The organism is Asaia sp. VD9 (genome assembly GCF_037150015.1).
Classification (GTDB): Bacteria; Pseudomonadota; Alphaproteobacteria; order Acetobacterales; family Acetobacteraceae; genus Asaia.
The window spans coordinates 55890-112948 of record NZ_JBBCQM010000009.1 but is presented as its reverse complement, the minus strand read 5'-3'; the positions used below and the strand labels follow the sequence as shown (position 1 = coordinate 112948).

Sequence of the window (57059 nt, the reverse complement as noted above, 5' to 3'; positions counted from 1 at the left end):
TACGGCCGTTTCTGCCTGCTATTATGGGCAGGGTCGCAGCCTGACCATGCGCCTGGAATATCGCTGGTGAGCGCGCATCCGCTTTTCGCCCTCGCCGGGGGTATACTGGTCGTGATGGCGGGTATGGCTTTCTATCTGGCTGCCCATCAGCAGCAGCTTCTGGCGCGTCGGCTGCCCCTGCGCCCCGCAGTTCTCGCCGGGATGCTTCTCCTGGTTCTGTCCATGATCGGCCTTGCGACGGCTACGAGCCCGCTTGTGGGGGTTTTTGCGAGCGCGATCGGGTTGATGGTCGTACTCAGCCTGTTGCCCGTGACCGTGGCGGTCTTTCGGCGGGAGCGAAGCGGGTCATGAGCGAACAATCATGAAAGCCGCGCCGCTCACCACACGACACTGGCTGTCAAAGACGCTTGCGGCCCTGATTCCGGGTGCCGCGCTCGCTCTGGGGGTCATGGTGCTGATCGGGCATCTCTGCGGTAGTACGGGCAATCCGATGACCCTGTCCGCACAGTTCCTGATGTGGGGGGCAGCGCTGATCTGGGTGCTCTGCCTCAGCCTGTGTTTCCTGTTTCGCTCCGGGCTTGGGGCCTGGTTCGGCTTTGGCTGGCTCGCCTGCCTCGTCTGGCTTGCCAATACGCTGATGGCCGGTTTCTCTGCGGGAGGCAGTCCATGAAGCTGCGCGCCGATATTGTTGCGGTCTATCGCGAGGTTCATAGCTGGGTCGGCGTGGTGGCCGGGCTCTTTCTGTTCATTGCCTTTTATGCCGGGGCCATCACCATGTTCGAGCCTGCGCTTGAATCTTGGATGACACCACGCCCTGCGCTGCCTCAGCCCGTTGCTCTGGAACGGACACCGGAGCTTCTCGAGAAGGCTTTCACGGCGTTTCCCCAGGCACGCCGCCAATACTCGATCGTGGTGGCGCCTGATGCCGCGCATCCCGCCAGACTTGTATGGCCTTTGAGCGAGGGGCGGCATGGGCACGGTTCGGCGGCGGTCATGATGGCGGCGCTTGATGCGCAGGGTCAGCTTGTGACCGTGACGCGCCGACCTTCTCCCGTCGCGCAGGTCATCGATGTGATTCATCAGCGCATGGGACTGCCTTTGCCTCATGAGACGGCCATGATCGTCATGGGGTTCATTGCGCTGGGTTATGCGCTGGCACTGATTTCCGGCACGCTCGTTTTCCTGCCCGCTCTGGCGCGTGGCCTTTTTGCCGTCAGGCTGGTGGGCAGCGTGCGACGCAAATGGCTCGATCTGCATAATCTGCTTGGCTTCTGCTCCCTCCCTTTTCACATCGTCATGGCCCTGACTTCTGTGGTTTTCGCGTTCCACGACGTGATCTTCTCCGTGCAAGCGGGATTTCTGGGCGGGGAGCGTCGAGGCGCCGAGCACGGTACCCTTCAGGGAACTACGGGGCAGGGGCATGCACGCTTCGGTCGAGAAGCTGGGCAAGGCGCACTCTCGGGGCCGGGCGGTCCGGGCAGAGCCGTCGGGGATCAGTCAGCATTTGGCCCTGCCGGGCAAGGGCCCCGGATGCCGGTCGCAGATGAAGGTCACGTCATGGCGGCCCGGAGCGGCACGCAAAACATTCCGCCGGCTCTGTCACGCCAGGCAGCGGGGGATGACAGATCTGGCACGGGTGGCCCCGTTTTGCACGGCGGAGCTCCGGGGCGCGCGGTTCCCCTCGCGCTGCCGCCTGATCGCATTCTCTCACGCCTTGCGCAGAGCGCGCCCGGCTTTGTTCCGGATATATTGGATTATACGCAGCGCAAGCCTCGCGAACGTAGCGGTGCAGCACCCTCTGCTTCAGGGGGGTCTCTGACATTGCGTGTGTCAGGCCATGATGCCGCGCATGTCATGCGCGGCCCGAGCAGCGGCTTTGCAACGCTCGATCCGACAACGGGTGCGCTTTTGTGGCGGGACTATCTGCCCGGTCAGCAATCCGCCGGATTTGCTGCGCTGACGAGTTTCTTTGCGCTGCATTTCGGCAGTTACGGGGGCGTCCCCATACGCTGGGCTTATCTCGTTCTGGGCTTTGCCGGAGCGTTTCTGTTCTATACCGGTAATCGTCTCTGGATTGCCGTGCGCCGGCGCAGGGAGAAGGCCTCCGGTCTTGAGCTGGACACCCGTGGCACATGGTTCCTGGCAAGACTGACGACCGGATGCTGCGCAGGATGCATGGCCGGCATTGCGGTGCTGCTTGATGCAGGGCTTGCTTGCCCAGCCTGGGTTTCGGAATCCAGCGCCATGCTGGTCTATCAGGGTGTGTTCTGGCTCTTTGTTTCAGGCGCCTTCATTCCACGTATAGGGGAACGCCCCCTTCTGGCTCTCAGCGGTGCCTTCTATCTTCTGCTTGCCGGGCTCGTTTGTGTGCAGAGTGGTCGGGAGATCACGACCGGCTGGGCAGTTGCCGTCATCTCCCTGATCCTGGGTGGGGTTTTGTGCCGTCATTCTTTCCGAGCCGAGAGGCCGCGCGCAGCCTGACCGATGCCCCGGCTTCGGCCGGGGAGGAAGGATTTCAGTTTCTCAGCCTGTTTGCGATGGCGTTGAACATGAGGGACGCCTCGAGAGGTTGTCGGCTGAAGGAAGGTTCGGCCTCGGGCCAGGTCGCCCACTGGACGATCACCAGCTTTTCTTGCGGATCGACAACGAGCAACTGCCCGAAAATGCCCATGGCCCAGAGCGACTCACTCGGGCTTAGTCCGGTCTTCGGGGCAACAGTATCAGCCGCAGCAGGCACAGAGTTGTGCCACCATTCAAAGCCATACGTCCCGTCGGGGTGAGCGGGACTGACCGAATGACGTGCTTTGGTCCATTGGCTGCACGCCTTCAGCCATGAATCGGGCAGGGTCTTGCGACCATCGGGGAGGACCCCGTCATTCATGACGAAGAGGCCGAACTTGCCCCAGTCTTCCATCGTGGCATTGAAGCCATGGGCGCCCACGTCATGTCGGTTCTGCCGATAGCTGTGCCAGACACCGTCATGGGTCATGCCATAAGGCTGCCAGATCATCTCCTGCAGGTTTTGCGCGATGGTTTTGCCGGTCGCTTTCTCGAGCACGTCTCCAAGGACCCAGGCTCCCCCTGATGAGTAGGACCATGTGGTTCCGGGTGTGGCGACAGAAGGGCGCTCGGGCGAGGCCACAAGCGCTGTGACACATGCATACGGGTCCGTGCCTGCCTCGCAGCGTGTCAGACGCGCGAAATCGGAGGCAGGATTTGTATAATCCTCGTTCCACGCGACGCCAGAGACATGCTGAAGCAGTTGACGGATCGTGATTCCAGCCCACGCCGTGCCTTTGAGAGACGGATCGTATGTGACAGCGGTATCATCGAGGGAATGGATCGTGCCCTGTTTGAGTGCGATTCCAACCAGCGTGGAAACGACCGATTTCCCCACGGAACGTGAAGTCCAGAGTGTATCAGGCGTATTGCCGTTGCCATAATAGCGATAAACGACCTTGCCGTCCTTGATGACCATGAGGCCGGTCACATTGTTGCGGCTCAGATAGGCAGCAAGCGGATAGCGCTTCCCGTCGATTTCATAGTCTACGCTGGAGAGATCCTTCAATCCGAGAGGCAAGGCGGAGGGGTTTTTTGCCTTGAAGACATCACCGTCATACATGCGCCAGTCATTGCGGAAGCCGATCACCCGCTCCGCTTGTCCCCAGCTCAGCATTGTACGGGCATCGGGCAGAGCCGTGTCGACAGGTGTCGGGCAGACGGACAGGCCGAGGCGCCGACAGTCCTGGTTGGCGGTTTCGGCCCTGCTTGTCGACATGGTTGTGCATAAAAGCGCCGCCAAAAGGAGAGGAGAAAAACTGATCTGCATTGTACTGGAGACTCTTCTTGTTCTTGCCGAAACGGTCAGGGCAAGTTCTGACCCGAATTTGCGGCAAGTATGAGTCTCGAAAGCGAGATCACGCCTATTTCATCGGAATGACGGTCACGTTACGAGCGTGATCCTGCGCGGCGCCGATCCGTTCCCGAATGAGGTGCATGGTTCGAAACGATACGCGGCGTGAGCTCATGTGCGCTTCGATAGCGGCTTGTGACATCATGGGACGTCGAGACGGTCAGTAATTGTGTAAGTCCTCTCATGTCATTTGGGGTTAGGAAAGCGCTTTGCCCAAATCTGCTTCAGCGCAAGAGTGGCGGGCAGTGATACGGCCTGATGGCTGTCGATGGCCGCAAGACATGACAGCGCTCTGTCGGGGGTGTCCGCTCTCAGTGCTCTGTGGGATTGGGGATGGCGCAGCGCGGAGGTGGCAGAGCGCGTCCCCACCGGCAGATTCCAAGGCTTCTGTTCTTGAAAGCGTGTTGATATCCGACTTCGGTCCTCTTGCAACGCTCTATTCGAGTTGACAGCCTGGGTAGGCAATGTCCGACGCCTGATGGCATGTTTCCGGATATGCTTATCGATCTGGTCGATACGCATAGGGACCGGATTCTATATCCGATCTGCCACAAGACGAAATCGCACAGAGACAACATAGAATGTTGCGTATACGAAAAAAACACAAGTAAAATGTAGATAGTTTCATAATGTTTCTCGAATAAAATGACGAATCATGTTCGATCGGATAAGTTTCGAAGTAATTATGAAACCATATATTAATATCTGGAATCGTGACTTAAGCCATTGTTTGCAAAGGATTATTGAGTGGATCCGAGGTGTGATCCTCTGCGCTTCGCATTCGATAAGCCTGTTTTTGGTTGCGGATCAAATTCTTCTGTTGTCCCAGGGAAAACAAGATTTCTGAAACCGATTTGGAAGAATGCGACATGGCCGATTATGAAACCCAGGTCAGCGGTGCCAAACCTTGGGCAGATGGTAGCGTCGGTGAGGGCGATACCAAAACAATCATTGTCCAGTATTTTGGCGCGAATGGGAGCACCGCAGGGTCAACCGGGGGCGCTATTTGCAATCAGGATTATCCCAAGACCGCGAATGGCGTGATGACCGTGGACGGGCACCTCATCATCGATATGGCCTATGCAGTTTCCACAGTCTATTTCGGATATGGGTCGGGAACCGTTGGAAATTATACCACGCCTTGCATCAACGCGGGCGGTCAGGTGGACATCAACGGTTATGGAAGCTATAATGGAAATAATTTCGTAAATTTTTACAATACCACTACAAATAACGGCACGCTCAATGTGTCAAATATCACGATGTATACCGGAGATGCCAATAGTACGATCACCGGGACCGGCACTTTCAACATGACGGGTGTGCGATTGTCGGGAGACAATGGCAATTTCAATGCCTGCACGGTTGGCAAGATCGGTGGCGGTCAGACGATCAACATGACCGGGTCAGATTTGTCGGTCTATACCTCGCTGACGGATGTCACGATCAACATGAATGGTGGCGGGAATTACCTCGCTTTGAGACCGACAATCACGGCACGCAATGTCAGCATCACAGGGTTCGGTCAGGGAGATATCATTGATATCGCCTATCTGAATGGCGATGACACCTGGCATTATGATCCTGCGACAGGAGACCTCGTTGTGACCAGCGGGGCTTACTCCTTCACCGTCAATATTGGTCTCGGATACGATCCTGACCTGTTTGCGTCTACCAATACCGCTTATCCGGGCATGAAGGGGGTCACCTATCTCGCCACAGCGCCCTGCTTTCTGGCCGGAACCCTTATCGAGGCAGAGACCGGGCTGGTTGCGGTGGAAACCCTGCGCGCAGGGCAAAGGCTGCGTTGCATTCGTGACGGCAAGACCAGTTTTCAGCGTATCAAAGCCGTCAAGCGGGGAACGGTATCCGTGCTGAAGGCTTCCAATCTCGGTCTGGACGAGGCCGGCTGCAGCGTTCGTATCTGCAAGAACGCGTTTGGAGACGGACAGCCATTCCAGGATCTCCTCGTGACTTCCGAGCACCGGTTCTTGCTGGATGGAAAGCTCGTGGCGATCAGGACCATGGTCAATGGGGCATCGATCCGTTACGAGACCGATCTCGAGCATTATGTCTATTACCATATCGAGATGGAGCGCCACGAGATCATCCTGGCCAACGGCGTGCGCACCGAAAGCTACGCAGATGTTGTGGTGAAAAAGGATACATTCGGTAGATCGGCGATCCTGCGGACTCCTGAACTTGTTGCGCCTCTAGAGACACGCGCCGCATTTCTCGAGCCTCTCCATGACCGACTAAGCCGTAGGGCGGAAAGCCTGGGGATCGAACGGCGCGAGCGTGTTGCAGCGCCCGTCGCGCCCGGCGTATCTTCCCACGCGTCCCTTTCGCTCATCACTGCCGATGGGACGATTATCGAACCGAGATCCTGCGCAGGAGCCCATTACGCCTTCACGATTCCGGAGGGAACGCGAAGCGTGAGGCTTAGCACATCGGTGGCCCGTCCTTGCGATGTCATCGGACCATTTTACGATGATCGTCGTTATCTGGGTGTCCAGATCGGCGAGGTCGTCCTTTTCGGGGGGAGGCACGAATACAGGCTGGACGCGCATCTGAGAACGGATGAGCTTTCCGGATGGCACGGACTCGAAGGGGGTGAACGTCGCTGGACCAAGGCGAATGCCCTGATCGATCTCCCCTATGGCGCCGGATCTGGTCCTTCCGTTCTGGTCGTAGAGGTAGCAGCAACCCTTGAGCCCAGAATTGCCGTATCGCAGGAAACGGTAGCAGAGGCCGCCTGAGCGTGCCGGTTCCGTGGCGGAGATATCTCACCGATCTCCGCTATGGATCATTTGACATGGGCTCGCGCGCATGATGCCAATCTGGAGACGGGCCCGGCGCTGGCCCGGTTATGCCTTGATTGACTCGAGTTTGTGCTCGACCCAGTCCCGTGCCGGGTTTCCGCCCCATAGAAGCCAGGCGATATAGCCTGCCGAAGGGTCGCTGTCCGATCCCCATTCATGCGTCTTGGTATGCTGGTCGGATTTGTGGCGAGCGAAAAAGCTGTGCATGGATTTGAGATCACTCTCATCCAGATCCCTCTGCTCAGCCAGTTGTTCGGCGCGTTTGACGCCTGAATCTGTGCCACCCCGATTGAATTTCTCGCGCAATTTCAGACCGTGGCGTGCCGCCGAGGCCATTTCCTTGGTGGGATGAAAGCTGCTCTGCGTCATGATCCGACTTCCTTTTGCATGGCGGCCTACGGGCCTCCCTGGAGGAGGTAGAGAACTCATTCGGTTGGGGCGAAGTTGCAGAGATTTCGCGTATCGACGATGGCTCAGACTTCAGACTTCAGACTTCAGACTTCAGACTTCAGACTTCAGACTTCAGACTTCAGACTTCAGACTTCAGACTCAGGCAGAGGCAAGGCCTGGAATCGGGGAAAAGCGCGGCTCCGCCTGATCTCCCTCTCGGTCAGGCAGGGATGCGTGTCCGGGAGGCAGGCATGAAGAAGGCCCGTACTGCGAGGTACGGGCCTTCTTCTGGGCTGGTTTTCGTCTCACCTGACCATGATGCCACGTCTGGTGCCAAACGCGCACGCTGAACGCTGCCCTGGGCACCGTTATCGCGTGCAACGCTTACCGAACGGCACGAACCGTTCACGCAGTGGCTGCGCTCGTCAGCATGGCAGTCAGGCGCTGGGCAAAGCCTGCGGCGTCGGGCAGGGTCTCGCCATCCTGAATGCGGGCCACATCCAGCAGAACGCGGGCGAAATCGGCCACGCTCTCTCCTTTCTCGACCCGCGCCGCGAGATCACGGATGAGCGGATGATGCGGGTTGATTTCCATGATCGGGGCTGCCGGGGGCATGCCCTGACCCGAGCGCCGCATCAGACGCTGCATCATCAGATCGGGACCGCCTTCGCTCGTGATGACCACAGCGCTGCCGACCAGACGGACCGTGCCGCGCACGTCCTTCACGTCGTCGCCAAGGGCTTCCTTGAGCGCCGGGATCAGCTTCTCGAGATCCGCAGCCTCGCCTTCCGGCGTCGGGGCTTCGAATTTCTCCAGATCGCCATGGGCCTGGTTGATGGATTTCAGGGTCTTGTCTTCATAGGAAGACAGACGATCGGGCCAGAAACCGTCCACCTGATCGGAAAGCAGCAGCACCTCGATGCCACGGGCACGGAAGCCTTCGAGCTGCGGCGAGGCGGCGAGGGCCTCGGCGTTTTCGCCCGTCAGGTAATAGATCGATTCCTGACCAGGCTTCATGCGCGTCAGATAGGCGTCAAGCGTGGTCGGATCATCAGACGCCGTGGAACGGAAGCGCGACAGGGCGGCGAGCTCCTGGCGGTGCTCTGAGTCCTCCCAGATGCCTTCCTTGATGATCGGGCCAAAGTTTTCCCAGAACGTGCCGAAGGACTCGGCATTTTCCGTATCCTTGGCGCGGTTCTTGATTTCGGTCATCACGCGCTTGGTCACGGCCTTGCGGATGCGCTGCAACACGGGGGTCGATTGCAGCATTTCGCGCGAGACGTTCAGCGGCAGGTCTTCGGTGTCGACAACGCCCTTTACGAAGCGCAGCCAGGCCGGCAGGAGCTCGGCCTCGTCGGTGATGAACATGCGGCGCACATGGAGATGCACCTTGCTTTCACGCGACTGCTCCATGAAGTCGAACGGACGGGCCCCGGGAATGAACAGAAGCGCCGTGAATTCGGTCGTGCCTTCTGCGCTCCAATGCAGGGTCGCATAGGGCTCGTCGAACTGATGGGCAACGTGGCGGTAGAACTCGGTGTACTGCTCGGGCGTGATGTCGGATTTCGACTTGCGCCACAGCGCCGTGCCCTCATTGGCCGATTTGTCTTCCTCACCTTCACGCAGCGTGATCGGCCAGGAAATATGATCGGCCCATTTGCGGATGATCGAGCGCAGACGCCAGGCATCGAGAAATTCATCGGCATCGGTTTTGACATGCAGGATGATGTCTGTACCGGGCTGCTCGCGCGTGGCAGGCGCAATGGTGTAGGCGCCCTTGCCGTCAGACGACCACTGCCAGGCCTGATCGGAACCGGGCTGGCGCGAAATCACGTCCACCTTGTCGGCCACCATGAAGGCTGCATAAAAGCCGACGCCGAACTGGCCGATCAGGCTGGGGCGGTCTTCAGGCTTGGCGCTGTTCAGCTTCTCGCCAAAAGCGCGCGTGCCGGAGCGCGCGATCGTGCCCAGATTGCTCGCCAGATCCTCACGGCTCATCCCCGCGCCGTTATCGCTGATGGTCAGCAGGCGGGCATCCTTGTCGGGATTGATGCGAATGGCGGCATCTGCGGGCAGTGCCTTGGCAGCGTCGGTCAGAGCCTCGAAACGGCGCTTGTCGGAAGCATCGGCTGCATTCGCCACCAGCTCACGCAAAAAGATCTCGCGCTCGGAATAGAGGGCATGAACCACAAGGTCGAGCAGGCGCCCGACTTCTGCGCTGAATTCATGCTTCTCGGCGCCCTGGACCTGATCTTTTTCGGTATTTTCGGTCATGGAGATCCCTCAAGACTATGTTGGTGCCACAAGAGCACTGATTTGCATGGGAAAGTAGAAATCCGGCCCTGATTTTTCAAGAGAGGCGCGGTCTCAGGAAATCAGGGGATACAGAGGCAGAACGCAATCACGGGTGAGCGGGGCAAGAGGCAGGGCCTGTGCCTCTTCGGGCGTCACCCAGAGCGCTTCTTCGATTTCGGCGGCAATAGAGACGCGGCCGGGCCAGAGCAGGGTGAAGAGATCGGCGCGCACGATATGGCCGGGTTCATTGGCAGCGGGGGCCTCGATCTTTCCGAGGAAACGGCATGAAGTTTCGTCCGGCTGAATGCCGAGTTCTTCGCCGATTTCGCGCAACAGCGCGGCCTGCGGGGTCTCGCCCGGCTCGAGCTTGCCGCCGGGCTGCATGAAGGCTCGCGTGTCACGTTTGCGTACAAGCAGGAGCCTGCCCGCCCCGTCATGGAACAGGGCGGCAGCAATGGTGATGACAGACATGGCAGGTTTCAGACTGTCTCAGCGGGCATCGTCGCCCAGAATCGACAGACGGCCATCGGGCAGGCGATGCGCCTTGAGCGCCTCGTAACCCGGCACGGTGGGATGGGGCACATCGACTTCGTGGGTATGGGTGGCCGTGATCACCACCACGCTGGCACCTGCGGCCTCTCCCGCCTTGATCCCGGCAGGGGCGTCCTCGAACACCGCGCAATTCTCCGCCTTGAAGCCCAGACGCTCCGCCCCCAGCAGGAAGCAATCGGGCGCAGGTTTGCCATTCGGCGCATCTTCCGCCGTGATCAGGATTGTCGGCAGAGGCAGTCCGGCAATCTCGATGCGCTTGAGCGCAAGCTCGCGTGAGGCCGAGGTGACGATAGCCCAGCGATCGGCGGGCAGGCTGTTCAGAAAGGCCGTGGCACCGGGGATAGGGTCGATGCCATGCGTATCCTCCAGCTCACGGCTGGTGATCCAATGCGCTTCAGCCACCGGATTGACGCCCGGCAATTTCTGACGGCGTATGGTTTCGATGGTCTGGACGCCATGGATGGTGGGGAGGAATTTCTCGACATCGAGGCCATGCTTTTGCGCCCAGAGGGTCCAGACGCGCTCTGCCGCGATAATGGAGGTGAGGATCGTACCATCCATATCGAACAGGAAGGCATCGAAGGCTTTACCGGGAAACAAATCATGCTCGGCCAAGAGAAATCTCCGTCATGAGAACAGGTCACACAGGGCGCAGACCCTGCATGACCTGTCCAACGCAGGCAAGTTTGCGTCGGATCAAATTATACGGTCACCCCGCTGTATCGACTGCCAGACGACCCAGAGCTGGGTCGTCCGTGAAAAACCCGTCCAGACCCATATCGAGATAGCGTTTGACCTCGGCAATCATTCCCTTCGGGTTGCGGGCGTTGAGTGCCCCGCCATCGCGTAGCTCCTTCGGCAGACAGTAGTTTTCCGGACGTGCCGTATAGGAATGCACCAGCAGCCCTGCCTCATGCGCGTCGGTGATCAGTGTCGTGGGTGTGCCCCATGAGCCATCGGGCTTGCGTGGAATCAGATCCGTATTGGAAGGGCCGATCACGTCGGCAAACCGGCGTATGGCGCGCAGGCCTTCGGGCCTCATGAAGTCGCCGAAGGTTTGGGCGGCACTCTTGCCCAGCAGATCGGGCGGTGTCTGGCCGGGCTCGCCCATCAGGAACATGACCCGTGCCTGCGGGTTGATCGCGCGCGTCTTGTCGCCGATCGCCTTCAGATTGGTTGTTTCGAAAGACTGGAGCTCCAGAGGGGCCTGACGGGTGTATTCATGCGCCGCGATGGTGCGCAGGAACGCGGTTTCCGGGTCCAGACCGAGGCTGTGGAAATGGGTGGAATTCTTGATTTCGGGAATAAGCCCGAACACCTTGCCGCGCGCGGCAGACTCACCGGCCACAAAATCGATGACTTCCTCAAAGGTCGGCACATCGAAATGCCCGTCATAGCGCGTGTTATGAGGGCGAAGCTGGGGCAGGCGCTCTTTTGCCCTCAGAGTCTTGAGTTCTGCCAGGGTGAAATCGGTGGTGAACCAGCCCGTCTCTTTCTGGCCATCTATGGTCAGGCTGCGCTTGCGGGCGGCAAATTCCGGACGGGAAGCGACATCAGTAGTATCGGCGATATTGCTCTCATGACGCACGATCAGCACGCCGTCCTTTGTCATGACCAGATCTGGCTCGATGTAATCGGCACCGTCTTCCATGGCCTTGGCATAGGAGGCCAGGGTGTGTTCGGGGCGCAGGGCGGAGGCGCCGCGATGCGCGAAAACGAGCGGCTTGGGCGCCAGAGAGGGGGCAGCGAAAGCGCGCGGTGTCAGAGCAGGGGCGCAGATCCCGGCGAGGCCGAGAAAGAGGGTGTGACGACGTGACAGCAAATCAGCTCTCCTGAAGCCTGTCCCCGTCATGACCCGGCCGGGAAGAGGCAGTGTGACGACAGGAGCGATGCTGCCCGACCGGGTGGCAGATGGCGCTCCTGTTTTCTGGTCGCGGCTTTATGCCGCCTTCGGACCGAACCGGATTACCAGGTGGCGCTCAGGGTCAGGAAATACATGCGCGGCGCGATGGGGAAGGCGGTGAACTGGTTGGAGACCTGGTTCACATTGACCGTGGACCAGCCCTTGGTGTTGGTCAGGTTGGTGATATTGCCCTGAACGCGCAAGGCCGGAATATGGGGAATGCAGTGAATGGTATAGCCCGCATTCATGCTGAACTGTGCGGTGGGCGAGGCCCAGAGGTCGTTGGTATAAGTGGTGTAGCGCTTGCCCATCACGTCACCGATGAACTGGCCGTAGAAATTGCCCCAGTTCGTGGTGGCAACGAACTTCTCGGTCCAGTCAGGCTGACCGGCCACATTGCGGCCTGCAATGCGGATGGTGGACGTGCCGGAGTTGTAATTGTCGTTATAGACCGATTTGTTATAGCTCAGCCCGTTATAGATCGAGAAATGCGGCCCGAACTGCGCGGTGAAGGAGAAATCCATACCGTCTGTCGTGACCGAGCCCACATTGGCGAGCGTCGTGGCCGAACCGATGATGGAAGACAGCGATTGCGTGGTGGCAATGGCGACCAGACGGTTCGAGAAATGCACGTGGTAATATTCGGCCTGAGCCGAGATATCGGTCAGCGGCCCAAGATTGACATGGTGATGGGTGCGCAGGCCGGTTTCATAGGTCCATGAGGTCTCAACCTTGCCGTGCTTCTTGAAATCCTCGAAGGCGGCCTGGCTGGTCGCGCCCCAGGGCGTGGCATTGCCATAGCCCGCATCCTGATAGGAACGCATGTTTTCCTGGATATTGGCGAACCACTGCTCATTGGGCGTGATGTTCCACAGAGCGCCGAAAGAGGGCAGGAACGGCTTGACGGCCGCAATGGTGCCGCCCGGCACGGTCACGGCGGTGGCCGGTGAGAGCGAGCCCGGCTTGCCGGCTACAGGCAGCGTGCCATTGGTATAGACCAGCTCGGACTTGAAACCTGCCGAAAGGGTGAAGTTCTTCGTCACCCGCCAGCTATCCTGCAGATGGGTGGTGAAGGTGTTGGTATAGAAATAGTTCGTGTACTGCTTGATCAGTGCGTCCTGCTGGCGGTCATAGGGCGTGGTCGGGTTGTTCGCATCCAGCGGATACCAGCGACGGGCCTGGGTGTTGTTGTTGCGCTCGTACCAGCCCCCGACCTCGAGGTCGTGATGGCCGAGCTTGTAGCGCAGCGTCGTGAGCAGGCCGCCGCGATTATCCCAGTATTCGGTCGTGCGTGTGGCATAGCCCGAGCCGCCGAACACATTGCTGAGCTGGCTGGCGCTCTGGTTCGGGAAATACGCGCCGAACAGCGTGGGCAGACCTGCCGCCGTGATCGGCCCGGCGACCACGCCTTCGCCCAGATTGTGATGATAATAGAGCTTGTTGTCCCAATGAAGGTTGGCATTGAAATCATGCTGCCAGCCCAGATAGGTCAGGAAATCCTCACGCTGCGCTGCGGAGTAGTAATTGCGGTAATTCAGCCCGGCATTCTTGTAGGCGGCAGAGTTCAGATAGGATTTGGCATAGCTGAAATCGGGATAGGTAAAGGGACGCACATAGGTGCCGTAGCCATTGGGTAGCACGATGCCGTCTTCATTGGGTTCGACCTTGTCGGACCAGTCAAAGAAATAGGTGATCTTGTCCTTGCTGCCCTTGTGCACGAATTTCGCATTGACCTGATTGCCGCCCTGATGACCGGCGAAGTCCCAGGCGCGGGCATCCTGACGAGCCCATGAGATATAGGCCGAATTGCCGTTGCCGAAATTGCCGGTATCGAAGCGGGCAAAGGTACGGAAGGTCGAGAAGCTGCCGAAAGTCTGGTCCAGCTGACCACCCATTTTCTGCTTGGGGTCGAGCGACGAGAATAGCAGCGTTCCGCCCAGATTGGAGGTCGAGGCCGTGCCGAGTGCCCCGGAGCCGGTCGCGACAGTGGCATTGCCCACGTTCTCGCTGATCACGGCGCGCTGGGGTGAGAGACCGTTGTAATTGCCATAGGCCTGATCGCCTAGCGGAATGCCGTCCAGCGTATAGCCCAACTGGTTCTGATTGAAGCCATGGATGAAAAGCGAGGAGTTCTGCTCGTTATTGCCCCAGGGATCGGCATTGTTGAATACGACGCCCGGCAGGATCTGCAACGCCTTGAGCGGGCTCACGCCAGGCAGGATACGCTGAAGTTGCGTGTGGCCGACGCTCTGCTCGGAGCGGGTGCGTCGCGCGGTTGCGATGACCTCTTCCGCTGGGGCGGTGGAGACGAGAGCCTTTGCTTTGCGTGATGCGCTGTGCGCCTGAACCTGCGAGGCGGGCGCTGCATTCTGATGGACGGGAAGCTTCGCTTCTGCGGCCTGGGCGGTGGCGCTCATCAGGGCGAGGGGGGAGCAGAAGAGAGACAGCGTGAGAGCGTTGCGCTGCTTGCGAAGCTTCATCAGTAAACTTTCCTTTAAGACGGGCTGGAACGCGGCGCACCCTATTCGGAGAGTTCGTTACAGTGTGTGAACCTTCCATGATCGAGTTGTGAAGGATTGATGAAATAGCGAGCCTGACCTGAAGCATCTCGTGCGATATGACGCAAAGACGCTCCGCGCTCGTTACTCGAAAGAGAAGAAGCCGCTTCTCTCGCCTCTCGCGGGGCAGCGGCTCCGCCCCTTTCTTCCATGCCCACGAGCGTGACGTCTTGTGAAAGCGGTCACGCAGCGGGGGCCTCGCGTGGAAAAGTTTTCGTTGTCCGCGCGATCACGTCCGGTGGGTGAGGAAAACTGCCTCGTTGCACTGGGACGGTCGAGGGACCCTCCCTCGAGAACGATCGAAAAAATCGATTGTAATGCCCAAAACAATGCATTGGAATTCTATTTCTCCGACGCCTAGCCATGAGGTCGAAAGGATCTTCCATGGCCAGTTTGCAGTCTTCTCCTGTTCTCGGTGGTGCGTCGTGGGGCAGGGTCGCGAGTCTCCTGCCAGGCCTCGCGCTTTGCGCCACTGTGACGGGCAGCGCGATGCTCGCCGAGAATGTCTCGCACCGCATCCTCGAGGGCAGAAGCCTGGAGGCTCTCGTTTTCGCCATTGTCTTTGGCGTCGCTCTGCGCAGTGTCTGGGTGCCCGGCCAGCCTCTTCAACGCGGTATCGGGTTCAGCGCCAAATATCTGCTTGAGGGGGCCGTGGTGCTTCTGGGGGCTTCGGTCAGTCTGGGCGCAGTGGTCGCAGCCGGTCCCTTGCTCCTGCTCGGGATCATGGGGCTCGTAGCAACGTCTATTCTGGTCTCCTACGGGATAGGAAGGGCGCTTGGGCTCGCGCCGCGCATGGCGCTTCTGATTGCCTGTGGCAATGCGATCTGCGGCAATTCCGCTATCGCGGCAGTCGCCCCTGTCATTCGGGCCGAAGGACGCGATGTCACGGCTTCTATAGCCTTTACCGCTGTTTTCGGGGTCATGGCCGTGCTTGCTCTGCCCGTCCTGGGGCTAGCTTTGGGCATGAGTGCAACGGCATTCGGCACTTTTGCCGGGCTCGTTACCTATGCCGTGCCTCAGGTGGTTGCCGCCGCCGCACCGCTCGGGCTTGTTGCGGTTCAGACCGGCACATTGGTCAAGCTGGTGCGTGTGATGATGCTTGGACCCGTCTGCATCGTGTTATCTCTGTTTTTCAGGGCTGAAGGCGGGCAGCCCCTCATCAATGGGGCGAAAACAGGTTGGGGGAAAACCGTTTTCCGCCTCGTCCCATGGTTCATCATCGGCTTTTTCGCGCTGGCCGCCCTGCGTTCTGCCGGGCTCGTTCCACTGGTCCTTCTGCCGTTGCTTCACCACCTAGCCATGCTCATGACCGTCATGTCCATGGCGGCACTGGGTCTTGGCGTTGAGGTCGCGTCCGTCGCAAAGGCTGGCCGGCGTGTCATCGGAGCGGTGACGCTCTCCTTGCTGGCGCTGGGCCTCATGAGTTTCGGCCTGGTGGGGCTGCTAGGGCTTCTGTGAGTGCCCCGGCCACGGGGCGGTCATGAGGCTCAGGCCAAACAGGCAGGCTGGAGACGCTCCCGGGAGTGCAACTTTCCGAAGCGAAGTCGAGAGCAGGTCATATCCTGTGGCCGGTAATAAAAAAGGCCGCCCGGTATCCGGGCGGCCTCGTTTACTGATTGTCCCGGGGAGGGGAAATCAGAAGCGGTATTCGATACCGGCACCGACCACAGTCGGGTCGAGCGAGTCATGGGCCTTGATGAAGGCGCCCGACCCACGGTCATTGGCCCAGGCATGCATGCGCAGGAACATCTGCTTGGCATCCATGTTGAAGAACCAGTTGCCGACCAGCTGATAATCGAAGCCGACATTGACCGACGGGCCGCCCGTCACGCCGACATTGAGCTTCTGCACGAGGCCACCGGCGGGGGACACGTTATGGAACCATGCCAGCGTTGCACCCACGCCCACATAGGGGTTGAAGCGCTTGTGCGGGCGGAAGTGCCAGGCCAGCGTGATGGTGGGGGGCAGAGCCCAGGCGCTACCGACATCGATATTCCCAAGCGGCGTGCCCTTGGCAGCCACTTCATGGCGGGTGCTGGCTGCAATCAGGTCGATCGAAATATTATCGGTGAAGAAATATTCGAATGTCAGTTCCGGCATGACCTGGTTGGTGGTCTTCACATGACCCGGTATAGCCGAGCCATTCAGCCAGAGCTTGCTGTCGCGATCTTCCGGAATGACGCCGAGAGCCGACAGACGCACGATGAAATCGCCCTTGCCAAGACCGATCTTGGTGCTCGAGCAGGTCTTGAACAGGCCGCACTCATCGCTTGAGGAGGCGCGGGGTGCCGCCACGGCCTGTGCCTGAGGGGCCAGAACCATGTTGGTGGAAACGGGAGCGTTCACGACCGGGGCGTTCTGTGCCTGGGCGGCAGGGGCCGCGACGGCGGCTGCAACAAAGCCGGTGAGCAGCGCGCTCGAGATTTTGAAAGAGGTCTTCATCGACGTCATCCGTTATTAAACAGTGACGTTCTCTCACCATGCGCTATGATGCGCTGCCTTGATCCATGTCAAAGCGGTGACACTCAAGTGTTCGACCGTGGGGATTTGGCCACAGTATATGACTTAATGTTAACGAAACAAGAATAAGAATAAAAAAAGAGGACCGAGTTCGTCATGGATGTTCAGACCAGGGACAGTATCAGCATGCTCGGATCTTGTGGCAACTGCGGGCAATGCCTCCACTGCGAAGCACGACCGCGTAGCATTTGTTCCGTGATCGATCCGGACGACATGACCCGACTCGCTCAATACTCCCACCGTCTGGCCGTGATGGCGGGCAAGACGTTCATTCAGGAGGGGGAGCCCGCCAGTGATTTCTTCATCGTTACTTCCGGTCACGTCAAGATCTTTGCGCTGATGCCCGATGGGCGTCGCCAGATCACGGGCTTCGCACAGAGCGGCGATTTTCTTGGGCTGGCCAGTGGGTCCACTTACGGGTTCAGTGCAGAGGCGCTCGGCCCGGTTTCCCTTTGCCGCTTTTCCCGTACGGGCCTGAATATCCTCAAGCGCGAATTCCCCGATATCGAGCATCGATTGATGGAGGAAGCCTCACGCGAGCTGGTTCAGGCGCAAAAGCGCATGCTTCTCCTGGGGCGCAAGACGGCGCGCGAGCGTCTGGCAAGCTTCCTGCTTGAGCAGCATCATCGCTCCTCCACGAAGGAGATCGTTATTCATCTACCGATGAGCCGCACCGGGATTGCGGACTATCTCGGTCTTACGATCGAAACGGTCAGCCGTACGCTCAATGCGCTGCAGCGCGAGAAACTGATCGCCATCACCCAGGTGACGCAGATCACGCTTTTAAGCCTGCCTGCGCTCGAAACTCTGGCTCGCGGCGGGTAAGGGCGTGCCGGGCGGAAGATGCGGCCCGACCATGCCCAATTGATGCCTTGACGCAGCCATGATGACGGGGGAGAGAGGACACTTTCCCGCGAGAGCCTCATCCTTCAGGAGCTAGAGATCATGGACCGTTTCATCATACGTGGCGGCAGGCGTCTTGAAGGCGAGATCGTGATCGGTGGCGCCAAGAATGCCGGTCTCAAGCTCATGGTCGCGGGGCTTCTGACGTCCGAGCGTCTCATCCTGTCGAATGTCCCCAAGATCGCCGATATCGAGACCATGCAGACCCTGCTGCGTCAGCATGGCATTGCGGTCGACCCGGTCGATGCGGAGGGGCGTACCCTGTCGATTGGTGGCCCGATCACCTCGGTCGAAGCGCCTTATGACATTGTTTCCAAGATGCGCGCCTCGATTCTCGTGCTCGGTCCGCTCCTGGCCCGCGCCCATGAGGCGCGTGTTTCCCTGCCCGGCGGCTGCGCCATTGGAACGCGCCCGGTCGATCTGCATCTGAAGGGACTCGAGACCCTGGGGGCGACCATTCGCCTAGAAAATGGGTACATCAACGCCAGCGCGCCGGGCGGTCTGGTGGGCGATCGTATCGTCCTGCCTTTCGCCTCGGTTGGTGCGACCGAGAACCTGCTCATGGCGGCCACTCTGGCCAAGGGACGTACCGAAATCGTCAATGCGGCGCGTGAGCCCGAGATCAGCGATCTGGTCGAGTGTCTGAACCGCATGGGCGCACGCATCGCCGGGGCAGGGACCGGGACGCTGGTCATTGATGGTGTCGAGGCACTGACCGGCGCCCAGCATGCCATCATGGCCGATCGCATCGAATGCGGCACCTATGCCTGCGCTGCGGGTATCACGGGAGGCGATTTGCGCCTGATCGGTGGCCGCGTGCGTGATCTGGGTGCCGTGGTGCGTACTCTCGAGGAAGCCGGTGTCGAGGTGCTGGAAGAGGAAAACGCCATTCGTGTGCGCCGTACGGGCGCTCTCAAGGGCGTGGATATCATGACCGAGCCTTACCCTGGCTTCCCCACGGACATGCAGGCCCAGTTCATGGCCATGCTCGCCGTGGCCGAAGGCGCGTCGATGGTGACGGAGACGATTTTCGAGAATCGTTTCATGCATGTGCCCGAACTCAACCGTATGGGCGCACGGATCAACGTGCACGGGTCGTCCGCCATCATTCGCGGCGTGGATCATCTTTCCGGTGCTCCCGTCATGGCGACCGATCTGCGTGCCTCGTTCTCACTGATTCTTGCCGGACTCGGTGCGCAGGGGGAAACCTCGCTGAGCCGCATCTACCATCTGGATCGCGGCTATGAGGCAGTCGATCGCAAGCTTTCCGCCGTTGGAGCGGATATCGAGCGTATTCGCGAGTAAGAAACAGGGACTGCCTCTCACGGAAGCCTGGGCAGAGTCACCAGCGAAAACGCAGGCCTCCCGTGATGGCGGCTGAGCCCGGCGGCGCGCCGAGCCGGGTGTCGCGATGTCCCGCAAAGAAGCTGGCCGTCAGGTCGAGCCCCTTCACCCCGGAAACCGGTAGGGCGAATATCGTCGTCACGCCCTTCTCGAACGCAATCGGTGATTCGGTGCGGTGTTCGATCGTGATCGGCGTATGACGGCGTAAAAGCGTGGCGAGATCCGGTTCAGGAAATACCTTGCTGGGTACACTGGCCTGAAGCGTAAAACTCGGGCTGCCAGCCGCGAGACCCTTGAGCGGGGCGGGTTGACACCGAATGGGTGAGACCCTGCGGTGGCGGCATGAAATACGCGGTCTGGCCCTCCGCCGCCCGCGCATTGGCCCCCCAATACCCACCTAGCGACAAGGCACATAACAGGACACCACCCGAAGTGCCGACGCGATAGTGACGGGTGGTCCCGCTTGGAGAGGGGGGCTGAATAGTCATCGGGCGAGAGTGGCAGATCCCGCACCCGAGGCGCTGTCACATTTGGAGGCGTTTTGTTACGTCAGGAAAAATCGGCTGTGTAAGGGTTAGGGCCTGTACGTCCATCCGCCCGGTCCAGAGTGGCGATACGCGCCATATCCTCTGCATCGAGTGTGAAGTCGAACACATCGAAATTCTCGTCGATACGCTTCTGGTGCGCTGATTTCGGGATGACGACATTTCCCTGATCCAGATGCCAGCGGATCGTGACCTGACCCGGTGTCTTGCCATGTTTATGGGCGATGCTGGTGATGATTTCGCCATCAAGCCCCGTTCCACGCCCGAGTGGGCTCCAGGCTTCGGTCCGAATGTCCAGCGATTCGTTGAAGGCGCGCAATTCCTTCTGCTGAAAGGCCGGATGCAGTTCGATCTGGTTGAGCACGGGCTTGACGCCTGTTTCCTCGATCAGACGGGTCAGATGCTCGGGCTGGAAATTGCAGACGCCGATAGAGCGGATGCGACCCTCGTTTTTGAGGTGCATCATCGCTTTCCAGCTTTCGACGAAAAGATCCGTTTTCGGCATCGGCCAGTGAATCAGATAAAGGTCGACCACATCGCGTCGCAGCTTGCGGGCGCTGATGTCAAAGGCGCGCAGGGCTGCGTCATAGCCCAGATCCGACGCCCAGAGCTTTGTCGAGGTATAGAGATCGGGGAAGTCCTGCAGGGCATCTCCTACCCCTTCCTCATTCCCATAGAAGGCCGCCGTATCGACCATCTTGTATCCGGCCTTGGCGGCGTAGCGGACGATCTCGGCGGTTTCGTCGGCGGGTGTCTTGTAAACGCCAAGCCCGAATTGCGGGATACGCGTCCCGTCATTGAGATTCAGATGGTTCTGCTCTTCATCGACACGCGGGGTTGCCGTAGCGAGATTGGGGGTAAAGTCGCTGTGAGACATGAGGGGCTCCTGTCTTTCCCATAGGGTCATTCTTTCCCTGTCTAGCGGATCGGATGGCCGAGGGTTGCAGGCGCGGCCGGATTGGCGGTCATCACTGCGTGAGCGCGCTGCCCAGGAAGGCGGGGCAACCGGTACGCGATGCAGGCAGGGCCATGAAGCAGCGCAAAAACACCCAGCGCTCCCGGTTCTTGCGCGCGCCAGACTGTGATAGGGAGGGCACGTCATGAACGCCGCAATCGATCCCGCCCCCATCTCCTCAGCCCCTGATCAGGACGCGCCCCTCATACTGGCGCTGCCCAAGGGACGCATTCTCAAGGCGCTCGGCCCTGTGCTGGAGCGGACGGGGCTGTTCCGTGATGGCAGCGCGATCGGCGAGGGAACACGCAGCCTGCGCTTTCCGACGCTCGATCCGCAGGTCGATGTCGTGCGCGTACGGTCCTTCGATGTCGCGACATTCGTGGCGCATGGCGGCGCACAGATCGGTGTTTGCGGCGCCGATGTGCTGATGGAGTTCGATTATCCCGACATCTATGCGCCCCTTGACCTCGGTATCGGGGGGTGTCGCATTTCCATCGCGCGTCCCGTAGGCACGGGCGCGCATGACAATCAGGCTGCGAGTTCGCATCTGCGGGTTGCCACGAAATATCCCACCATCACGCGGCGCCATTTCGCCGCAAAGGGTGTGAATGCCGAGATCGTGCATCTGCACGGTGCCATGGAGCTTGCCCCCACGCTCGACATGGCCAGCGTCATCGTCGATCTGGTGGATACGGGCTCGACCCTCAAGGCCAATGGTCTGCACGAAACCGATGTCATCGCGCATGTCACGAGCCGCCTTATCGTCAATCGCGTTGCTCTCAAGACCCGGCCCGACGCCATTCGTGCCCTGATCGAACGCTTTCGCGACGCGCTTCAGGAGAATGTCGCATGAAATGGCTCCAGACCAACGAAGCCGATTTCGAGTCCCGTCTTTCGGTCCTTCTGACTGATCGCAGCGCCGTCGAGACCAGCGTGGCGGCGCCTGTGCGCGATATCATCGCCGCAGTGCGCGTGCAGGGCGATACCGCCTTGTGCGACTACACGACGCGCTTCGATCGGCTCACGCTGACCCCCGGCACCTTGCGCATCTCGGCTGACGAGATTGCCCATGAGGCAGATAAGGTCGATGCAGAACTCATGGAAGCGCTGACGCTCGCTGCGTCGCGCATCGAGTCCTTCCATCGTGCCCAGATGCCAGCGAACCTGTCCTATACGGATGAGGCAGGACTGACACTCGGGATGCGCTGGATCCCGCTCGATGCCGTCGGGCTTTACGTGCCCGGCGGCAAGGCGGCCTATCCGTCCTCGGTGCTGATGAACGCGCTTCCGGCCCGCGTGGCAGGGGTCGAGCGTATTGCCATGTGCGTGCCCTGTCCCGATGGCGTGCTGAATTCTCTGGTTCTGGCGGCTGCGCGCGTCTGCGGTGTGAGCGAGATCTATCGTGTCGGCGGGGCCCAGGCGGTAGCGGCTCTCGCCTATGGAACCCAGACCGTCCAGCCGGTGGATCGCATTGTCGGTCCGGGCAATGCCTATGTGGCTGAAGCGAAGCGTCAGGTATTCGGCCATGTCGGTATCGACTCCATTGCCGGGCCGTCCGAGGTCGTGATTGTGGCCGACAACCGCAACGAGCCGCGCTTTGTCGCGCTGGACCTGTTGGCCCAGGCCGAGCATGACGAACTGGCTCAGGCAGTGCTGATTACCGATGATGCTGAATTTGCCAGGCGCGTGGTAGAGGCTGTCGAGACAGAGCTGAAAACCCTGCCGCGTGCGGCCATTGCAGGCAGATCATGGACCGATCATGGCGCTGTGGTGATCGTGGACAACTGGGAGGAAGCCGCTGCTATCGCCAACCGCTTCGCTTCCGAACATCTCGAGGTCATGCTTGAGGAACCCGAGTCCTTTGCAGCGATGATCCGTCATGCCGGGGCGATGTTCCTTGGCCGCAACTGCCCCGAGGCGGTGGGTGATTACGTGGGCGGCCCGAACCACGTTCTGCCCACCAGCCGCACGGCGCGTTTCGCTTCGGGGCTTTCAGTATTCGATTTTCTCAAGCGGACCACCACGATCGCAGCCGATGCCAACGGGCTGCGTGCGGTCGGCCCCGCCGGAGCCAGACTGGCACGGGCGGAAGGCCTTCACGCCCATGCGCTCAGCTTGTCGGCCCGACTCGACGCACTTGGCTGAAACGCAATCGGCGGTGTGAAGGAAGGGGAGATACCCTCCTTTTCGCCCGCAAAATGAGCAAGAAACTTGACGGAACGGCGCTGAGTCAGCACATACGCGGCAGAATTCTTCCTGCCGGGTCTGTTCCGGCCCTTACCAGCGCACAGTCTAAAGGACTCAGATGTCAAAAGAAGACATGATCGAATTCAGCGGCACGGTTACCGAGCTGCTGCCCAATGCCATGTTCCGCGTCACGCTCGACAACGAACACACCATTCTCGCCCATACGAGCGGCAAGATGCGCAAGAACCGTATTCGTGTTCTCGCCGGTGACCGCGTGAATGTCGAAATGACGCCGTACGACCTGTCCAAGGGCCGCATCACCTTCCGCTTCAAGTAAGAGCGTTTTCGTGACCGACGGCACAAGGCCGGAGCTGGTCCTCGCCTCGGCGTCGCCAAGACGGGTCGACCTCCTGCGCCAGATCGGGCTTATTCCCGATCGTATCGACGCGGCCGAACTGGACGAATCGCCCCGACAGAACGAGACGCCACGCCTGTGCGTGGCGCGGCTTGCCCGAATGAAAGCCGAGACTGTGGCTGCGCGCTGCGAGGGTCGCGCCCTCGTGCTCGCAGCGGATACGCTCGTCGCCGTGGGGCGTCGTATCCTGCCCAAGGCAGAGGATCGCGCCACTGCTGAGCGCTGCCTGCGCCTTTTGTCAGGCAGGCGCCATACCGTACTCACAGCCGTTTGCGTCATGCCGAGCGCTCTCTGGAATGAGGGGCGGGTGGTGGAACGTCTGGTCGAGACAGATGTGACCTTTTCGCGCCTGACCGACGCCCAGATTGCCGCCCTGCTCGATCAGGGAGACTGGCAGGGCAAAGCCGGGGGCTACGCCCTTCAGGGTGCTGCGGCCTCGCTCATCCGCTATGTCGGAGGCAGCCCTTCGGCGGTGATCGGCCTTCCCCTGTTCGAAACTGCCCAGATGTTGCGCGGACAGCCCTACCGGTTCATCGCATGAGGGAATGTCGCCTCGCCTGGTCGCCCGGCGAAGCGCGCATTGCTGTCTGCGATGATGAGACTCTCATCGATTTCGCGCTCTGGCGCCCCGGCATGTCCGATAGCTATGGCGACGTCCATGCCGTGCGCGTGCAGAAAGCCGCCGCGGCGCTTGGAGGCGCCTTTGTCACCCTTGCCGGAGGCGGGACCGGCTTCCTGACGGGGACCCATCAGGAAGGGGCGCTGGTTGCGGCGCGCGTGACCCGTAGCGCCCAGAATGGCAAGGGACTACGTCTCAAGCCACACGGAGTGCTACCACAAGCGTGTGAGGCGCCCCAAGTTCTGGGTCGTGGCCCGACGCCGCTGGAAACACTCGCTGCCCGTTATCCTGATGCACCCATTCTGTGCGATGCACCGGCGCTGATGGCGCTTCTACCGGTTGCGCTCAGGTCGCGCCTCGAGCGTGTGGGCCAGGCTTTCGACAGCGTTCTTGACGCGCGTTGTGACGATCTGATGGCCGCCCAGACGCCGCTGCCCCATGGGCTCTGCGCCACCATTACCCCCACACCGGCCCTGACCGCGATCGATCTGGATGATCCGAACCCTGATCAGAGACGCCAGATAGACGGCTTCACAGCCAATCGTCAGGCCTTCTCAGCCCTGGCTGCAGAAATTCGGATGCGCAATCTGAGTGGAGCGATCCTGATCGATCCGGCAGGGGTGGCCCTGCGCAAACGTCCGGCGCTCGTGCCGTTTCTGGCCGAGGCTCTGACAGATGATCCGCAGCAGGCAAAGGCTCTGGGCGCAACCGCGCTCGGGCTGCTGGAAGTCGTGCGCACACGCGGTCGTCCCGCCTTGCATGAACTGACGAACAGCCCCGGTGGTCATGCGCTTGCGGCGCTTCGTACGATCCTGCGCGAGAAAGAAGGGCGGGGGAGAGCCGGCAAGCCGCAACTGCGCGCGTCTGTAGGCGTGGTGCGCGCACTGGAGGCGGATCGTGACGCCATGGCGGGGTTTGCCCTGGACTGGGGCGCGTCACTGACATTGGTCATGGACCCGGATTATCCGGATCGCGTTTGGAGTTTCACCCCATGAGTTCCTGTCCGATCTGCAAACGACCCGGTGTGGAGGCCTTCCGGCCATTTTGCAGCAAGCGTTGCGCCGATATCGACCTGGGGCGCTGGTTCAGCGAGAGCTACAGCATTCCGGCCCTGCCGGATGAGGATGACGAAAAAATCGTTCCTCCCCCGCTTGATCCCCGGAACACTCTGGAGTAAACCCCCTCTCACACCGAGCGGTGCCGGTGCCCAAGTAGCTCAGTTGGTAGAGCATGCGACTGAAAATCGCAGTGTCACTGGTTCGATTCCGGTCTTGGGCACCACTTCTTCCGAAAAATTCGACAGATCCAGTCTTCATGAAATGCGGTTACGATACGCCGTGTTTTCAAGGGGCTGAATGCCCTCCCGAGGGAGGGCGAGGCTGAACGACGCCTCCTTGAGGGGATTATTGCACCCACGGAACGCCAGCTGATTTGCCATATCGGTTCTCGCCGTCTTCTCCACGCACGACCATCAGGACGATGACACCTACGAACGGGATCAATGTGATCAGAACCGCCCAGCCTGACCAGCCGCAATCATGACAGCGGCGAACGCTCAGGCTCAACTGTGCGATAGCGACATAAATCAGGGCGAGGACCATGAGGATGACAAGCACAAGCAGGATGATCTTGCCTTGTGGCCCGTAATTCTCGGGATCCAGCGCACCGAGCTGCGAAAAATGGGTAAATATTCCCGCAAAGAACCAGCCGGCGATGGTGAATATGAGATAATCACTACGTGAGCTGCGGCCTGAGAAATGAAACGCGCATTTGAGAGAATAAAGGAGAGAGGTCATTTTCTTTTTTTCCTTTTCTGTTTTTCATACTCGCATGATGCGTGGCGTCTGAAAACAGATCTCCTCAACGCTGCTAGAGCACCAACCACGCTTCGGATTCAAGGATTTGCGTGTTGAGGTTGCGCCATCTCACTTCCTGCATCGCAAGTGAAATTTCTCAGATCTGTGCCGACCAGGCCTGCATGGTCTCGATGAAAGCTCTCAGCTTCGCCGAGACGACTTTCTTCGGGGCATAAAGCAGGGCAATGGAAGGATCGGTTTCGCCGGGGCACCAGTGATATTGTTCGAGCACAGGAACGAGCATGCCGCTCGCCAGTGCTTCACGGACGATGATTTCAGGCAGGAGGGCAGTGCCCGCCCCGGCCAGGGCCGCCTCATAGAGGGTATCCACATCGCGGCTGCACAGGCGCGGCCTGAGAGGCGGCAGGGAAGGGGGCACGCGTCCCTCACGAGGGATGGCACGCCAGTCGGGGTTCTCCGTTGTCGCGAGGCAGGCGCTCCGGGCAAGATCATTTACACCGAGCAGGTGCTTTTCATTGGTCAGAATAGAGGGGGCGCAGACCAGACGATAAGCCAGCGGGCCGAGTTGACACAGGATGAGGCTCGACTCTGGCAGTCCACCTACATGGAGCGTCGCGTCATAGCCTCCGCCAATCGGGTCTGCTGTCTCCTCCGTGAGTGTGAGATCGAGCGTGATCTTCTTATGACGATGCAGAAACGGGGTCAGGGCTGTCAGGAGCGAGCGACGACCGAGAAGCGGAGAGACACCTATCCTGAGAACGCCCTGCGGGCGGGCGTTATGCTCGCGCACGACAGTAATCGTCTCGCTCATGTCCTCCAGGAGATGCTGGGCGCGTTCATGGAACAGATGCCCGGCCTCCGTCAGATGGATCATGCGCGTTGATCGGTTGAAGAGTGCCGCGCGCAGATCCCGCTCGAGCGCGACGATATGCCGTGAGATCGTGGAGACCTCGACATGATGGTGCGCCGCAGCTCGGGAGAAGCTGCCGGATTCTGCAACCGTCACGAAATAGCGCATGGCTTGCAGGTAGTCCACGATCCCCTCCCAGGAAGTTACAACGAATAATGCCGTAGGAAGATCTTGCGCATCTCGCAATACTCATTTGCCAAGACACCTGTGGATGCCCCTCCTGATGAAGGCGTAAGCCAGGCCCTCACCTGACATCGTCTAGGCAGGAGAAGGTTCATGACGACCCATACCCGTTCAGGATTGCCTTTGTTACGGCGTGCGACCCCGGTTTCCGCTGGTGAGATCCATGAATACAGCAAGGCTGCCAATCCGGTTCGGCCGAGCTTGACCCCACCCGTGCCCTATCATTTCTTCCCGCCCTCTCTCTACAACGCGGGAGAGACCCGCACTGTGCCCCTGGATCTAAGCGCGGCGCTCAAATGCGCGGCTCCGGCCACCGGGCCCGGCTTGCTGGCAAGCTTTGTGCGTATCCTGCCGGGCGAGGAAATCGCGCTCTCGCCCAATGCGACCTCAATGGCGTTCTATGTAATCAGTGGCAGAGGCAGCGCCGTGTCCGGAACGACCGAGTTCGTGTGGAAAGAGGGTGATTTCTTTGCTGTGCCAGGGCCTGACGGCATTGCGCTTGAGGCCGAGCAGACAGCGACGCTCTATCATGTGAGTGATGCGCCGCTGCTGACCTATCTTGGCGTGACTGCAGACCAACGTCGCTTCGATCCGGTCCTGTTTCCTGCCGAGCAGGCGCAGGCGGCGCTCGCCGAGGTGATGGCGCATCCCGCAGCGGCAGAGCGTAATCGTGTCAGCGTTCTCCTGGCCGCCAAGGAATTTCCGCTCACCCGGACAATCACTCATGTGCTCTGGGCGATGTATGGCAGTATCGGCGCGCGGAGCGCTCAGAAACCGCATCGCCATCAGTCCATCGCGCTGGACTATATCGTCTCCTGCGCGCCGGGATGTTATTCGCTCGTGGGTGAGACGCTGAACGAGGCCGGTCAGATCGCCAATCCTGTCCGAGTAGACTGGGAGGCCGGATGCGCTTTTGTCACGCCGCCTGGACATTGGCATGCCCATTTCAACGAGTCAGATCAGGAGGCTCGCCTGATTCCGATGCAGGATGCCGGTCTGCAGACATATCTGCGCACGCTTGATATCCGCTTCGGAGTCTGACGCGGGCAGGCCCGGTCCCGGCACCTCGTCCCGAGGGGCGAAAAACCGGGGTGCCAAACGCGTGTTTCAGGCAAGCAACCCGCCATCGACCGCCAGTGCCGAGCCGGTGATGTAGCTCGATCGCTCATTGACGAGGAAAGACACGACATTCGTGATGTCGTCGATCTCGCCATAGGCTCCCGTAGCGACATGGCTGGCCAGCATGGCGGCGGCAGGGGTGTTGGAGGGGTTCATGGCCGTATTGACCGGTCCTGGTTCAACCACGTTGATTGTAATACCGCGGCTTCCCAGATCGCGCGCTACACCCTGGGCAAAGCCTCGCAGGGCTGCCTTGGTGCCCGAATAGAGGGAGAGGCCCGGTAATGGCGCCCGACCGCCGAAGGACGATCCCATCAGGACGATACGCCCTCCTGCTTTCATATGGCGGATAGCGCACATGGTCTCGATCATCGGACCACGCACATTGAGGTTGAGCACGGCCTCGATGCTGTCCACCGTGATTTCATCGATCGTACCCTTGGGGTACATGCCTGCATTGCAGACGAGCACGTCGAGACGCCCGAAGACTCGGATAGTCTCGGCCACGATTTTTTCATTCCCTGCTGTCGTGCTGCCATCGGCCTGGACGGCCAGGGCCCGTCGACCCAAAGCCTCGACTTGACGGATCGTGTCCTGTGCTCCTGCAGCGTCATGGGGGTAGGAAAAGGCGATGTCATAGCCTTCACCGGCCAGTTGGCGGGCAATGCCGGCGCCAATGCCGCGGCTGGCACCGGTGACGAGAGCGACTTTACTGGTCATGATCGATCTTCCTTATATGGAGAAAACGATAGAGGGCGCTGAGTCCGTATGTTCTGAGGGCGTCCGAGAGGATCAGAAGCTCAAGCATGGTGTCGGTCTTCCCCCCCCCAAAAAAAGCGCCGTTCCAGTCGTGAGGAACGGGTTCTTTATGCGGGGGGCTCGGCGGGCAGCGTTATCGCGCCATTGCGAAAAACTTGCCTTTTTCGCTCATCTTGCAAGGGTGGCGTCATGAAATCCGAAGGCACATCCGACACCCTCGCATCGGTTCAGGCGCTCATCCGGCGGCATTGCCCGCGCAAGAGCACACAGACGCCAATCGCGGATCTGACGCTGTATCGCTGCGACAACACGACGGATCCGCTGCTCGTCGTTTACGAGCCGCGCATCTATCTGATCCTGCAAGGTGCGAAGACCGTCACGATTCACAAGCGCAGTTTCCACTACGATGAGAACCACTATCTGGTCGCCACCGTGGACCTGCCGCTCTCAGGGCATATTACCCGTGCCACGCCGGAGGCGCCTTATCTGGCGGCCTGTATCGCCTTCGACCCTGAGGAAATAAGCGAGATCATCGTCCGATCCGGCATCCAGCCCGATTTGAACGCACCGCTCGCGGCCAGTCTGGGGCTCAGTCGGGTGACACCGGATCTGCTCACCCTGATTCATCGCCTGCTGCGCGCGCTTGATGAGGGGGAACATGGTTTCATGGCACCGCTCATCAAGCAGGAACTGCTTTACCGCGTGCTTCTGGGCGATCAGGGTCATGTACTGCACGAGATCGCCGACCAGAAAAGCGACGCATCGCGCATCAATCGTGCCCTTGCCCATATGCGGGCCCATTTCACGGAGGATACTTCGCCCCTGAGGCTGCCTGAACTCGCGGGAATGGGACAATCGACCTTCTATCGCAAGTTTCTGCAGATCACAGGGCTTTCGCCGGTGCAGTACCGCAAGAGACTGCGTTTGCAGGAAGCCCGACGATTGATGCTGCATGAGGATCGGCTCGCAGCCGATGCAGGTTTTGCGGTTGGCTACGAGAGCCCTTCGCATTTTACCCGGGATTACAAGCTGATCTACGGGCTGCCTCCCCATCAGGATGTTGCCCGCATCCGCGAGATCGGCGTTGCCCGCTATCGGGAGATGAACGAGGACGTATGGATCTGATTGTTGCGGCGCAGCCCCTCCGGGACACAACGATGAATGTTACAAACCCTCACTCTCTCGCGACTTGGCCTGCAAGCCGTCAGGGCGCAGAGTTGCCCCCTCTCAGGGGAGGAGATCAATGCGCCGTTTGACCTGTTGCGGAGTGCTTGTCCTGCTCACGGGCTGCGCTCATCCGCGCCCTGTTCAGGAAGACAGCCGCGCTGACCTGCTTCGTCCTGTCTCCGGGAGCAGCCAGACAAATGCGACTCAGTCGCCCCCGGCCTCGGGGCGGAAGAACCATGGTCACCTCTATATGGGGTCAGGCTTTGGGGGGAACCACGTCTGATGTCCCGCAGGGATACAGACTTTCCCTGGTTTTTCCGCAGTGCCGAACGCGATCTGACTGGAGACGCGTGCGGCTGAGAGGAGTCACTTGATGGCGTCGAGGACAGTCGAGGCCGTCAGGATCTGGGGCAGGATCGTGCCGTCCTTGTGCGGGGCGTAATAGACATAAAGCGGAACGCCATCGCGCCCGTGCTCACGCAGGAACGCGCTGATCGTCTCATCGCGATTGGTCCAGTCACCCTTCATGTAGGTGATGCCTTTTTCCTCGAAGGCTTTTTTTACCTGAGCTGATTGCAGGGCTACACGCTCATTGACCATGCAGGTGATGCACCAGGCCGCCGTCATGTCGATGAAGACCGGCTTGCCCTCATCGCGCAGGCTGGCCAATTTTTCGGGCGCAAAGGCGACGATCCCGATTTCACCCGGTGTGGTAATCGGGCGGCTATCGGCAGCGGCGTCGTCAAGGCGGGTGAGGCTGGCAGCAGCCAGGAGGAGCGCCAGCAGAGCGATGGCGCGTCCGATGACGACGGACCGTGTCGCCCCCCGAATCATGGCCTGGCGCTGGGTCGTGCCGAACAGCCATGCTGCCATGCCGAGAGCTACGGCACCGCCGAGTCCGACCGGCAGGATCATGGCACCACGCTGAACGCAGGCTACCCAGAAAAGCCAGACCGATGTTCCCAGGAGAGGGAAAGCCAACGCCTGTTTGAGCACGGCCATCCAGGCCCCAGGTCTGGGCATATGACGCGCAAGAAACGGAATAGTGGCAATGGCGATATAGGGCGAGGCCAGGCCGAAACCCATGGCAAGAAACAGGGCCAGACCGGCCCAGGCCGGACCGCTCAGGGCTGCGGCGATGGCCGCCCCCATGAAGGGGGCTGTACAGGGTGTGGCCACGATCACGGCCAGAAGACCGGTGAGCATATCGCCCCAGACGCCATGACGCGGGGTCGCATCCTGACCGATACGGCCCAATGTGACCTCGAAGACGCCCAGAAGGTTCAGGGCCATCATGACAAGCAGCCACGCCACGCCAATCACGAAGACAGGTGACTGGAACTGGAATCCCCACCCAGCCGCCGAACCGACGCTGCGCAGCACGATCATGGCGACACCCAGGGCGGCAAAGCTGCCCATCACGCCAGTCGTATAGGCCAAGGCGCTCTGGATCTGCTCATGACGATGCGAGCCCCCCAGCCGGGCCAATGAAAAGGCTTTCATGGCCAGGACGGGGAAGACGCAAGGCATCAGATTGAGGATGAGTCCGCCCAGAAAGGCAAAGACCAGCATCTTCCACAAGGCGCCTTCAGCGTTGGGCGGTATAACAGGCGTTTGTGCTACGATGGACGGGGAGGAGGCTCCGGCGCCGGGCATCGCAGAACCTGTCGTGATCCAGAGCGGGGTCTGTTGTCCAGCCGCGTCCTGCAAGACCACAATGCCCTCAAGCGTTGGGGGGCGATGGGACGGATCGATCCAGCTCAGCTTGAGCGTGACCGTGCCCGTTTTCACGTCGAGCGTCTGCGGCGCGACCTGATCGATCACCCCGGTCACGGAGGGCATGAACCAGGCACGTTTCACGCTCTCCGCCGAAAGGCCCTGCCCACTCAAACTCAGCAGGCCCTCGGACGATACCGAGGCCGCGAAGGGCGAGGGTACTGGGCTTGATTGGGCAGCATGGATGAAAAGCGGGCCCTCTGCCGAACTATTGGGTGTCGTCTTGCCCTGTGCATCGGGGGAGGCCGGCAGGTTGAGCGAGAAATCACCGCTTTCGGGTACGCAGGTCGAGGCGCAGACCAGCCATTCTGCATGGGCCTTGAGCGTTGCCGTTCCAGCACTCCCCGTGAGTTTCAGGGTTTGGGGCAACAGCACGTCGCCCGTATAGGCATAGGACATCAGCCCGCCCTCGCTGATGCGCACGGGCGTCGGGAAGGCAATCGTCTCGCTCTGGCCGCTCAGGGCACCAGTGGCGGTGGTTTTCAGCGTCGGGGCCTCACCGGCATCGCCCGCATTGAGCCAATAGGTATGCCATCCGGGCTTGAGCTGGAGACGCAAGCCCACATGAAGGGTTTCACCCGGCCTGACAGCATCGCGATCCGTCACAAGAGTTGCGATATCATGGGCGGAAGGGACCGGCGCGCTCTCTGCGGCAACGGCAGGGGTCAGGGCGGGAGCAAGGGAAAGAGCCCCGAAGGCGGTCAGGAGAGAGGCAAGGGGAGACAGCTTACGCAGCATGAGACCGATCGCAGTGAGGGAAGAGAATTGCCGAGCGCCCTGTGGACGCGCCATAGAGGTCATTATGACCGGTCCGATATCGCCCGCCAATCTCATTTCGCTCCCCGTTCTTCCTGTTTCCGCAGCATTGCCCGCCTTGCAGGCTGCACTGGACTCGGCACGCAACGCCGTGCTGGTCGCCCCGCCGGGGGCAGGCAAGACGACTTTGGTGCCACTTCATCTTTTACAAGCCCCCTGGCGTCAGGAGGGGCGCATTCTGGTGGTCGAGCCACGGCGCGTGGCCGTGCGTAGCGCCGCGCATCGCATGGCATCTCTGCTGGATGAGCCGGTCGGGCGAAGGGTGGGCTATCGCACCCGCACCGATTCTGCGGTCAGCGCAGCCACAAGGATCGAGGTGGTGACAGAGGGGCTTCTGCTGCGACGGCTGCTGACCGACCCGTTGCTAGAGGATACGGCCTGCATCCTGTTCGACGAAGTGCATGAGCGCTCGCTCGATCTCGATACGGCGCTGGCATTTGCGCTCGATCTGCAGCGCACTATGCGGCCCGAACTGCGTCTGGTTGCCATGTCTGCCACAACGGACGGGCGCGCCTTCACCACCCTTCTCGATGGTGTGCTGGTGGAAAGCGAGGGGCGGGCCTACCCGCTTGAGATCCGTCACGCCAGACGCGATCTGGCCGCTGTGCGCGAGTTGCCTGACGTCATGGCCCGGACCATCCGCGGGCTTCTGGCCGAGGAAGAGGGGGATATCCTCGCCTTCCTGCCCGGTGTGGGGGAGATTCGTCGGTGTGCCTCTGCGCTTGAGGGCGTGGAAGCCCTGGTTCTGCCGCTTTATGGCGAGCTCGATACACGCGAGCAGGATCTGGCGCTGAAGCCCGACACGCGCCGCAAGGTGGTACTGGCCACCTCGATTGCCGAAACCTCCCTGACTGTGCCGGGTGTCCGGCTTGTGGTCGATGGCGGGTTCCGTCGCGAGCCGAGGCTCGATGTTGGTTCGGGGCTTTCGCGCCTCGAAACGCTCCGCGTCTCGCGTGCCACGGCAACGCAGCGCGCGGGCCGTGCAGGTCGCGAGGCGCCAGGTATTGCCGTGCGCCTATGGACGGAAGCCACAGGACGCGCCCTGATTGCTCATGATCTGCCCGAAATCCTGGCCAGCGATCTGAGCGGCCATTGCCTCGACGTCGCAGCCTGGCGGGAGGTGATGGGGACGCCACCCGAGGCTCTTGCCCTGCTGGATGCCCCGCCCGAGGGCGCACGCCAGGCCGCAATCGCATTGCTGCAGGCTCTTGGCGCACTCGATCCGGCAGGACATATCACGAAGCTCGGCAGCGCGATGGCGCGTCTGGGGGCCCAGCCCCGTCTGGCGGCGATGATGTGCGCGGCCCGCACTCCGCCCGAAAAAGCCACCGCCGCCGCCCTGGCCGCTCTGCTTGAGGAGCGTGACCCGTTGCGCCCGCGGGTCGTACCGGGGCAACGCAACCCTGCCACGCTAGCGGATATCCAGACGCGCCTTGCACTCATTGATGGAGCCGATTTCCATCCGCAGGCGGATCGGGCCAGTCTGGCGCGCATTCGCCAATCCGCGCAGCGTTACCAGAAGCGGCTTGGCCTGAATCAGCGTCTTCCGCTCGATCCTTCCTGTGCGCCGGCGCTTCTCGCGGCGGGTTTCCCTGATCGCGTGGCCATGGCGGCCGGTGAAAAAGGGCGGTACCGCCTGTCCGGGGGTGGCTCGGCGCGTTTGAGCGCCATCGACCCGATGGCGCGTGAAACGCTGCTTGTGGCACCTTCCCTGCATATGCGCACAGCCACCGAAATCTGTCTGGCGGCCCCGCTTGATCTGAACGATCTGCCCCGAACTCTGCTGGCCCGGACGGAAGAACAGGTCGAAATGGCCCTCGATACTGCAACGGGAAATGTGATTGCGCGCAGGCGTCTGCGTCTTGGCACGCTCGTGCTGCGCGATCGCTCGGCGCCCGCGGCCCCCGAGGAGATACAGGACCTTCTTCTGGGGCGTATCAGGGCCGATCCTGCGGGCAGTCTGGGCTGGACCGATGCCTGTCATCAGTTCCGCGCCCGCCTTGCCCTGGCGCGTGCCCATCTGGACGAGACCTTGCCTGCGGCGGACGACGACACGCTTGTGGCAACGCTCGATGAGTGGCTGCTGCCCTATATGGAGGGCATGACGAAACTCTCTCAGGTTCAGGCGCTGGATCTGTTGTCGCTGCTGCGCCAGAGGCTGGATTATGCACAACTCAGGCGGCTCGATCAGGATCTGCCAACCAGCCTGAGTCTGCCAGGGGCGCAGCCTGCCATCGATTACTGCGATCCAACGCCCACCATTTCGGCGCGGGCCCAGGCTTTTTACGGGCTCAAGGAAACACCGCGTCTGGCCAATGGACAGGTGAAGCTGCAATTCGCGCTTCTATCTCCTGCGGGGCGTCCTCAGGCGATCACGGCTGATATTGCGGCCTTCTGGAAAACAGGCTGGGCCGATATGCGGCGTGACATGCGCGGGCGTTACCCCAGACATGACTGGCCGGAAGACCCCTCCACGGCCAGCCCGCCCCCGCCCCGTCGACGCTGAGCTGCGCGCCCCTTGGATGTTGCGCGGCGCTCAGAGGCGGGGTGTCGTGACGCCGAGCTGCTTCATGTATTTTCCGGCGCGATCGGCATAGCTGGTCTCGCAGGGAGAGGCGCCCTGGAAGAACAGGAACTGGCAGATGCCCTCATTGGCGTAGATACGTGCGGGCAGCTTGGTTGTGTTGCTGATCTCGATGGTGACCTGACCCTCCCATTCGGGTTCCAGCGGGGTCACGTTCACGATAATTCCGCAACGCGCATAGGTGGACTTGCCGAGGCAGACCACGAGCACGTCGCGCGGGATGCGGAAATACTCGACCGTATGGGCGAGGGCGAAGCTGTTGGGTGGAATGGTGATGTCGCCTGTGCGCGTCACGAAGCTGTTTGCAGCAAACTGCTTGGGGTCCACCACGGCATTATCGACATCGGTGAAGATCTTGAAATCCTCGCCCACGCGTGCGTCATAGCCATAGGAAGACAGCCCGTAGGAGATTACGCCCTCGCGTTTCTGCGCCTCGACGAAGGGCTCGATCATGCCCTTTTCCTGGGCCATCTGACGGATCCAGCTATCTGGCATGATGGGCATGGCATTACTTCCGGTGCGTAAGGGAGAGAAGGGTTTGCAGGTCTAGCCTTGCGGGCGTGTCTCTGCAAACCGAACGGTGCTGCTCAGGCGATATGGGTGAGGAACACGACCTTGGAGCCGCCGCCTTCGACCAGGGTCTTGATGGCATTGTTGAAGACCTTGCCATGTTCCATGCCCATATGGGCCTTGAAAGCGTCTTCGTCCCTGTAGGTCTCCTCGACATGGAAGAAGTCCGGATCTTCCTCAAGGGTGTAGACCACAAAGCGTTCATTGCCGGGTTCGCCGCGCACGTCATCGGCCAGTGCGGTGAGCAGTCGGGCGATTTCCTCACGCTTGCCGGGCAGGGCGCGCATGGTCGCATAAAGAACCTTGGACATGGGGTAATCCTTTCAGGATGAGGCGGAATCGTCGCGCGCGGGCGGCGTTTCCTGGTCTTCGGGAGCCTTGACCGCACGGTTGCGCACCTGCGCCTTGCGACGCAGCAGATTGGCGCGCAGGGCTGCGGCCTCACGAGCCAGACGCTTGTCGAGATCGGCCTGAGCCTTCTCGGTCAGGGTCGGGGTGGCGCGCGGTGGTGTAGTCATTGATCAAGGTCCCGAAACTGGTCCGACAAACCGGTACCGAGCAGCTCATCATAGACAGCGAGCGTGGCCGATTGCATCTGCCGGGTCGTGTAGTTTTCTGCAATGTGATGACGCGCAGTTTCAGCCAGAAGATCCCGCGCGCCTTCGGAGAGAGTCAGAATCTGGCAGAGGGCTTCTGCCAGCGCTGGGGCGTCATCCGGCGGGACCAGAAGCCCCGTGCGATGGGGAAGCACCGTTTCCATGGCGCCTCCCTGGGCCGACACCACAACGGGGCGGCCCATGGCCTGCGCCTCGATCACCACACGGCCAAAGGGCTCCGGGCGAAGAGACGGAACGGCCACTACATCGGCGAGGGCATAGGCTGCCGGCATATCCTGACACAGTCCGGCAAAGCGCAGACGCTCGCGCAGACCCAGGCGCAGGGCCGTGGCCTCGATCTCCTGCACGTAACTGTCCCTGGGATCAGCCGGTCCGACTAGTACGGCAAGCCACGGCCCCGGCAGCTCGGCCTGAAGGATCGCCATTGCGCGCAGCAGAAGCAATTGCCCTTTCCAGCGTGTCAGGCGGCCTGGCAGCATGATCACGGGCGTGCCGGGGGGCACCTGCCATTTCTCTGCCAGCGCCTGCATCCGCGCCCCATTGATCAGGGCGGGGTCGAAACGGGCCATGTCGGCTCCGCGCGGAATCAGCCGCAGCCTGTCCTGGCCCACACGATAATCCTCACGCAGGCGGGTAGCGATATAGCTGCTTATGGCAATCACGCGTGCTCCCCGTGCGAGTACGGAGTTATAGTGCTTCTTGCCGGGAAAACTGGCCTTGTGCACGCCATGCCAGGTGGTCACGAAAGGTGTGCCTGTGCGTCTTGTCGCCTGCCACGCCGCCCAAGCGGGCGCCCGCGAGCGGGCATGGACGAGATCGATGCGTTCCTCGCGGATGATCTGGGCGAGGGCGCGGCTGTTGCGCAGAATGGCGAGCGGCGATTTCTGCCCGAGAGGCAGGTCGATATGACGTGCCCCGACAGAAAGCAGGCGCGGCAGCAGCGGGCCCGAAGCCCCTGCAACGAATGCGCGCCCACCGGCTCTTACGATCGCCTCGGCCATCTCCACTGTGCCCTGCTCGATCCCCCCCGTGCCAAGGGCCGGGAGAACCTGAAGTATATGAGGGCAGTGGCGTGACATGGGTTGCGGGTAGCATGAAGCGGCCGCCTCAGGGAGAGGAAAGAATCCGGCGTCATGAAAAACCCCCGCCCCGTGCCCCAAATGCCCATAGCCCATCGCGGAACGCTGCTGCGTGGGGATAACGTCAGAAAGGATCGCAAAAAGGCAGTCGTGAAAGCACCGCCTTTAGCGTACATGGTCTGCGCCAGACTGAAAGGGCTGGCGCGCGCCCCAACGTCATGCGGGTCCTCGGTCCCGATCTCTGGCTAGGTGCATGGCGTGTCAGGGGATCGAAGAGTCTCTTCGACGTGCGGGTACGAAAAAGGGCCGGAGGAAGATCCCCCGGCCCTGACGCTCTCTCCTGTCGCGCTGCGACCGGGAAGTGCTCTTAGTGCTTGGTGTCGGCCCCGTCCGGGAGGGCGTAGACGACGAGCTGGTCGGTCACAGGCGTCATCATGAAGTGATGGCCACCGGCCATGATGGCGACATACTGCTTGCCGTTGACCTCATAGGTCATCGGATTGGCCTGACCGCCACCCGGCAGAACATCGGACCAGACATCCTTGCCCGTCTTGATGTCGATTGCGCGAATCTGGTTGTCGGTTGCAGCCGCAACAAAGACAAGACCGCCCTTGGTGATGACCGAGCCACCGTTATTCGGCGTACCGATATTGAGCGGCAGGCCTGTCGGCATGTTCCACGGGCCATTGGCGCGTGCGGTACCCAGAGGACGCGACCACAGGACCTTCTTGGTCTTGATGTCGATCGCCTCAATCATGCCATAGGGGGGCTTGTTGCACATCATGCCCGTGTAGTGGTTCCAGAACGGAGTCACCACGATGCCATAAGGTGTATCGGCCTGGGCGCCATTGCCTTCTGCACCCCCGCCATTGGGGTTGTAGCTGGGGTTGTCGATGGGCTTCAGGCCCAGCGCATCGGCCTTTTTACGGGTGATGAGCTGATCGTACATCGGCGTGGAGTTCCAGTTGGCGATGACAATGCCCGATTCCGGATCATAGGCCATGCTGCCCCAGTCGCTGCCGCCATTATAGCCGGGATATTCGATATTCGGCTTGTCGAGCGCGGGCGGGGTGAACTCGCCGACATAGCGCGCCTTGCGGAACATGATGCGGCAATAGAGCTGGTCGATAGGCGACATGCCCCACATGTCGCTTTCCTTCAGATCAGGGAAGGCGAGACGGGGGAAAGCATCGGACCAGGGCTGGGTCGGACTGCGCGGATCATCTGCCATGGTGCTGGCAGGGGCGGGCTTTTCGACAACCGGGAATTCCGGCAGGGGCTTGCCCGTCGCACGGTCGAGCACGAAGGTCTGGCCACGCTTGGTGGGCACCAGCAGAGCAGGCGTTACGGTACCGTCGGCATGATGATAGTCGAATTTGGTGGCCTGTGAGCCGATATCATAATCCCAGACATCCTTGTGGGCGGTCTGGAATACCCAGCGGGGTTCACCTGTCTTGACATCCAGCGCGACGATGGAGGACGAGACAGCGTTCTCCTTGTCGGTGCGCATGGCGCTGTAATAATCGGCGGCGGAATTGCCTGTCGGGACATAGACGAGGCCGAGCTCGTTATCACCCGTCATGGCAGCCCAGGAATTGGGCGTTCCACGGCTGTAATGCTCGCCGGGGGCAGGCTGGTGGTGGTTGTCAGGATTATTCACATCCCAGGCCCAGACGAACTTGCCGCTTTCAGCGTCGTAGCCACGAATCACGCCTGAAGGAGCCCAGCGGCGCTGACCGTCGAGCACCTCGTGATTGACCACGACGACGCCATTGATGACCGGGGGCGGGGTCGTCATGGAAACGAAGCCCGGTACCGACTCACCCATGCCCTGCATCAGATTGACCTGACCGCCAAAGCCGAAGCCCTCGCACAGCTTGCCCGTCTCGGCATCGACCTGAATCAGGCGCATGTCGAGCGTGGCTTCCATGACGCGGTTATGGCAGGGCTGGCCTTCGGGGATGGTGGAGGAGGTGTAATAGGTCACGCCCTTGCACGCGGCGGTGTACGGGATGGACTGGTATTTCACCCCGGCATCGTGACGCCAGATCTCCTTGCCGGTTGCGGCATCGATGCGCATCATGTCGTTCAGGGCTGAACACATGTAGAGCGAGTTGCCCACCTTGATCGGGGTGGTTTCGGCAGCCCATTTATTGGCCTGACCCGGACCTGGCTTGCTGCCCGTGTGATACACGAAGGCGCGCTTGAGCTTGCCCACGTTGTCGGGGGTCAGCTGCTCCAGAGGCGAATAGCGCGTCTGGTTGGAATCGCGGCCATATGCGGGCCAGTCTTCGCGGGCCGGGGTGCTGTCGATCTGCGGCACGGCGGCCGGAACGTCAGCGATACCGATCTCGGAGATGTCCGGCAGATTGGCGGCATTCACGCCTGGAGCCTGCGGAGCGGAGGGGGAGGGGCCACCAAAACGACCGGGACCCTGGCTATGGGCATCGGCGGTTGACGTATTGTCTTCACCCGGGGTCGAGTTAGAGGGGGGAATCTGCGCCAGCGCGACCGAGGCAGACAGAAGGCCACCGAGCATGGTGGCGGTCAAAAGGGCTGGTCTACGCATCAGACGGCTCCGCGGGAAACTGGACGAACCGTATCCTGGCGACGCAGGACAGGCAGGCTGAGCACGACAAGAATGGCGATCAGCGTCGGGCCGAACAGGCGCGGGAGCCAGCCCCACCAGTCAAAGCCGCACTCGGCAATGGTCCAGACCAGCGTGCCGGCCCAGGCGAGAAGGAAGAGGTAGCCCCCCAGAAGACGACCCATGGCCATGAGCCCACCCGATGCCAGCAGAACGATGCCGCAGATCAGATAATAGGCAGAGCCACCAAGGCTCAGAAGGTAGCCGCCACCAGCAACGAAGATGAGACCGAAAACCACGATCAGGATGGCGAGACCCAGTGCTGCCCAGTCGCCGATGCGTCTGGGTCTGGAACGAGACGTCATGAATCCTCCTTGAGACAAGGTGCGCAACCTATCCTGAACGCGAACAGAACAGAGCAACACATATCAGTGAAAACTCTGATACGTTTGGTGGGACGCACGGTTTTCCGATCACAGGATAGCGTCTTATAGATCTCTGCAAGGTGTTTTCAGCGCGGGCAGGGGAAAACGGTCGATGTGGCGGGTCGTCTCAGCTTTCTTTCCGGTCGCGCAGGGCTCTGACCACGGATTGCACGGTCGAGAGAATGGTCTCCCTGAGCCATCGATGGACCGGATCATTATCGAGTCGCGGATGCCAGGCCTGAAAGCTGACGAGATCAGGCAACGGGAAGGGGAACGCGAAGGCACGTGCCCCGATGGCCTCGAGCGGTAGACGGCGGATGATGATCTCCGGCAGGGGCAGGATCATGTTCGTCTCGCGCATGGTTTCGATCATGGCATAATCGCTGGGTACGACCAGCGCGATACGTCTCTCCAGACCGTATTGCTTGGCTAGGATCGCATCGATGGGCCCGTGGGCACGCCCCTTGCGGGACGTGCTGATGTGATCATAGGCAACCAAGGTCTGGGGTGTGATCTCCTGCTCCAGGATCGGATGCCCGGCGCGCACCACGGCCTGGAAATGGGTCTGGAACAGGGTTTGCTTCTTGATTTCGGGCAGGAGGTCTTCGGTGGCGCCGATATAGAGATCGATCGTGCCACGCCTGAGCGCATCACCGATTGAATCCTCCGTTTCCGGCGAGAAAACGATCTGGCAGCGCGGGCAGGATTCTCTGAGCCTCTCGGCGATGGCGCTGCCGAAGGCTCCGATGAAAAGGTCCCGCGCCCGGATCGTGAAATGGGGGGTGATCTGAGACAGGTCCAGTCGCGCACGCGCGCTGACCAGTGCCTCTGCCTCGGCCAGCACCGTCTGCACCCTTCCCAGCAGGTCTTTGGCATAGGGGGTCGCGACCAGATGTCTGCCGGAGAGCACCAGCAGAGGGTCCCCGAACAATGTGCGCAATGAGGCCAGGTGACGGCTTGTGGCAGCCTCGCTCACCCTGAGCCGCTTTGCCGCGCGTGTGACGCTCTCTTCCTCGAGGAGCACCTGAAGCCAACGGAGATGATCGAGCGAATAGCCACGCTTGGCAGGCAGATTTCTGGTCATAAGGCCCGGCTCTTGGGGTGTTGCGCAGAATGAAAGTGATGTGCCGGACCCTTACGCCAACTGGAAGGACTTTTTACCTTGATTGCGGGTTATTGAGGCGGGGAGGCACCGCTAGAGACCGGGCGGAAAGGATGTCGCCCCATGATCGTACCTACGAGGCAGGACGCAAAGGTCCTGCCATCTTCTGCTCCCTTACCCCCCTTCGGGCTCAGAACGATCATCGGGTGTCTGGGCATGTTGCTGGCCGTCCATGTCGCTGGCTTCAATGAACATGTCACGGAACTTGGTCTGTCCGATCTGCGTGGGGCCATGCATCTGGGTCACGACGAGGGAAGCTGGTTCATCTCGCTCTACGAGGCCTTCAATATTGCGGCGATGGCCTTCACGCCGTGGTTCTACATGACGTTTTCGATCTATCGCTTTGCCTTGTTCATGACGGCGACGCTGGCCCTACTTGCCGTGCCGTTGCCCTTCATGACCGATATGATTTCCATCGGTATCCTGCGCGCCATGCAGGGGCTGAGCGCGGGATGTCTGCCGCCTATCCTCATGACGGTCATGCTCAAATATCTGCCGCCGCCGCTCAAGGTTTTCGGCATAGGCGGTTACGCCATGAGTGCGACCTTCGGCCCCAATCTCGGCATGCCTTTCGAGGCCCTGCTTTTCGAACGTTTCGGCTGGCACTGGCTCTATTGGGAGGTGATGCCGCTGGGTGCGGTCGCGCTTGTCATGATTGCCTGGGGACTGCCTCAGGACCCGGTCCAGCTCTCGCGTTTTCGCAGCTTCAACTGGCGGGGATTTCTGATCGGCGCGCCGTCCATCCTCTGTGTCGTGACCGTTCTTTATCAGGGGGACCGGCTCGACTGGTTTCGTTCCCCTCTCGTCACGCATCTGACATTCTGGGGTGGGGCGCTCTTTCTCGGGTTCCTGATCCACGAATGGCATCATCACAGCCCGTTTTTCCGTCTGCAATACTGGAAGAGCCGCAATATCACGATGTCCCTTCTGTCGCTCGTGGCGGTTCTGATCGTCTGCGCCTTGATGAACGAAGTCACGACGACATTCCTGGAGGAGATCAAGGGCTACCGTCCCGTTCAGGCGGCTCCCGTCGCCCTGACCGTGGCTCTGCCCCAGCTCGTCGTGCTGCCGATGGTTGCGGCGCTGTGCAACATGCGTCGGGTCGATTGCCGATGGGTGCTCGGGATCGGCATGGCGCTGCTCGGGCTTTCTGCGTGGCTCGGGCTGGGCCTGACATCCGAATGGGTGCGCGACAATTTCTATCTCATTCAGGCCCTTCAGATCTTCGGTCAGCCCATGGTGGTCATCCCGGTCCTGATGCTGGCCACTCTGGCGCTCGGGCCGAGCGACGGCCCCTTCATCTCGGGCATGGTCAATATGCTCAAGGGTATGGCCAATGCACTTGCCTTCGCCCTGTTCTCGATCCTGCTGCGCCGTCGTGAGCAATATCACTCGACCATGTTGCTGGATCATCCCGGCTTGGCGCAGGGGGGCAGCGGGGCGGACGCGCTGCGCAGGGTGCATGAGATGCTGTCTGCTCAGGCTCTGGTGCTCTCCCTGGTCGATATCCTGTTCGTGGTGGTCGTGATCTGCGCTGTTTTCGTGGTGCTGACCGCCATTCTTCCCGGTCGCGTCTACCCCCCGGGGAAGGCGCCGAGCGATTGCCCTCCCGGGCCACCCGTTGCCCCGGTGCGGCAGCCCGCGACTTCACCTCTCGCAACACAGTAACGGAAATCTCCCCATGGCTTACAAAAAACCGCTCCTGTTTGCGGGATGCACCGCGCTTGTCCTGACCGGTCTCGCCTGGAGCGCAGATCGCTTCTTCGTCGGGGATGGGCGTCATCAATCCACCAATGATGCCTATATCACCGCCGATTTCACCCGCGTGGCGCCAAAGGTCGCCGGGCGTATCGACAGTGTGCCTGTTGCGGACAACCAGAAAGTGCAGGCGGGCGATGTTCTGGCTCATATCGAGGACGACGATTACCGCACGGCGCTGGATACCGCTCGGGGCAAGCTCCGTGCAGCGCAGGCTGATATCGCCAATCTCGCCGCCGCCCAGCAGCGACAGTCAGCTCTGATCGACGCGGCTCTCGCGACGATCGAGGCCGATGAGGCTGCCCTGCTTTTCGCCCGACAGAACGCGGCGCGTTATCGGGCGCTCTCGGCGGGAGGTGCCAGCACGATCGAGCAGCAGCAAGGTGCCGAGGATCGCCAGCGCGAGGCCGTCGCGCGGCTCTCTCGCGACAAGGCAGCCGTGAATGCCGATCGCGCCGGGCTTGCTGTGCTCGCTGCAGGGAGCGAGCGCGCGCAAGGCGTGCTGATCCAGACGCAAGGCCTTGTGCGTCAGGCCGAGCTCGATCTGTCCTATTGCACCATTACCGCCCCTGTTGATGGCGTTGTCGGGTCACGTGACGTGCGCGTCGGGATGTATGTCCGCCCCGGCACTGGACTTCTGGCGGTGGTGCCGGTGCGTCAGGCCTATGTAATTGCCAATTTTCAGGAGACGCAGATGGCTCGTGTACAGACCGGTCAGAAAGCCGACATACGGGTCGACAGCTTTCCCGACGCGGTGCTCCATGCCCATGTCGACAGCGTAGCACCGGCTACGAATGTCGCCTTTGCCCTGATCCAGCCTGATAATGCGACAGGGAATTTCACCAAGGTGGTGCAGCGTGTCCCGGTGAAACTGGTTTTTGATGACGGGCAGCCTCTGGCGCGACGCGTTCGTGTCGGCATGTCCGTCGAGGCCATGATCGATACCGGCGCGCCTCGTAACGGCGCTCACGCCGCCGATGCGCGCTTTGTGTGGGAGTAACGGGCATGAGCCATTTGTCCCGCACGGCAGGGCTGAGTCTTTTCTTGATCCTGGGGGGATGCTCGGTTGGACCGGAGTTCCAGAAACACGATCCGGTCGCGGCGTCTCATTGGCATGAAAGCGTGACACCCCAGAAAAGCCACCCGGATGAGCGTGCGCCCGTCGAGGCGCAGTGGTGGACGCTCTACCAGGATCCGGTTCTGACAGCGCTTGAGCAGGATGTGCTGAGGGTCAATCTCGATCTCAGGGAGGCGGCGCTCCATTTCGAACAGAGCCGTGCCGAGCGCAGGATCGCAGCCGCGGCGCGCTTGCCTCAGGTGCAAGGCGCCGCCTCTTATGCCCGCGAGCGCGCGAGCACGAACGGCATCCTGAGCCTGCTCGGTACTGAAGCGGATCAAGATCCGGCACAGATTGCGGACGGAACACAGGGGTTCGGGCCCGTTGCTGCTGCCGGACCGAAGGGTAATCCTGCTTTCAACCTGCCCCAATACGGCCTCGGCGCGTCATGGGAGGTCGATCTGTGGGGGCATGTGCGCCGCCAGGTCGAGGCAGCGACGGCCTCCATGCGGGCCATGCGGGAAATGCAGCGCGATACGCTGGTTTCGCTCATGGCAGAGACCGCGCAGGATTACATTGCCCTGCGTAACGTGCAGGCCCAGACCGAGATTACCCGACAGAGCCTCGATATCGCCCGTCACAGTGTCGAACTGACCGTTTTGCGTGTGACCCAGGGTACGGCGACGAAACTCGATCTCGCCTATGCGCGCGGGCAGTTGCATGGTTTTGAAGCCCGCCTGCCCCAACTGCACCGCGAAGAGGTGCACCTTCTTAATGCCCTTGCCTTTCTGATGGCGCGCGAACCGGGTGCCCTGTCACAGCGTCTTGCGGAGAAGGGCAGCATTCCACCACTCCCGGTATCCATCCCGGTTGGATTACCGTCGCAGCTTGCCGAAAGACGCCCGGATATCCGGGCGGCTCAGGAGCGTCTGCATGCGGCAACAGCAACAATCGGGGTAGCCATGGCGGATTTCTTCCCACGGATCACGCTGTCTGGCAGCCTGGATGTTCAGGCTCTCCAGTTCAGCGGTCTCGGCTCCTGGGCATCGCGTCAGTATGGTTTTGGTCCGACCATGACCATTCCGTTGTTCGAGGGCGGGAAGCTTGCGGGGCAACTTGCCTTGCGCCGTCTGCAGCAGAGGGAAGCGGCCATTGCGCTTCAGAAAACGGTTCTCCACGCCTGGGAGGAAGTCGATGATGCCATTGCCGATCTGGGCACGGCCCAGGAGCGTCACGACCGCCTGGCCGAGGCGGTTGCTGAGAGTGAGACAGCCGTCAGGGTGGCGCAGCTCCAATATGCCCAAGGGGCGGGAGATTTTCTCAATGTTCTGACCACACAGAACGGGCTGCTCGAGAGCCGTAGCGCGCTCTCGGACGCCCGGGCCGAGGTCTCGGTATCGATGGCACGGCTTTATCGGGCTCTGGGGGGCGGTTGGGCCCGAATATAGCCAGACCAGGGGCGACGCTCCCGGGGGCTGTCGTCCCTTTTGCTCAGCCCGCGGGGATAGTGATAACCGCGCCGGGTGAGTGGCTGGTCGCGGCGAGGGCGGCGAGAATCTGCATCATGGTAAAGCTCAGCTTGCTCCGGAAATCATCATCGCTGATCCAGTACCATCGGCCCCTGTAGCGTACCTCGTCATAATTATGCTCGGGCGCGGATTTGCCGGAATGGATCACCACATCAGGGCGTGTCTCAATGCCGACGGGGCTGATGGTGGGCAATGTCCGCGTGGCTCTGACATCCTCTTCCGGGACCTCCATCTCATAGGCGATCTGGGAGAGCATGGCGAACATGGAGCGGGTGAGAATGGCAATCTGCCCCGGCACCTTCGGGTAGGGGCCGTAAACGATCTCGGCCTCTTCGGCGTGAGGGTCGAGATGGAGCAGACGACGCACCTCTGCCTGGATGGTGGTCAGGGCGGGGTCAGAGGTGGCGGTGAGCACAAGATAGGCGTGTTCGGGCTGCGTTCCCGATGGCTTGTTCGCCGAGCCGGAAGGTGGCTGGTCCGCCGTTGCTTTGGGGGCATCGGTGGAGATGCGTATGGTCATGGCGCCCTGTACCTGCAACTGGCGCAGATCATGCAGCAGCAGGTAGAAACGGACCGAACCGCCGCCAGTGGGTCCGGCACCAAGGGCGCGGACATTGGACAATCCGTCGATCGACTGAGCCGTCAGGCGCAGGAGTGTGTCGATAGGCAGACCACCGAGGCTGAGTGGCATGATGACTACGGGTGAGATGGGCCGGATGACGTTTTCGGCATATTGCTGCCCGGTCTCGGGCTGATAGGTGAAGGTTGGGCTCTCCTGCAGCGTGGCTGTGCTGCTGCCGAAGAGATAGCTTCCGACACCTGAAGGGAACGCATTGAATCCGCCATTGACCGAGCGATTGAGCTGATAGCCCGCGATGACCTGAGTTGTATCGAGAAAGGTCGGTGGATCGGCATAGCGGATACGAATGATGTTGAGCAGCATCGCATGTTTTTCCGCCTCGCCCAGCGCGCGCGAGTAATCGAGCTGATCATGCGACAGGCGCGAAGGGCCGATCGTGATGCAACCCGACAACATCAGGGGCAGGAGGCTGGGCAGCAGCGCGCGGAACACCCCCGGGCGAGGGCAGGGAAAACGGAGCATGATCATGGGTGTCTCTGGCTTAGCGTATCCTTGGAGAGGGTTGCCAGCCCGTAATGATCGTTTTGCGTCCCACGGGCCGGGGGAGGGGAAAGCTGAAGCACGGAGCCGATCGGGTCGCAGGGCTGGCACACAGTATTTCTTCCTCTTCAGGGCTTGGGCGCCTGCTCTGCGGCCAGAATAGCGGCCAGACCTTCGCGGTAGCTCGGGAAGCGCCATCGACGGTCGAGGCTCTGCTGGGTCAGGCGGCTGTCGACCACGCGGCGCTCGGACCAGAAGCTGCGTGCCATGGGGCTCAGGCTTTCCCAGGCCTCATCCAGCGACAGTCGTTGAGGCAAAGGAGCTTTCGCCAGACGAGCGGCCTCTTCGAATACCGCGGCCTGCGGGCTTGGCGCGTCATCGACGAAGTTCAGAATGCGGCATCCTGAGGCGGTGGAAATGGCAGCCATGGTGCCCTCGGCGATATCGTCTCGATGGATGCGGCTGAACAGATGGTCTGGCGCGTCGATCAGTCGGGCCTTGCCGGAGCGCAGGGTATCGAACGCCGAGCGGCCGGGCCCATAGATCCCGCCCAGACGCATGATATCACAGGCGATGGATCTGCGACGGGCCAGTTCCTGCCATGCCCGCTCGGCCTCGACGCGCGCGCGGCTGCGTGTCTGGCCGGGTGAGACTGGCGTCGTTTCATCCACATGTGCGCCCTGACGGTCTCCGTAAACGCCGGTAGTTGAGTAATAGCCAATCCATCGCAGGGTCGGGCTTTCCGACAGAAGGGCGGCGTATCGGATAAAGGCGGGATCGCCCGACTCCGATGGCGGCGCGCTGATCAGAAGATGGGTTGCCTCACCAAGCGCAGAACCAGCCTCATCGAAAGCGATCAGTCCCGATCCCTCTTCAGGCACGCGCCTTGTGCCGGTCACGCGCCAGGCTTGGGCTCTGGCAAGCGGCACGACGGCGGATGCTGAATAGCCCTGACCCAGAATAACAAGGTGAGGTGGCATGAAAGCTCCCATTCGCGCTTGACCGCTGACGCGGTGGCGCGCCAATCACACTGTATGAAACATGGTTTTGGAGCCTTGGCGATAGGAAGCGTTCTGGGAATGGGGATGGCGGCTGCCAGCCCGGCCCCGCAGAACCTTGCCCAATGCGTGGCTTCGCTTCCTGACACGCCCGATCTGGTGCAGGAGGCAGCACAGAACTGGCTGCGCCGCGGCGGCGGCGGCGAGGCACGGGACTGTCTCGCGCAGGCCGATCTGGCGCTCGGAGACTATCGCGAGGCGGCGCAGCAATACGAGACGCTCGCCCTGCAGGGTGGGCCTCGCAAATCGCTGTCGCCTCAAGGCCGGAGAGCCGGCCAGCCTGAGGCAGGGAGCGAGGGGGAGCGCGAGGCAGGCTATGCTGCCCGGGCGGCGGAAGCGTGGTTGCTGGCGGGCGATGGCGCTGCGGCAGAACGTGCTGCGCGTCAGGCGTTGCTCGTTTCATCGTCATCGCCGGGCAAGGTGCGGTCCGATCTAACCTTGCTGCTGGCGCGCAGCCTGTCCATGCAGGGCCATTATGCGGCTGCCATACAGGCGCTGGGGGTCCTGCCCGACAACGGCAAGAATACCGATCCCGTTCTGGTGCGGGCGCTCGTGCTGCGCGCCGGGGCCTATCGCCAGCTTGGGCGCAATGCCGATGGGCTGGTGGATGTCACCCGGGCCCTGACGCTTCAGCCCGACGATATCGAGGCCCTGCTAGAGCGCGGCATCCTCAATGTCCGCCTGACCCGCTACGCACAGGCCCGCAGTGACTGGGATCGGGTCATCGCACTCGCCCCGGACGGACATGAAGCCTATCTGGCTCGTCAGGACGAGGCTGTTCTGGATTCAGATCCCGATCAGGACTGAGCAGTTTCCCGGCGCTGTTCGGCATTCCGTCCTGCCGCCGCCGGAATTCCCCGGTTACGCCGCGCCGGGGGGTTTACCGGTTTCGACAAGGGCAACGACCTCGTCCCAATGAGGCGCGGACTCGGCAGCGCCAAGGCGCGTGGTGGCCAAAGCGCCGCAAGCTGCCGCGAAATGCACGGCCTCGCCGAAACTCTTGCCCAGTGTGAGGGCGGTGGCCAGACCGCCATTGAAGCAATCACCCGCCGCTACTGTATCGATGGCATTCACGCGATAGGGCGGTACGAAGCCTTCCGACTCTCCGGAGCGATAATACACACCGCGCGCGCCCATCTTGACCAGTGCATGGGTGGCGCCCAGTTCCTGCAGCCTGCGTGCGGCTCTGGCCGCGTCTTCCTGCGTTTCGGGATAGATTCCGGTCAAAAGCCGTGTTTCGGTCTCATTGGGGGTGACGACATCCAGGGCTGCCCAGAGCGCTGCGGGCAGGCCGTCAGCGGGGGCAGGGGCCGGGTCGAGAATGACCAGTGTGCTGGCTCGTTTCGCTTCCTCGGCAATCTCGATGGTCAGGGCCAGCGGGATTTCCAGCTGCAACAGTACGGCCGAAGCCTCATGAATGAGCGCGCGATGGGCCCGGACATCGCTGCCGTCCAGCGCCATGTTCGCGCCGCCTGCAACGGTGATGATGTTTTCCGCCTTGCTGTCCACCGTGATCAGCGCCACCCCGGTTGGATGGTCGGGATCCTCACGCAGGGCTGAGAGATTGACCCCGAACGGTGTCAGGAGGGAGCGGGCAAGCGTGCCGAAACTGTCCGTGCCGGTGCGGCCGGCCATGAACACCTTCAGGCCGCAGCCTTGACCAAGACGGGAGGTTGCGGCCGCCTGATTGGCCCCCTTGCCCCCCAGCCCGGTAGCGTAGCTTTCCGCATGGACCGTTTCACCGGGATGAGGGATGCGCTCAGCGCGCGCCGTGATGTCGATATTGACGCTGCCGAAGGAAAGGATGGAAGAGGGGCGGTCGGACATGAGCTTTTCCCTGATCGCCCTGCGGGCGGAAATGGTGCCACGAGGCTGTGTCTTTGCGGGCGATGCCTGAAGACGGACGCGTGAACGCATGGCGTATCATCGCGTCGCAGCCTCGGCTAGGATCGCGGCATGTTTCGCATTCTCGTGATCAAGCTCGGGGCTCTGGGCGATGTTGTTCAGGCGCTCCCTCCTTTTGCCGCCATCAGGGCCCATTGGCCCGAGGCCGAGATCACCCTGCTCACCACAGCGCCTTTTCGCGCCTTGGCAGAGGCTAGTCCCTGGTTTGATCATATCCGGATCGATACGCGGCCGCGCTGGCATGATTGGCGCGGTTTGCTGACCCTGCGCCGGGAACTGCGCGGCTATGATCTGGTGATCGACTTGCAGACATCCGGGCGGAGCACGCGTTATGCGCGGCTATCAGGACAAAAGGCCTGGAGCGGTATTGCCAGAAAATCGGCCCATTTTCACGATAATCCCTGGCGCGATTCCATGCATAGCGTGGCGCGACAGCGCGACCAGCTCGCGCGTCTTGGCGTAGCCGAGCACAACGCGCCCGATCTGGAATGGCTGGGTCGTGGCGGGCCGGATCTGCCCGCACCCTATGCCGTCATCGTTCCTGGCGCCGCCCCTCACCGCCCTGCCAAACGCTGGCCAGAGGGGCATTACGCGGCTCTTGCCCGGCTTTTGCAGGCGCAGGGCCTGGCTGTGGTGATGGTTGGCACACAGGCGGAGCGCGCTCTCGTGGATACGATAAGGGCGCAGACGCCCGGCGTGATCGATCTGGCGGGTCAGACCGATCTGCTGGCCCTGGGCGGCGTGTTTGCGCGGGCGACGCTGGCAGTGGGGAATGATACCGGCCCCATGCATCTCGCGGCAGCCATGGGATGCCGGTCGCTCGTACTGTTCTCGGGGGAGAGCAACCCGCGCCTGACCGCGCCGAACGGGTTGAGACCGGGTCAGGTTCGTGTTCTCGCGGTTGAGGATCTGCGGACGCTCGACGTTTCCAGGGTTGCGGCCTGCCTGAACTGGGGCCATTAGAACAGCTCAACTTATCTCTTACGCCAGGAGCGCATCTCCATGCCTGCCATTACCCTGCCCGATGGTTCCGTTCGTACGTTCGACGGTGCCACGACCGGCACGGCAGTCGCGGCTTCGATCGGTCCCGGTCTGGCGCGTGCTGCCGTTGCGATGAGCCTGAATGGCAAGCTGGTCGATCTCTCGACCGTCATTGCCGAGGATTCAGAGCTGCGCTTCATCACGCGCAAGGACGATATCGTTCTGGAGATGATCCGCCATGATACCGCCCATGTGCTGGCCGAGGCCGTGCAGGCGCTCTGGCCCGGCACGCAGGTAACCATCGGCCCCTCTATCAAGGACGGGTTCTATTACGATTTCTTCCGCAACCAGCCTTTCACGCCTGAGGATTTCGAGGCGATCGAGGCCAAGATGCGTGAGATCATCGCGGCCAATGCGCCGTTCGAGCGCGAGGAATGGGATCGTGACGCCGCCATTGCCTTCTTCGAGGAGAAAGGCGAGCGCTTCAAGGCCGAGCTGATCCGCGATCTGCCCGAGAGCGAGACCATCTCGATCTATCGTCAGGGGGCATGGCTCGATCTGTGCCGCGGGCCGCACATGCGTGGCACGGGCGATATCGGCACGGCGTTCAAGCTCATGAAGGTAGCCGGTGCTTACTGGCGCGGCGACCACCGTAATCCCATGCTGACGCGCATCTATGGAACGGCCTGGCGCGACCAGAAGGAACTCGACGCCTATCTGCACCAGCTGGAAGAGGCCGAGAAGCGCGATCATCGGCGTATCGGCCGCGAGATGGATCTGTTTCATATCCAGGAAGAGGCGGTGGGTCAGATCTTCTGGCATGCGAAGGGCTGGCGTCTTTACACCGTGCTTCAGGACTATATGCGCCGTATCCAGACGCGCTATGGCTACGAAGAAGTGCGTACCCCACAGCTTGTAGACCGTGCGCTCTGGGAAGCCTCGGGTCATTGGGATAAATATCGCGAGCACATGTTCATCGCGACGGTTGAGGATGAGGAAAAGACCCTCGCCCTCAAGCCGATGAACTGCCCCTGTCATGTGCAGATCTTCCGTCATGGGCTGCGTTCCTATCGCGAGCTGCCGCTGCGTATGGCCGAGTTCGGCGCATGTCATCGCTACGAGCCTTCAGGCGCGCTGCATGGTATCATGCGCGTTCGTGGCTTCACGCAGGATGACGCGCATATCTTCTGTACCGAGGAGCAGATTGCGGCCGAGACGGCGACCTTCGTGGCCATGCTCGACGAGGTCTATCGCGATCTCGGTTTCGAGAATTTTCGTGTGAAGTTCTCCGACCGCCCCGACGCGCGTGCGGGTGACGACGCGACCTGGGACAAGTCGGAAAAGGCGCTCAAGGAAGCCTGTGCCCTGGCGGGTGTCACCTTCGAGACCAATCCGGGCGAAGGGGCCTTCTATGGCCCGAAACTCGAATTCGTGCTGACGGATGCGATCGGTCGCGACTGGCAATGCGGCACATTGCAGGTCGATTTCATTCTGCCAGAGCGTCTGGATGCGTCTTATATCGGCGAGGACAGCGCGCGTCATCGTCCGGTCATGCTGCATCGCGCCATTCTGGGCAGCTTCGAGCGCTTCATCGGTATCCTGATCGAGCAGTTTGCAGGCAAGTTCCCGCTCTGGCTCGCTCCGACCCAGGTGGTGGTCGCCAGCATCGTGACCGATGCGGAGCCCTATGCACAGGAGGTGGCCGCGAAGCTGCGTCGCGCAGGACTTCAGGTCGAGGTGGACGGACGCAACGAGAAGATCAACGCGAAGATTCGTGAACACTCGCTCGCACGTGTTCCTGTCATTCTTGTTGTGGGTCGTCGCGAGGCAGAAGAGGGCAAGGTGGCGATGCGTCGTCTGGGCGGTGCTGCTCAGGAAATCCTTGCGCTGGATGAGGTGGTGGCGATGCTGGGTCAGGAAGCCATGGCCCCGGACATGCAGCGCCTGCAGGTCTGATGCGCGCGTGTTAGACGCGAAAACCTTGCAATCCCGGTGTTTCATGACTATGTCGGGGCACCGGGAGTCCCGCAAACAAGCCGTTAATTTTGTCACGCTAAGGTGATGAAATCTTTGGCGTGGTTGAGCGTATTGAATTCCCGCCAAGCAGATTGTTGAAAACGTCGACAGGAGACGACCATAGCTAGACCACCGATGCAGGCCGCACCCACCCGTGAAGGGCCCCGAGTTAACGAGGAAATCCGTGTTCCTCAGGTGCGCTTGATTGACGCCGACGGCGAAATGGCTGGCGTCATGACAACGCGCGATGCTCTTGCACGCGCCTATTCGGTCGGGCTCGACCTTCTGGAAATCAGCCCGACGGCTGAGCCACCTGTCGTCAAGATTCTCGACTACGGCAAGTTCAAGTACGAGCAGCAGAAGAAGAAGAACGAAGCGCGTAAGAAGCAGAAGGTCATAGAGATCAAGGAAGTCAAGGTGCGCCCCAGCACCAATGAAAATGACTACCAGGTAAAACTGCGCGCCATGAACTCGTTCCTCGCGGAAGGCGACAAGGTCAAGGTATCGTTGCGCTTCAAGGGTCGTGAAATGGCCCATCAGGAGCTCGGTATCAAGATGCTCGAGCGCATTCGTACCGAGATGGAAGACAAGGCGAAGGTCGAGCAAATGCCCAAGCTTGAAAATCGCCAGATGATCATGGTGCTCGCACCGCGCTGACCGCATGAAAGCGGTTTAAGCCTCACGAACCTCCGGCCTGTGCCGGAGGTTTTTTTTTGCCATGACGGAATAGGGCGGTGCAGCGGTGCGTGATGTGAGCGCCAGCATTCTTCCTTACGGAAACTTCGGGCCCGTACCGCGGATGGGTTCTGAAGAATTTCCCCCTGCGCTAAACGAGTCTGGCGCGGGTCGCTGCAGGACCTGTTGTTTGAGCGCCTCAGCGTTCCCCATCCCAATCCGGATACGTCATCCGTGGGGGAAGACCTGCTCTCAGGGAAGGCTCAGATGCGAGGTCCTATGAAGGGTTAAGGCGTCTCAGGATGCCGATGCAGATTGTCGCGTCGGTGTGAGCATATTCGTTGCCCTTTAGTTTTCTCTAGTCTCTCAGGCGGGCCGACTCTGCACGCAACTACCCCGATCCTGGCGTGCTGGTTCGCCCGAATCGGGGAACATTTGTCCTTCAACGGCACAGCCTGGACGATTTTTTCGATAAAAATCACTTTCGCGTCATATTTGAGAAACTTTTTTGAAGACCTCTGAAAAGAACAAGAAACCGGATCACCGGTGAAATTCAGGTGTCGACCGAGCAAATAATCGAAAAATGATACAGATTTTGATCACCTATAACGATTTGGATCAAGGATTTTCACGGGGTTTGACATATTTGACGAGCGAGTATCAAATTATACGTGGATCTTAACGAATTATGGTGTGCCATGACGATTCTTTGCCGTTACATTACGAATGGAAACAGGGGATTTGCCAATCGAACCGCAATATCGTTCTGTAATAGTCATGTAAATTGACATCACGTTTTGGTGATCTTTTCCAATCCAAATTAATGGATTTTAAAGGCTAAGCAAGCAAACTGTCTTCAGTTCAAAGCGTAATGTTGCTATTTACGATCCAGGGGTCGGATTAACGATGAATACCAATAACGGCCAGACTCTGAGCGAGATCTTTACTGACCCGAGCGTCGAGGGTCCCAATCTGCCGATGAACACCCAGCAGGTGATTAACGGACAGATCCAGTACAACAACACGCTCTCGGACCTGACAGGTGATGACTCTCCTGACTGGGCCATCGTCCAGTGGAATGCGGCGTCGGCCTTCGACCCGCTTGTGGGTGATGATACTCAGGTCTGGGATAACGATTTCGGGTATTCGGTGGGGCATTGGACACAGGGCTCCTCCACTTCGGCCTCGGGTACGACGAGCTATAATGTTTTCCGTGATCCGGATAACGGTCATTACATTTACCAAATGGCCGCTCAGGGTGGGCACCTGCTGGACGTGCAGCTTGCCGCGCTTGGCGACATTGATGGGCAATATTCATTCAATCATCAGCTGACCGCCTCTTTTATTCAGGGTATCAGCGACTACCGGGGCACGACTGGCACTTACCAGGCGGGTATCAATTTTACGATTAACTATCATAGCGCCAATCTGAACTTTGGCCTCTTCCTGCAGTTCGAGACGGTAGACTATACGGGCAAGCCGGAAGCTTATGTTTATCTTCCGAATTCTCTCGGCGGGACGATCTACAACGTCAGTGGCTCGCGTGCGGCCTATATCAACCCGCTTGATCCGTCGAATGACGGTGTGATGTATCAGACGACGATCGACCTCAATCAGGGTCTGATGGCCGCGATCAAGGCGATGATCGGCATGTATCCGAGCCTCGCCAGCGAACTGACCAATATGGCCAACTGGTATCTCAGTGGTGTCTATATTGGGGTTGAAAGTAACGGTACGGGCTCTGCCACAGACGTTACCGGAAACTACAATGTCGAGAGCCCGACGGTTACCTACGACACCAGCAAGACGGTCAGCTACGCCGACCGTTCCAGCACCAGCTCAATCGTTTCAATGACGCCGGAAAACAGCACTGGCGCGAACACAACAGAGGTCACGATGCCCAATCTTGTCGTCAAAGGCGTGAATAACACGGTTCTCATTCCTTACACGTCTGGCGATACGGCGGGAACGCTGGCCCAGTCCTACGCTTCCAGCATCCAGTCCCTCCTCGCGGCCGGCGCCTTGGATAACAGCATTTTGAGCCCGGGCTCGAATGGCTATGTTTCGTCAAACCGGGCATCGCAGGCGATCATCGACGTGGCCGGGAGCTATGGCGTTTCAGGCAATTATTCCAACATCGTTGTGGCCTCGACGAGTACAACTGCGCTCGCGGGGGCGGTGAGCCTGGATACGACTCAGGATTCGGCCAGCTACCAGAATATCGTGTCGTCCAATCAGTATGGATCGACGGTCAAGGTAGGTAATGCCTCCGGCAGCTTTGCTGGGACGCAGGGAAACAACGTCTTCAATGCCTCGCAATCCTCGGGCAACTGGAATATTGCGACAGGGTCGGGCAACGACACGATCTATGGGGCGAGTGGAACCAACACGATCACTGGCGGTACGGGTAGCAACCTGATCTATCTGGGTGGCTCTAATAACTTCGTGACGTCTTTGGGTCAGGACACGATTTACGGCGCTGCAGGCGCGATCGACACCGTATCACTCCAGGGTGGGAACGCCACGGCGATCATGCAGACCAACGCTGCAGTGATGGATTTCTCCGCCGGCAACAAGATCACGGTGGGCGATAACAGCTCGGTTTATGGGGGTACCTCGTCAGTCGTGAATGTCAGCTTCGGTTCGGCGACTGTGACCGGTACCCAAGGCGACACGATTTCCGCAGCAGGCGATTTGCAGGTGGTGCATGGAAGCAACCAGAACATCAGCGTGGCAGGGGCGTTGCGTTTCATTTCCGGTACCGGGCAGACAACCATTTCGGCAGGAGCGGGCACGATTTTTGGCGCAAACGCTCTGACCGCCACCCTGAGTTCCTCCTCCCGGCTCCTTTTTACGGCCAATCAGCCTTACACAACCGGGGATCAGTATATCGACGGGCGCGCTGTGGCCGGGGGACTGGACGCCTGGACGGGCGCGGGCCAGCAGACGGTCATCGGCGGAACGGCCTCCGATCAGTTCTATTTCGGTACGGCTTTTGCTGGCACATCGAATGCTTCAGCAGCGGCTACCGTTACGGGTGGCTCGGGTGCGGGGAACCTTTTCGGAATGCTTGCCAACCACACTGCGGGTAATTTCACCATCACCGATTTCCGTGCTGCTGATAACAAGTTTTTCCTTTATTTTTATAGCCCTGCCAACCCGACTGCGGCTGCACAGAATATTCTGAATACCGCGACGATCTCGGGAGGCAATACCTCAGTGATGATCGACGGTGATGCGAAAATCACTTTCCTTGGTGTGACCGATCTGAAGGTCTCTGACTTTTCGATAAGTTAAGGGCAAGAGGGGTGAGAGCTTGCGGCTCTCATCCTTCCAGCCGCTGAAGGATAGATATGGGCCTCTGGTTCAGATAGATTTTAACCAAGGGCGTGCAGAATTATATCAGAAAGATGCATTGTTCTGGCGCGGCGATGCCGAATGATCTCGCTTTGAATGTGAGCGCCGTGC

The 57059-nt window shown here is 60.7% G+C and carries 50 protein-coding genes and 1 tRNA gene (1 of these 51 only partly in view); 26 read left to right on the top strand and 25 right to left on the bottom strand.

Going from position 1 to position 57059, the window contains the following annotated elements:
• The 4 genes in view from WFJ47_RS12015 to WFJ47_RS12000 are tightly spaced (at most 10 nt apart) and all read left to right on the top strand, a layout consistent with a single transcriptional unit that may run on beyond the window.
• On the top strand, positions 1-70 hold the end of the coding sequence (locus tag WFJ47_RS12015; protein ID WP_336763277.1) for a TonB-dependent siderophore receptor. Its footprint begins 2213 nt before the window's first position; only the last 70 of its 2283 coding nucleotides appear in the window; the start codon falls outside the window, past its left edge; the stop codon is at positions 68-70.
• Entirely contained in the window at positions 67-351 is a 285-nt protein-coding gene (locus WFJ47_RS12010; RefSeq protein WP_127103431.1) for a hypothetical protein, read from the top strand. Before WFJ47_RS12015 ends, WFJ47_RS12010 begins: the two co-directional genes overlap by 4 nt.
• 10 nt (positions 352-361) lie before the next feature.
• Complete coding sequence (locus tag WFJ47_RS12005; protein WP_127103430.1) at positions 362-670, top strand: hypothetical protein; 309 nt, start codon at positions 362-364, stop codon at positions 668-670.
• Positions 667-2481, top strand: a complete 1815-nt coding sequence (locus tag WFJ47_RS12000) for a PepSY-associated TM helix domain-containing protein (protein WP_336763274.1) — start codon at positions 667-669, stop codon at positions 2479-2481. Before WFJ47_RS12005 ends, WFJ47_RS12000 begins: the two co-directional genes overlap by 4 nt.
• A 34-nt stretch (positions 2482-2515) precedes the next feature.
• Here the strand turns inward: WFJ47_RS12000 and WFJ47_RS11995 are convergent, their stop codons facing one another.
• Positions 2516-3778, bottom strand: coding sequence for a serine hydrolase (locus WFJ47_RS11995; RefSeq protein ID WP_336763272.1), 1263 nt, complete (start codon positions 3776-3778; stop codon positions 2516-2518).
• Between the two features lie 1004 nt (positions 3779-4782).
• On the opposite strand from WFJ47_RS11995, the gene WFJ47_RS11990 reads away from it, so the two are divergent.
• The gene (locus tag WFJ47_RS11990; protein WP_336763270.1) at positions 4783-6672 is read left to right on the top strand and encodes a Hint domain-containing protein; all 1890 of its coding nucleotides are present in this window, start codon (positions 4783-4785) and stop codon (positions 6670-6672) included.
• A gap of 108 nt (positions 6673-6780) precedes the next feature.
• On the opposite strand, the gene WFJ47_RS11985 is transcribed toward WFJ47_RS11990, so the two are convergent.
• The 6 genes from WFJ47_RS11985 to WFJ47_RS11960 form a co-directional block, all read right to left on the bottom strand.
• The gene (locus WFJ47_RS11985; protein WP_336763268.1) at positions 6781-7104 is read right to left on the bottom strand and encodes a hypothetical protein; all 324 of its coding nucleotides are present in this window, start codon (positions 7102-7104) and stop codon (positions 6781-6783) included.
• Between the two features lie 426 nt (positions 7105-7530).
• Positions 7531-9399: a molecular chaperone HtpG gene (gene htpG, locus WFJ47_RS11980; protein WP_127103425.1), complete on the bottom strand. Its 1869-nt coding sequence runs from the start codon at positions 9397-9399 to the stop codon at positions 7531-7533.
• Positions 9400-9492: 93 nt separating this feature from the next.
• Positions 9493-9891: an NUDIX domain-containing protein gene (locus WFJ47_RS11975; protein WP_336763265.1), complete on the bottom strand. Its 399-nt coding sequence runs from the start codon at positions 9889-9891 to the stop codon at positions 9493-9495.
• Between the two features lie 18 nt (positions 9892-9909).
• A complete protein-coding gene (locus WFJ47_RS11970) occupies positions 9910-10587 on the bottom strand; it encodes an HAD-IA family hydrolase (protein ID WP_336763263.1) in 678 nt (225 codons plus the stop codon).
• A gap of 94 nt (positions 10588-10681) precedes the next feature.
• On the bottom strand, positions 10682-11794 hold the full coding sequence (locus WFJ47_RS11965) for a glycerophosphodiester phosphodiesterase family protein (RefSeq protein WP_336763261.1): 1113 nt from the start codon (positions 11792-11794) through the stop codon (positions 10682-10684).
• Positions 11795-11937: 143 nt separating this feature from the next.
• The gene (locus WFJ47_RS11960; protein WP_336763259.1) at positions 11938-14355 is read right to left on the bottom strand and encodes a TonB-dependent receptor; all 2418 of its coding nucleotides are present in this window, start codon (positions 14353-14355) and stop codon (positions 11938-11940) included.
• A gap of 462 nt (positions 14356-14817) precedes the next feature.
• On the opposite strand from WFJ47_RS11960, the gene WFJ47_RS11955 reads away from it, so the two are divergent.
• A complete protein-coding gene (locus WFJ47_RS11955) occupies positions 14818-15891 on the top strand; it encodes a putative sulfate exporter family transporter (protein ID WP_336763258.1) in 1074 nt (357 codons plus the stop codon).
• Between the two features lie 177 nt (positions 15892-16068).
• On the opposite strand, the gene WFJ47_RS11950 is transcribed toward WFJ47_RS11955, so the two are convergent.
• Positions 16069-16875, bottom strand: a complete 807-nt coding sequence (locus WFJ47_RS11950; RefSeq protein ID WP_336763256.1) for an OmpW family outer membrane protein — start codon at positions 16873-16875, stop codon at positions 16069-16071.
• 291 nt (positions 16876-17166) lie between these two features.
• On the opposite strand from WFJ47_RS11950, the gene WFJ47_RS11945 reads away from it, so the two are divergent.
• A complete protein-coding gene (locus WFJ47_RS11945; protein WP_233582207.1) occupies positions 17167-17778 on the top strand; it encodes a Crp/Fnr family transcriptional regulator in 612 nt (203 codons plus the stop codon).
• 120 nt (positions 17779-17898) lie between these two features.
• Positions 17899-19161, top strand: coding sequence for a UDP-N-acetylglucosamine 1-carboxyvinyltransferase (gene murA / locus WFJ47_RS11940; RefSeq protein WP_336763254.1), 1263 nt, complete (start codon positions 17899-17901; stop codon positions 19159-19161).
• Between the two features lie 37 nt (positions 19162-19198).
• Here murA and WFJ47_RS11935 read toward each other — a convergent pair whose 3' ends face one another.
• The 3 genes from WFJ47_RS11935 to WFJ47_RS11925 form a co-directional block, all read right to left on the bottom strand.
• The gene (locus WFJ47_RS11935; RefSeq protein ID WP_336763252.1) at positions 19199-19342 is read right to left on the bottom strand and encodes a hypothetical protein; all 144 of its coding nucleotides are present in this window, start codon (positions 19340-19342) and stop codon (positions 19199-19201) included.
• 407 nt (positions 19343-19749) lie between these two features.
• Positions 19750-20622 carry an aldo/keto reductase gene (locus WFJ47_RS11930; RefSeq protein WP_336763251.1) on the bottom strand — a complete coding sequence of 291 codons (873 nt, stop codon included), beginning with the start codon at positions 20620-20622 and terminating at the stop codon, positions 19750-19752.
• Positions 20623-20713: 91 nt separating this feature from the next.
• Entirely contained in the window at positions 20714-20842 is a 129-nt protein-coding gene (locus tag WFJ47_RS11925; RefSeq protein WP_336763250.1) for a hypothetical protein, read from the bottom strand.
• Between the two features lie 3 nt (positions 20843-20845).
• Between WFJ47_RS11925 and hisG the strand changes: the two genes are divergently transcribed.
• The 7 genes from hisG (at position 20846) to WFJ47_RS11890 (ending at position 25202) form a co-directional block, all read left to right on the top strand.
• On the top strand, positions 20846-21553 hold the full coding sequence (gene hisG / locus WFJ47_RS11920; protein ID WP_127103417.1) for an ATP phosphoribosyltransferase: 708 nt from the start codon (positions 20846-20848) through the stop codon (positions 21551-21553).
• Positions 21550-22845: a histidinol dehydrogenase gene (gene hisD / locus WFJ47_RS11915; protein ID WP_336763248.1), complete on the top strand. Its 1296-nt coding sequence runs from the start codon at positions 21550-21552 to the stop codon at positions 22843-22845. The genes hisG and hisD overlap by 4 nt, the downstream gene beginning before the upstream one ends.
• A 160-nt stretch (positions 22846-23005) precedes the next feature.
• Positions 23006-23224: a translation initiation factor IF-1 gene (gene infA / locus WFJ47_RS11910; protein WP_023979930.1), complete on the top strand. Its 219-nt coding sequence runs from the start codon at positions 23006-23008 to the stop codon at positions 23222-23224.
• Between the two features lie 10 nt (positions 23225-23234).
• Positions 23235-23843 (top strand): Maf family protein, encoded by a 609-nt coding sequence (locus tag WFJ47_RS11905; RefSeq protein ID WP_336763246.1) that lies wholly within the window; start codon positions 23235-23237, stop codon positions 23841-23843.
• Positions 23840-24916: a ribonuclease E/G gene (locus tag WFJ47_RS11900; protein ID WP_336763245.1), complete on the top strand. Its 1077-nt coding sequence runs from the start codon at positions 23840-23842 to the stop codon at positions 24914-24916. Before WFJ47_RS11905 ends, WFJ47_RS11900 begins: the two co-directional genes overlap by 4 nt.
• Complete coding sequence (locus tag WFJ47_RS11895; protein WP_127103413.1) at positions 24913-25098, top strand: DNA gyrase inhibitor YacG; 186 nt, start codon at positions 24913-24915, stop codon at positions 25096-25098. Before WFJ47_RS11900 ends, WFJ47_RS11895 begins: the two co-directional genes overlap by 4 nt.
• Before the next feature lie 28 nt (positions 25099-25126).
• Positions 25127-25202 (top strand) — tRNA-Phe (locus WFJ47_RS11890).
• A gap of 122 nt (positions 25203-25324) precedes the next feature.
• On the opposite strand, the gene WFJ47_RS11885 is transcribed toward WFJ47_RS11890, so the two are convergent.
• The gene (locus WFJ47_RS11885) at positions 25325-25717 is read right to left on the bottom strand and encodes a DUF805 domain-containing protein (RefSeq protein WP_336763241.1); all 393 of its coding nucleotides are present in this window, start codon (positions 25715-25717) and stop codon (positions 25325-25327) included.
• Positions 25718-25874: 157 nt separating this feature from the next.
• Positions 25875-26774, bottom strand: a complete 900-nt coding sequence (locus WFJ47_RS11880) for a LysR family transcriptional regulator (RefSeq protein ID WP_336763239.1) — start codon at positions 26772-26774, stop codon at positions 25875-25877.
• Between the two features lie 150 nt (positions 26775-26924).
• Here WFJ47_RS11880 and WFJ47_RS11875 point away from each other — a divergent pair, with 150 nt between their 5' ends.
• Complete coding sequence (locus WFJ47_RS11875; RefSeq protein ID WP_336763237.1) at positions 26925-27872, top strand: cupin; 948 nt, start codon at positions 26925-26927, stop codon at positions 27870-27872.
• Positions 27873-27938: 66 nt separating this feature from the next.
• On the opposite strand, the gene WFJ47_RS11870 is transcribed toward WFJ47_RS11875, so the two are convergent.
• On the bottom strand, positions 27939-28670 hold the full coding sequence (locus WFJ47_RS11870; RefSeq protein ID WP_127103409.1) for an SDR family NAD(P)-dependent oxidoreductase: 732 nt from the start codon (positions 28668-28670) through the stop codon (positions 27939-27941).
• Positions 28671-28898: 228 nt separating this feature from the next.
• Between WFJ47_RS11870 and WFJ47_RS11865 the strand changes: the two genes are divergently transcribed.
• Positions 28899-29834, top strand: a complete 936-nt coding sequence (locus tag WFJ47_RS11865; protein ID WP_336763234.1) for an AraC family transcriptional regulator — start codon at positions 28899-28901, stop codon at positions 29832-29834.
• A gap of 408 nt (positions 29835-30242) precedes the next feature.
• On the opposite strand, the gene WFJ47_RS11860 is transcribed toward WFJ47_RS11865, so the two are convergent.
• Positions 30243-32390, bottom strand: coding sequence for a thioredoxin family protein (locus WFJ47_RS11860; protein ID WP_336763232.1), 2148 nt, complete (start codon positions 32388-32390; stop codon positions 30243-30245).
• A gap of 64 nt (positions 32391-32454) precedes the next feature.
• On the opposite strand from WFJ47_RS11860, the gene hrpB reads away from it, so the two are divergent.
• On the top strand, positions 32455-34974 hold the full coding sequence (gene hrpB, locus WFJ47_RS11855; protein WP_336763229.1) for an ATP-dependent helicase HrpB: 2520 nt from the start codon (positions 32455-32457) through the stop codon (positions 34972-34974).
• Positions 34975-35004: 30 nt separating this feature from the next.
• Here the strand turns inward: hrpB and dcd are convergent, their stop codons facing one another.
• The 7 genes from dcd to WFJ47_RS11820 all read right to left on the bottom strand — a co-directional run bounded on the left by dcd (position 35005) and on the right by WFJ47_RS11820 (position 41414).
• On the bottom strand, positions 35005-35556 hold the full coding sequence (dcd, locus tag WFJ47_RS11850; RefSeq protein ID WP_025841649.1) for a dCTP deaminase: 552 nt from the start codon (positions 35554-35556) through the stop codon (positions 35005-35007).
• An 83-nt stretch (positions 35557-35639) separates the two neighbouring features.
• On the bottom strand, positions 35640-35933 hold the full coding sequence (locus WFJ47_RS11845; RefSeq protein ID WP_336763226.1) for a putative quinol monooxygenase: 294 nt from the start codon (positions 35931-35933) through the stop codon (positions 35640-35642).
• Positions 35934-35945: 12 nt separating this feature from the next.
• Positions 35946-36140 carry a hypothetical protein gene (locus WFJ47_RS11840; RefSeq protein WP_127103405.1) on the bottom strand — a complete coding sequence of 65 codons (195 nt, stop codon included), beginning with the start codon at positions 36138-36140 and terminating at the stop codon, positions 35946-35948.
• Positions 36137-37318: a glycosyltransferase family 4 protein gene (locus tag WFJ47_RS11835; protein ID WP_336763223.1), complete on the bottom strand. Its 1182-nt coding sequence runs from the start codon at positions 37316-37318 to the stop codon at positions 36137-36139. The genes WFJ47_RS11840 and WFJ47_RS11835 overlap by 4 nt, the downstream gene beginning before the upstream one ends.
• A gap of 367 nt (positions 37319-37685) precedes the next feature.
• Positions 37686-39887: a pyrroloquinoline quinone-dependent dehydrogenase gene (locus WFJ47_RS11830; protein ID WP_336763221.1), complete on the bottom strand. Its 2202-nt coding sequence runs from the start codon at positions 39885-39887 to the stop codon at positions 37686-37688.
• A complete protein-coding gene (locus WFJ47_RS11825; protein ID WP_336763219.1) occupies positions 39887-40270 on the bottom strand; it encodes a glycerol dehydrogenase in 384 nt (127 codons plus the stop codon). The genes WFJ47_RS11830 and WFJ47_RS11825 overlap by 1 nt, the downstream gene beginning before the upstream one ends.
• 187 nt (positions 40271-40457) lie before the next feature.
• Complete coding sequence (locus tag WFJ47_RS11820) at positions 40458-41414, bottom strand: LysR family transcriptional regulator (protein WP_336763217.1); 957 nt, start codon at positions 41412-41414, stop codon at positions 40458-40460.
• Between the two features lie 141 nt (positions 41415-41555).
• Between WFJ47_RS11820 and WFJ47_RS11815 the strand changes: the two genes are divergently transcribed.
• Genes WFJ47_RS11815 through WFJ47_RS11805 form a run of 3 tightly spaced genes read left to right on the top strand, consistent with a single transcriptional unit; the run spans position 41556 to position 45755 of the window.
• Entirely contained in the window at positions 41556-43160 is a 1605-nt protein-coding gene (locus WFJ47_RS11815) for an MFS transporter (RefSeq protein ID WP_336763215.1), read from the top strand.
• A gap of 13 nt (positions 43161-43173) precedes the next feature.
• Entirely contained in the window at positions 43174-44250 is a 1077-nt protein-coding gene (locus WFJ47_RS11810) for an HlyD family secretion protein (protein ID WP_336763213.1), read from the top strand.
• Between the two features lie 5 nt (positions 44251-44255).
• Positions 44256-45755, top strand: coding sequence for an efflux transporter outer membrane subunit (locus tag WFJ47_RS11805; protein WP_336763211.1), 1500 nt, complete (start codon positions 44256-44258; stop codon positions 45753-45755).
• A gap of 43 nt (positions 45756-45798) precedes the next feature.
• Here WFJ47_RS11805 and WFJ47_RS11800 read toward each other — a convergent pair whose 3' ends face one another.
• Both WFJ47_RS11800 and WFJ47_RS11795 read right to left on the bottom strand, forming a co-directional pair.
• Positions 45799-46938 carry a hypothetical protein gene (locus tag WFJ47_RS11800; RefSeq protein WP_336763209.1) on the bottom strand — a complete coding sequence of 380 codons (1140 nt, stop codon included), beginning with the start codon at positions 46936-46938 and terminating at the stop codon, positions 45799-45801.
• A 146-nt stretch (positions 46939-47084) separates the two neighbouring features.
• Positions 47085-47936 carry an SDR family NAD(P)-dependent oxidoreductase gene (locus tag WFJ47_RS11795; protein WP_336763207.1) on the bottom strand — a complete coding sequence of 284 codons (852 nt, stop codon included), beginning with the start codon at positions 47934-47936 and terminating at the stop codon, positions 47085-47087.
• Between the two features lie 75 nt (positions 47937-48011).
• On the opposite strand from WFJ47_RS11795, the gene WFJ47_RS11790 reads away from it, so the two are divergent.
• Complete coding sequence (locus WFJ47_RS11790; RefSeq protein WP_336763205.1) at positions 48012-48821, top strand: tetratricopeptide repeat protein; 810 nt, start codon at positions 48012-48014, stop codon at positions 48819-48821.
• 54 nt (positions 48822-48875) lie between these two features.
• Here the strand turns inward: WFJ47_RS11790 and rbsK are convergent, their stop codons facing one another.
• Positions 48876-49841 carry a ribokinase gene (gene rbsK / locus WFJ47_RS11785; protein WP_127103465.1) on the bottom strand — a complete coding sequence of 322 codons (966 nt, stop codon included), beginning with the start codon at positions 49839-49841 and terminating at the stop codon, positions 48876-48878.
• Positions 49842-49970: 129 nt separating this feature from the next.
• On the opposite strand from rbsK, the gene WFJ47_RS11780 reads away from it, so the two are divergent.
• The 4 genes from WFJ47_RS11780 to WFJ47_RS11765 all read left to right on the top strand — a co-directional run bounded on the left by WFJ47_RS11780 (position 49971) and on the right by WFJ47_RS11765 (position 56888).
• The gene (locus WFJ47_RS11780) at positions 49971-50882 is read left to right on the top strand and encodes a glycosyltransferase family 9 protein (RefSeq protein WP_336763201.1); all 912 of its coding nucleotides are present in this window, start codon (positions 49971-49973) and stop codon (positions 50880-50882) included.
• 39 nt (positions 50883-50921) lie between these two features.
• Positions 50922-52856 (top strand): threonine--tRNA ligase, encoded by a 1935-nt coding sequence (gene thrS / locus WFJ47_RS11775; protein ID WP_127103395.1) that lies wholly within the window; start codon positions 50922-50924, stop codon positions 52854-52856.
• Positions 52857-53051: 195 nt separating this feature from the next.
• Positions 53052-53573: a translation initiation factor IF-3 gene (gene infC, locus WFJ47_RS11770; protein WP_023979861.1), complete on the top strand. Its 522-nt coding sequence runs from the start codon at positions 53052-53054 to the stop codon at positions 53571-53573.
• Between the two features lie 924 nt (positions 53574-54497).
• Complete coding sequence (locus WFJ47_RS11765; RefSeq protein ID WP_336763200.1) at positions 54498-56888, top strand: hypothetical protein; 2391 nt, start codon at positions 54498-54500, stop codon at positions 56886-56888.
• Positions 56889-57059 lie beyond the last annotated feature (171 nt).

What these genes read in the sequence shown, in the direction of transcription:
- dcd (WP_025841649.1), bottom strand. Translation starts at nt 35,556, where the DNA reads ATGCCCATCATGCCAGATAGCTGGATCCGTCAGATGGCCCAGGAAAAG.
- WFJ47_RS11815 (WP_336763215.1), top strand. Translation starts at nt 41,556, where the DNA reads ATGATCGTACCTACGAGGCAGGACGCAAAGGTCCTGCCATCTTCTGCT.
- WFJ47_RS11990 (WP_336763270.1), top strand. Translation starts at nt 4,783, where the DNA reads ATGGCCGATTATGAAACCCAGGTCAGCGGTGCCAAACCTTGGGCAGAT.
- WFJ47_RS11795 (WP_336763207.1), bottom strand. Translation starts at nt 47,936, where the DNA reads ATGCCACCTCACCTTGTTATTCTGGGTCAGGGCTATTCAGCATCCGCC.
- WFJ47_RS11960 (WP_336763259.1), bottom strand. Translation starts at nt 14,355, where the DNA reads ATGAAGCTTCGCAAGCAGCGCAACGCTCTCACGCTGTCTCTCTTCTGC.
- WFJ47_RS11780 (WP_336763201.1), top strand. Translation starts at nt 49,971, where the DNA reads ATGTTTCGCATTCTCGTGATCAAGCTCGGGGCTCTGGGCGATGTTGTT.
- WFJ47_RS12005 (WP_127103430.1), top strand. Translation starts at nt 362, where the DNA reads ATGAAAGCCGCGCCGCTCACCACACGACACTGGCTGTCAAAGACGCTT.
- WFJ47_RS11825 (WP_336763219.1), bottom strand. Translation starts at nt 40,270, where the DNA reads ATGACGTCTCGTTCCAGACCCAGACGCATCGGCGACTGGGCAGCACTG.
- WFJ47_RS11800 (WP_336763209.1), bottom strand. Translation starts at nt 46,938, where the DNA reads ATGCTCCGTTTTCCCTGCCCTCGCCCGGGGGTGTTCCGCGCGCTGCTG.
- hisD (WP_336763248.1), top strand. Translation starts at nt 21,550, where the DNA reads ATGAAATGGCTCCAGACCAACGAAGCCGATTTCGAGTCCCGTCTTTCG.
- WFJ47_RS11985 (WP_336763268.1), bottom strand. Translation starts at nt 7,104, where the DNA reads ATGACGCAGAGCAGCTTTCATCCCACCAAGGAAATGGCCTCGGCGGCA.
- infA (WP_023979930.1), top strand. Translation starts at nt 23,006, where the DNA reads ATGTCAAAAGAAGACATGATCGAATTCAGCGGCACGGTTACCGAGCTG.
- hisG (WP_127103417.1), top strand. Translation starts at nt 20,846, where the DNA reads ATGAACGCCGCAATCGATCCCGCCCCCATCTCCTCAGCCCCTGATCAG.
- murA (WP_336763254.1), top strand. Translation starts at nt 17,899, where the DNA reads ATGGACCGTTTCATCATACGTGGCGGCAGGCGTCTTGAAGGCGAGATC.
- thrS (WP_127103395.1), top strand. Translation starts at nt 50,922, where the DNA reads ATGCCTGCCATTACCCTGCCCGATGGTTCCGTTCGTACGTTCGACGGT.
- WFJ47_RS11820 (WP_336763217.1), bottom strand. Translation starts at nt 41,414, where the DNA reads ATGACCAGAAATCTGCCTGCCAAGCGTGGCTATTCGCTCGATCATCTC.
- WFJ47_RS11860 (WP_336763232.1), bottom strand. Translation starts at nt 32,390, where the DNA reads ATGCTGCGTAAGCTGTCTCCCCTTGCCTCTCTCCTGACCGCCTTCGGG.
- WFJ47_RS11895 (WP_127103413.1), top strand. Translation starts at nt 24,913, where the DNA reads ATGAGTTCCTGTCCGATCTGCAAACGACCCGGTGTGGAGGCCTTCCGG.
- rbsK (WP_127103465.1), bottom strand. Translation starts at nt 49,841, where the DNA reads ATGTCCGACCGCCCCTCTTCCATCCTTTCCTTCGGCAGCGTCAATATC.
- WFJ47_RS11995 (WP_336763272.1), bottom strand. Translation starts at nt 3,778, where the DNA reads ATGTCGACAAGCAGGGCCGAAACCGCCAACCAGGACTGTCGGCGCCTC.
- WFJ47_RS11765 (WP_336763200.1), top strand. Translation starts at nt 54,498, where the DNA reads ATGAATACCAATAACGGCCAGACTCTGAGCGAGATCTTTACTGACCCG.
- WFJ47_RS11955 (WP_336763258.1), top strand. Translation starts at nt 14,818, where the DNA reads ATGGCCAGTTTGCAGTCTTCTCCTGTTCTCGGTGGTGCGTCGTGGGGC.
- WFJ47_RS11845 (WP_336763226.1), bottom strand. Translation starts at nt 35,933, where the DNA reads ATGTCCAAGGTTCTTTATGCGACCATGCGCGCCCTGCCCGGCAAGCGT.
- WFJ47_RS11975 (WP_336763265.1), bottom strand. Translation starts at nt 9,891, where the DNA reads ATGTCTGTCATCACCATTGCTGCCGCCCTGTTCCATGACGGGGCGGGC.
- WFJ47_RS11945 (WP_233582207.1), top strand. Translation starts at nt 17,167, where the DNA reads ATGACCCGACTCGCTCAATACTCCCACCGTCTGGCCGTGATGGCGGGC.
- WFJ47_RS12000 (WP_336763274.1), top strand. Translation starts at nt 667, where the DNA reads ATGAAGCTGCGCGCCGATATTGTTGCGGTCTATCGCGAGGTTCATAGC.
- WFJ47_RS11830 (WP_336763221.1), bottom strand. Translation starts at nt 39,887, where the DNA reads ATGCGTAGACCAGCCCTTTTGACCGCCACCATGCTCGGTGGCCTTCTG.
- WFJ47_RS11900 (WP_336763245.1), top strand. Translation starts at nt 23,840, where the DNA reads ATGAGGGAATGTCGCCTCGCCTGGTCGCCCGGCGAAGCGCGCATTGCT.
- WFJ47_RS11835 (WP_336763223.1), bottom strand. Translation starts at nt 37,318, where the DNA reads ATGTCACGCCACTGCCCTCATATACTTCAGGTTCTCCCGGCCCTTGGC.
- htpG (WP_127103425.1), bottom strand. Translation starts at nt 9,399, where the DNA reads ATGACCGAAAATACCGAAAAAGATCAGGTCCAGGGCGCCGAGAAGCAT.
- WFJ47_RS11885 (WP_336763241.1), bottom strand. Translation starts at nt 25,717, where the DNA reads ATGACCTCTCTCCTTTATTCTCTCAAATGCGCGTTTCATTTCTCAGGC.
- hrpB (WP_336763229.1), top strand. Translation starts at nt 32,455, where the DNA reads ATGACCGGTCCGATATCGCCCGCCAATCTCATTTCGCTCCCCGTTCTT.
- WFJ47_RS11810 (WP_336763213.1), top strand. Translation starts at nt 43,174, where the DNA reads ATGGCTTACAAAAAACCGCTCCTGTTTGCGGGATGCACCGCGCTTGTC.
- infC (WP_023979861.1), top strand. Translation starts at nt 53,052, where the DNA reads ATGCAGGCCGCACCCACCCGTGAAGGGCCCCGAGTTAACGAGGAAATC.
- WFJ47_RS11950 (WP_336763256.1), bottom strand. Translation starts at nt 16,875, where the DNA reads ATGAAGACCTCTTTCAAAATCTCGAGCGCGCTGCTCACCGGCTTTGTT.
- WFJ47_RS11805 (WP_336763211.1), top strand. Translation starts at nt 44,256, where the DNA reads ATGAGCCATTTGTCCCGCACGGCAGGGCTGAGTCTTTTCTTGATCCTG.
- WFJ47_RS11930 (WP_336763251.1), bottom strand. Translation starts at nt 20,622, where the DNA reads ATGTCTCACAGCGACTTTACCCCCAATCTCGCTACGGCAACCCCGCGT.
- WFJ47_RS11870 (WP_127103409.1), bottom strand. Translation starts at nt 28,670, where the DNA reads ATGACCAGTAAAGTCGCTCTCGTCACCGGTGCCAGCCGCGGCATTGGC.
- WFJ47_RS11865 (WP_336763234.1), top strand. Translation starts at nt 28,899, where the DNA reads ATGAAATCCGAAGGCACATCCGACACCCTCGCATCGGTTCAGGCGCTC.
- WFJ47_RS11875 (WP_336763237.1), top strand. Translation starts at nt 26,925, where the DNA reads ATGACGACCCATACCCGTTCAGGATTGCCTTTGTTACGGCGTGCGACC.
- WFJ47_RS11840 (WP_127103405.1), bottom strand. Translation starts at nt 36,140, where the DNA reads ATGACTACACCACCGCGCGCCACCCCGACCCTGACCGAGAAGGCTCAG.